This is a genomic window from Streptomyces spiramyceticus (genome assembly GCF_028807635.1).
Taxonomy (GTDB): Bacteria; Actinomycetota; Actinomycetes; order Streptomycetales; family Streptomycetaceae; genus Streptomyces; species Streptomyces spiramyceticus.
Map to the genome: position 1 here is coordinate 3106361 of NZ_JARBAX010000001.1, position 57671 is coordinate 3164031.

At 69.6% G+C, this 57671-nt stretch carries 51 protein-coding genes and 1 tRNA gene (2 of these 52 running past the window's edge); 25 read left to right on the plus strand and 27 right to left on the minus strand.

The window, feature by feature from the left end:
- Positions 1–22 carry the 3' portion of a PAS domain-containing protein gene (locus PXH83_RS13965; RefSeq protein WP_274560399.1) on the plus strand. Its footprint begins 4097 nt before the window's first position, so 22 of the gene's 4119 nt are visible here — the last part of the coding sequence; the start codon falls outside the window, past its left edge; it ends in the stop codon at positions 20–22.
- A gap of 102 nt (positions 23–124) precedes the next feature.
- Here PXH83_RS13965 and PXH83_RS13970 read toward each other — a convergent pair whose 3' ends face one another.
- The 9 genes from PXH83_RS13970 to PXH83_RS14010 all read right to left on the minus strand — a co-directional run bounded on the left by PXH83_RS13970 (position 125) and on the right by PXH83_RS14010 (position 9096).
- On the minus strand, positions 125–1771 hold the full coding sequence (locus tag PXH83_RS13970; protein ID WP_274560401.1) for a long-chain fatty acid--CoA ligase: 1647 nt from the start codon (positions 1769–1771) through the stop codon (positions 125–127).
- 225 nt (positions 1772–1996) lie between these two features.
- A complete protein-coding gene (locus PXH83_RS13975; protein ID WP_274560403.1) occupies positions 1997–2545 on the minus strand; it encodes a SigE family RNA polymerase sigma factor in 549 nt (182 codons plus the stop codon).
- Between the two features lie 175 nt (positions 2546–2720).
- A complete protein-coding gene (locus PXH83_RS13980; protein ID WP_274560405.1) occupies positions 2721–3635 on the minus strand; it encodes a DUF1906 domain-containing protein in 915 nt (304 codons plus the stop codon).
- A gap of 52 nt (positions 3636–3687) precedes the next feature.
- Positions 3688–4854, minus strand: a complete 1167-nt coding sequence (locus PXH83_RS13985) for a lipid-transfer protein (RefSeq protein WP_274560407.1) — start codon at positions 4852–4854, stop codon at positions 3688–3690.
- On the minus strand, positions 4851–5264 hold the full coding sequence (locus PXH83_RS13990; protein ID WP_274560409.1) for a MaoC family dehydratase: 414 nt from the start codon (positions 5262–5264) through the stop codon (positions 4851–4853). Before PXH83_RS13990 ends, PXH83_RS13985 begins: the two co-directional genes overlap by 4 nt.
- Entirely contained in the window at positions 5261–6388 is a 1128-nt protein-coding gene (locus PXH83_RS13995) for an acyl-CoA dehydrogenase family protein (protein ID WP_274560411.1), read from the minus strand. The genes PXH83_RS13990 and PXH83_RS13995 overlap by 4 nt, the downstream gene beginning before the upstream one ends.
- On the minus strand, positions 6388–7389 hold the full coding sequence (locus tag PXH83_RS14000; protein ID WP_274560413.1) for a bifunctional MaoC family dehydratase N-terminal/OB-fold nucleic acid binding domain-containing protein: 1002 nt from the start codon (positions 7387–7389) through the stop codon (positions 6388–6390). Before PXH83_RS14000 ends, PXH83_RS13995 begins: the two co-directional genes overlap by 1 nt.
- On the minus strand, positions 7386–8564 hold the full coding sequence (locus tag PXH83_RS14005) for an acyl-CoA dehydrogenase family protein (RefSeq protein WP_274562823.1): 1179 nt from the start codon (positions 8562–8564) through the stop codon (positions 7386–7388). Before PXH83_RS14005 ends, PXH83_RS14000 begins: the two co-directional genes overlap by 4 nt.
- Before the next feature lie 220 nt (positions 8565–8784).
- On the minus strand, positions 8785–9096 hold the full coding sequence (locus tag PXH83_RS14010; protein WP_274560415.1) for a hypothetical protein: 312 nt from the start codon (positions 9094–9096) through the stop codon (positions 8785–8787).
- Positions 9097–9421: 325 nt separating this feature from the next.
- On the opposite strand from PXH83_RS14010, the gene PXH83_RS14015 reads away from it, so the two are divergent.
- Positions 9422–10291 (plus strand): bifunctional DNA primase/polymerase, encoded by an 870-nt coding sequence (locus PXH83_RS14015; RefSeq protein ID WP_274560417.1) that lies wholly within the window; start codon positions 9422–9424, stop codon positions 10289–10291.
- A gap of 61 nt (positions 10292–10352) precedes the next feature.
- On the opposite strand, the gene PXH83_RS14020 is transcribed toward PXH83_RS14015, so the two are convergent.
- Together PXH83_RS14020 and PXH83_RS14025 are read right to left on the minus strand one after the other, a co-directional pair.
- Positions 10353–10439 (minus strand) — tRNA-Ser (locus PXH83_RS14020).
- A 42-nt stretch (positions 10440–10481) separates the two neighbouring features.
- Positions 10482–11975, minus strand: coding sequence for a S1C family serine protease (locus tag PXH83_RS14025; RefSeq protein ID WP_274560419.1), 1494 nt, complete (start codon positions 11973–11975; stop codon positions 10482–10484).
- Positions 11976–12231: 256 nt separating this feature from the next.
- On the opposite strand from PXH83_RS14025, the gene PXH83_RS14030 reads away from it, so the two are divergent.
- From PXH83_RS14030 to PXH83_RS14040, 3 genes are all read left to right on the plus strand, one after another.
- Positions 12232–13047, plus strand: coding sequence for a glycerophosphodiester phosphodiesterase (locus PXH83_RS14030; protein WP_274560421.1), 816 nt, complete (start codon positions 12232–12234; stop codon positions 13045–13047).
- 53 nt (positions 13048–13100) lie between these two features.
- The gene (locus PXH83_RS14035) at positions 13101–13700 is read left to right on the plus strand and encodes an ATP-binding protein (protein ID WP_274560423.1); all 600 of its coding nucleotides are present in this window, start codon (positions 13101–13103) and stop codon (positions 13698–13700) included.
- Positions 13701–13931: 231 nt separating this feature from the next.
- On the plus strand, positions 13932–14906 hold the full coding sequence (locus PXH83_RS14040; RefSeq protein ID WP_274560425.1) for a DUF5926 family protein: 975 nt from the start codon (positions 13932–13934) through the stop codon (positions 14904–14906).
- Positions 14907–15134: 228 nt separating this feature from the next.
- Here PXH83_RS14040 and PXH83_RS14045 read toward each other — a convergent pair whose 3' ends face one another.
- Entirely contained in the window at positions 15135–15656 is a 522-nt protein-coding gene (locus tag PXH83_RS14045) for a hypothetical protein (RefSeq protein ID WP_338054925.1), read from the minus strand.
- A gap of 302 nt (positions 15657–15958) precedes the next feature.
- Positions 15959–16699 carry a bifunctional DNA primase/polymerase gene (locus tag PXH83_RS14050; protein ID WP_274560429.1) on the minus strand — a complete coding sequence of 247 codons (741 nt, stop codon included), beginning with the start codon at positions 16697–16699 and terminating at the stop codon, positions 15959–15961.
- Positions 16700–17162: 463 nt separating this feature from the next.
- On the opposite strand from PXH83_RS14050, the gene PXH83_RS14055 reads away from it, so the two are divergent.
- A complete protein-coding gene (locus PXH83_RS14055; RefSeq protein ID WP_274560431.1) occupies positions 17163–18662 on the plus strand; it encodes a PP2C family protein-serine/threonine phosphatase in 1500 nt (499 codons plus the stop codon).
- Positions 18663–18750: 88 nt separating this feature from the next.
- Positions 18751–20211, plus strand: coding sequence for an aminopeptidase P family protein (locus PXH83_RS14060; protein ID WP_274560433.1), 1461 nt, complete (start codon positions 18751–18753; stop codon positions 20209–20211).
- 70 nt (positions 20212–20281) lie between these two features.
- On the opposite strand, the gene PXH83_RS14065 is transcribed toward PXH83_RS14060, so the two are convergent.
- Complete coding sequence (locus PXH83_RS14065) at positions 20282–20740, minus strand: ATP-binding protein (RefSeq protein WP_274560435.1); 459 nt, start codon at positions 20738–20740, stop codon at positions 20282–20284.
- 180 nt (positions 20741–20920) lie between these two features.
- Between PXH83_RS14065 and PXH83_RS14070 the strand changes: the two genes are divergently transcribed.
- The 10 genes from PXH83_RS14070 (at position 20921) to PXH83_RS14115 (ending at position 31083) form a co-directional block, all read left to right on the plus strand.
- The gene (locus PXH83_RS14070; RefSeq protein ID WP_274560437.1) at positions 20921–21745 is read left to right on the plus strand and encodes a hypothetical protein; all 825 of its coding nucleotides are present in this window, start codon (positions 20921–20923) and stop codon (positions 21743–21745) included.
- A gap of 106 nt (positions 21746–21851) precedes the next feature.
- Entirely contained in the window at positions 21852–22595 is a 744-nt protein-coding gene (locus PXH83_RS14075; RefSeq protein ID WP_274560439.1) for a YcnI family copper-binding membrane protein, read from the plus strand.
- A 29-nt stretch (positions 22596–22624) separates the two neighbouring features.
- Positions 22625–23281 carry an SCO family protein gene (locus tag PXH83_RS14080; protein ID WP_274560441.1) on the plus strand — a complete coding sequence of 219 codons (657 nt, stop codon included), beginning with the start codon at positions 22625–22627 and terminating at the stop codon, positions 23279–23281.
- Complete coding sequence (locus PXH83_RS14085) at positions 23278–23754, plus strand: copper chaperone PCu(A)C (RefSeq protein ID WP_274560443.1); 477 nt, start codon at positions 23278–23280, stop codon at positions 23752–23754. Before PXH83_RS14080 ends, PXH83_RS14085 begins: the two co-directional genes overlap by 4 nt.
- 14 nt (positions 23755–23768) lie before the next feature.
- A complete protein-coding gene (locus PXH83_RS14090; RefSeq protein WP_274560445.1) occupies positions 23769–25745 on the plus strand; it encodes a copper resistance CopC/CopD family protein in 1977 nt (658 codons plus the stop codon).
- A gap of 5 nt (positions 25746–25750) precedes the next feature.
- The gene (gene efeB / locus PXH83_RS14095) at positions 25751–26995 is read left to right on the plus strand and encodes an iron uptake transporter deferrochelatase/peroxidase subunit (protein WP_420803166.1); all 1245 of its coding nucleotides are present in this window, start codon (positions 25751–25753) and stop codon (positions 26993–26995) included.
- Between the two features lie 56 nt (positions 26996–27051).
- Positions 27052–27987, plus strand: a complete 936-nt coding sequence (pheA, locus tag PXH83_RS14100; RefSeq protein ID WP_274560447.1) for a prephenate dehydratase — start codon at positions 27052–27054, stop codon at positions 27985–27987.
- A 598-nt stretch (positions 27988–28585) separates the two neighbouring features.
- A complete protein-coding gene (gene serS / locus PXH83_RS14105) occupies positions 28586–29863 on the plus strand; it encodes a serine--tRNA ligase (protein ID WP_274560449.1) in 1278 nt (425 codons plus the stop codon).
- Complete coding sequence (locus PXH83_RS14110; RefSeq protein ID WP_274560451.1) at positions 29860–30681, plus strand: HAD family hydrolase; 822 nt, start codon at positions 29860–29862, stop codon at positions 30679–30681. The genes serS and PXH83_RS14110 overlap by 4 nt, the downstream gene beginning before the upstream one ends.
- 42 nt (positions 30682–30723) lie before the next feature.
- Positions 30724–31083: a DUF488 domain-containing protein gene (locus tag PXH83_RS14115; protein ID WP_274560454.1), complete on the plus strand. Its 360-nt coding sequence runs from the start codon at positions 30724–30726 to the stop codon at positions 31081–31083.
- Positions 31084–31131: 48 nt separating this feature from the next.
- Here PXH83_RS14115 and PXH83_RS14120 read toward each other — a convergent pair whose 3' ends face one another.
- The 5 genes from PXH83_RS14120 to PXH83_RS14140 form a co-directional block, all read right to left on the minus strand.
- Positions 31132–31848 carry a hypothetical protein gene (locus PXH83_RS14120; RefSeq protein WP_274560456.1) on the minus strand — a complete coding sequence of 239 codons (717 nt, stop codon included), beginning with the start codon at positions 31846–31848 and terminating at the stop codon, positions 31132–31134.
- 273 nt (positions 31849–32121) lie between these two features.
- Positions 32122–32841, minus strand: a complete 720-nt coding sequence (locus PXH83_RS14125; RefSeq protein ID WP_274560458.1) for an ABC transporter permease — start codon at positions 32839–32841, stop codon at positions 32122–32124.
- A gap of 18 nt (positions 32842–32859) precedes the next feature.
- Positions 32860–33771 carry an ABC transporter ATP-binding protein gene (locus PXH83_RS14130; RefSeq protein WP_274560460.1) on the minus strand — a complete coding sequence of 304 codons (912 nt, stop codon included), beginning with the start codon at positions 33769–33771 and terminating at the stop codon, positions 32860–32862.
- Entirely contained in the window at positions 33768–34676 is a 909-nt protein-coding gene (locus PXH83_RS14135) for an ABC transporter permease (RefSeq protein WP_214927923.1), read from the minus strand. The genes PXH83_RS14130 and PXH83_RS14135 overlap by 4 nt, the downstream gene beginning before the upstream one ends.
- On the minus strand, positions 34666–35709 hold the full coding sequence (locus tag PXH83_RS14140) for an ABC transporter ATP-binding protein (protein ID WP_274562827.1): 1044 nt from the start codon (positions 35707–35709) through the stop codon (positions 34666–34668). The genes PXH83_RS14135 and PXH83_RS14140 overlap by 11 nt, the downstream gene beginning before the upstream one ends.
- Before the next feature lie 303 nt (positions 35710–36012).
- Here PXH83_RS14140 and PXH83_RS14145 point away from each other — a divergent pair, with 303 nt between their 5' ends.
- The 5 genes from PXH83_RS14145 (at position 36013) to PXH83_RS14165 (ending at position 41237) form a co-directional block, all read left to right on the plus strand.
- Positions 36013–36879: a M24 family metallopeptidase gene (locus PXH83_RS14145; protein WP_274560466.1), complete on the plus strand. Its 867-nt coding sequence runs from the start codon at positions 36013–36015 to the stop codon at positions 36877–36879.
- Positions 36876–38645, plus strand: a complete 1770-nt coding sequence (locus PXH83_RS14150) for an SDR family oxidoreductase (protein WP_274560468.1) — start codon at positions 36876–36878, stop codon at positions 38643–38645. The genes PXH83_RS14145 and PXH83_RS14150 overlap by 4 nt, the downstream gene beginning before the upstream one ends.
- 74 nt (positions 38646–38719) lie before the next feature.
- Positions 38720–39604 (plus strand): metal-dependent hydrolase, encoded by an 885-nt coding sequence (locus PXH83_RS14155; RefSeq protein WP_274562828.1) that lies wholly within the window; start codon positions 38720–38722, stop codon positions 39602–39604.
- A gap of 25 nt (positions 39605–39629) precedes the next feature.
- The gene (locus PXH83_RS14160; RefSeq protein WP_274560471.1) at positions 39630–40571 is read left to right on the plus strand and encodes a MerR family transcriptional regulator; all 942 of its coding nucleotides are present in this window, start codon (positions 39630–39632) and stop codon (positions 40569–40571) included.
- A gap of 123 nt (positions 40572–40694) precedes the next feature.
- Complete coding sequence (locus PXH83_RS14165) at positions 40695–41237, plus strand: RNA 2'-phosphotransferase (RefSeq protein WP_274560473.1); 543 nt, start codon at positions 40695–40697, stop codon at positions 41235–41237.
- 97 nt (positions 41238–41334) lie between these two features.
- On the opposite strand, the gene PXH83_RS14170 is transcribed toward PXH83_RS14165, so the two are convergent.
- Both PXH83_RS14170 and PXH83_RS14175 read right to left on the minus strand, forming a co-directional pair.
- Entirely contained in the window at positions 41335–42033 is a 699-nt protein-coding gene (locus PXH83_RS14170; protein WP_274560476.1) for a maleylpyruvate isomerase N-terminal domain-containing protein, read from the minus strand.
- A 127-nt stretch (positions 42034–42160) separates the two neighbouring features.
- Positions 42161–43060, minus strand: coding sequence for an LLM class flavin-dependent oxidoreductase (locus PXH83_RS14175; RefSeq protein ID WP_274560478.1), 900 nt, complete (start codon positions 43058–43060; stop codon positions 42161–42163).
- A gap of 380 nt (positions 43061–43440) precedes the next feature.
- Between PXH83_RS14175 and PXH83_RS14180 the strand changes: the two genes are divergently transcribed.
- On the plus strand, positions 43441–44310 hold the full coding sequence (locus tag PXH83_RS14180; RefSeq protein WP_274560481.1) for a Cof-type HAD-IIB family hydrolase: 870 nt from the start codon (positions 43441–43443) through the stop codon (positions 44308–44310).
- Between the two features lie 57 nt (positions 44311–44367).
- On the opposite strand, the gene PXH83_RS14185 is transcribed toward PXH83_RS14180, so the two are convergent.
- The 6 genes from PXH83_RS14185 to hisC form a co-directional block, all read right to left on the minus strand.
- Positions 44368–45462: a M23 family metallopeptidase gene (locus PXH83_RS14185; protein WP_274560482.1), complete on the minus strand. Its 1095-nt coding sequence runs from the start codon at positions 45460–45462 to the stop codon at positions 44368–44370.
- Positions 45463–45563: 101 nt separating this feature from the next.
- Complete coding sequence (locus PXH83_RS14190; protein ID WP_274560483.1) at positions 45564–47297, minus strand: sensor histidine kinase; 1734 nt, start codon at positions 47295–47297, stop codon at positions 45564–45566.
- Between the two features lie 25 nt (positions 47298–47322).
- Complete coding sequence (cydD, locus tag PXH83_RS14195; RefSeq protein ID WP_420803167.1) at positions 47323–51168, minus strand: thiol reductant ABC exporter subunit CydD; 3846 nt, start codon at positions 51166–51168, stop codon at positions 47323–47325.
- 15 nt (positions 51169–51183) lie between these two features.
- Positions 51184–52185, minus strand: a complete 1002-nt coding sequence (cydB, locus tag PXH83_RS14200) for a cytochrome d ubiquinol oxidase subunit II (RefSeq protein ID WP_274560488.1) — start codon at positions 52183–52185, stop codon at positions 51184–51186.
- A gap of 18 nt (positions 52186–52203) precedes the next feature.
- Positions 52204–53709 carry a cytochrome ubiquinol oxidase subunit I gene (locus PXH83_RS14205; protein WP_274560490.1) on the minus strand — a complete coding sequence of 502 codons (1506 nt, stop codon included), beginning with the start codon at positions 53707–53709 and terminating at the stop codon, positions 52204–52206.
- A 226-nt stretch (positions 53710–53935) separates the two neighbouring features.
- Positions 53936–55015, minus strand: coding sequence for a histidinol-phosphate transaminase (gene hisC, locus PXH83_RS14210; RefSeq protein ID WP_274560492.1), 1080 nt, complete (start codon positions 55013–55015; stop codon positions 53936–53938).
- Positions 55016–55364: 349 nt separating this feature from the next.
- Between hisC and PXH83_RS14215 the strand changes: the two genes are divergently transcribed.
- Positions 55365–56477, plus strand: a complete 1113-nt coding sequence (locus PXH83_RS14215; RefSeq protein WP_214927907.1) for a LacI family DNA-binding transcriptional regulator — start codon at positions 55365–55367, stop codon at positions 56475–56477.
- Positions 56478–56670: 193 nt separating this feature from the next.
- On the plus strand, positions 56671–57671 hold the 5' portion of the coding sequence (locus tag PXH83_RS14220) for a metallophosphoesterase (RefSeq protein ID WP_420803222.1). Its footprint extends 100 nt past the window's final position; only the first 1001 of its 1101 coding nucleotides appear in the window; the start codon lies at positions 56671–56673; its stop codon lies off the right edge, out of view.

The following is a 57671-nucleotide window of genomic DNA, read 5'->3' on the forward strand; positions in this document are numbered from 1 at the left end:
CGCGAAGATCGGCACCAACTGAGCAGTCGTTATTGCATGCTTGAAGGGTTGCATTCTTGAAGGCTGAAGGGGCCCCGCGCCGTTGCGGGGCCCCTTCAGCGGTTCAGTCGCCGCGAGTCCGGGCTCAGAGCTCCGTTACGGCCAGCTCGCCGTCCGCGTACTGCTTGCGGAGGACCTTCTTGTCGAACTTGCCGACGCTCGTCTTCGGCACCGCCGGGATCGCCGCCCACCGCTCCGGGAGCTGCCACTTCGCGATCTTGGTGGCCAGGAACGCCTTCAGCTCGTCGTAGTCCGCCGTCGCACCTTCCTTCATCACCACTGTGGCCAGCGGCCGTTCGCTCCATTTCGCGTCCGGTACGGCGATGACCGCCGCCTCCGCGACGTCCGGGTGAGCCATCAGCGCGTTCTCCAGCTCAACGCTCGAAATCCACTCTCCGCCGGACTTGATGACGTCCTTCGCACGGTCGGTGAGGGTGAGGAAGCCGTCGGCACTGATGACACCGATGTCGCCGGTCTTGAGCCAGCCGTCCTCGCTGAACTTGTCGGCGGGCTTGAAGTCCTCGCCGCCCGCGCCGCCGTAGTACGCCCCCGCGATCCAGGCGCCGCGTACCTCCAGCTCTCCGGCCGACTCTCCGTCCCAGGCCAGCAGCTCGCCGCCGGGCCCGACCAGGCGTGCCTCGACGCCCGCGGGGAAGCGGCCCTGGGTGATGCGGTACGGCCATTCCTCCTCGGGGGTGAGTCCCGCGGGCGGGTGGGCCATGGTGCCGAGCGGGGAGGTCTCCGTCATGCCCCAGGCGTGGCACACCCGTACACCGAGCTTGTCGTACGCCTCCATGAGGGCGGGCGGGCAGGCCGCGCCGCCGATGGTGACGGTCGCCATGGAGGACAGATCGCGCGGGTTGGCGGTGACCTCGGCGAGCAGGCCCTGCCAGATGGTGGGGACGGCGGCGGCGTGCGTCGGCTTCTCGCGCTCGATCATCTCGGCGAGCGGGGCAGGCTGGAGGAAGCGGTCCGGCATGAGCATGTTAATGCCGGTCATGAAGGTGGCGTGCGGCAGGCCCCAGGCCATGACATGAAACTGGGGGACGACCACGAGGGTGGTGTCCTTGTCGTTCAGACCCATCGACTCGGCCATGTTGACCTGCATGGAGTGCAGGTAGATCGAGCGGTGGGAGTAGACGACGCCCTTGGGGTCGCCGGTGGTGCCGGAGGTGTAACACATGGCCGCGGCGGAGCGTTCGTCCAGCTCCGGCCAGTCGTACGTGGTGGGGCGGCCCGCGATCAGGTCCTCGTACTCGTGCACGTGCGGCGCACAGCCGTCGAGGAGGGAGCGGTCGCCGGGGCCCGACACGATCACGTGCTCGACGGTCTTCAGGTGCGGAAGGAGCGGCGCGAGCAGCGGCAGCAGGGAGCCGTTGGCGATGACGACGCGGTCGGCGGCGTGGTTGACGATCCAGACCAGCTGCTCGGGCGGCAGGCGCAGGTTGAGGGGGTGCAGCACGGCGCCCATGGAGGGGATCGCGAGATACGCCTCCACGTGCTCGGCGTTGTTCCACATCAGCGTCGCGACGCGCTGGTCGCCGTCGACGCCGAGTTCGTCGCGCAGAGCGTTCGCGAGGCGGGTCGCGCGCTCGCCGACTTCGGCGAAGGTGCGGCGCTGCGGCTCGCTCTCACCTGTCCAGGTAGTGACCTGCGACCGACCGTGAATCGTCATCCCATGGTTCAGGATGCGGGTCACTGTCAGCGGTACGTCCTGCATGGTGCTCAGCACGGCGTCCTCCCGGTGGGCGCTACGTGGCAGTAATAAGGGTGGGCTGATTCTGCGCACGTACCACGCGGTATGTCACTAGTTCAGGGAGTACGAAATCGCTGAGGGGGTCGGCGGAGGGCAGCCGGCGAGCAGCGCCAGGGCGGGTGGAGCGTCAGAGGTGAGGCGGGGCAAGGCGGGGGGAGGCGGGGAGGCGGGCGCGGCGTCAGCCGCGAGGCGGGCGCGGCGTCAGCGGACCGGCGCCAGTTCCGGGTCCTCGCGGAGCTTGCCGAGGGCGCGCGAGACGGCGCTCTTGACCGTGCCCACCGATACGCCCAGCACCTCGGCGGTCTGGGCCTCGCTGAGGTCCTCGTAGTAGCGCAGGACGACCATCGCGCGCTGGCGGTCCGGCAGTTTCATGATCGCGCGCCACATCGCGTCGCGCAGTACCTGCTGCTCGGCGGGGTCGGTGGCGGGTGCGGCTGCGGTGTTGGGCTCCGGCAGCTCGTCGGTGGCGAACTCGTCGACCTTGCGCTTGCGCCACTGCGAGGTTCGGGTGTTGAGGAGGGCGCGGCGCACGTAGCCGTCGAGGGCGCGGTGGTCCTCGATGCGGTCCCAGGCGACGTACGTCTTGGTGAGCGCCGTCTGCAACAGGTCCTCCGCGTCGCACGGGTTCGCGGTGAGCGAGCGCGCGGTGCGCAGCAGTACGGGCCCCCGGGCACGTACGTATGTGGAGAACGACGGATAGGGCGTCGGCGTCGCTGCCTTGGAAGCGCTGGTGCAGACGGGCGTGGTCATAGGTCCACGCTAGGTTCGGGTACTACCGCTGCGGATCGGCCCCAGGTCCCGAAGCGGGGTCCGCCTCAGGTTGTAGGGGTGGTGCCACCCCCACCTCCTGAGGGTGGAGACCGTCAGGTCTTCCGTAGGGGTCGGGTCTCGGGGACCGACCGGTGTCCGCGGCTCTTGTGGCAGGTCAGGGGGCGATTCGGGCGGCGGGGGCGTCGGCCTTGTTGCGGTCGATCTTCAGGAGGCGGCCTCCGTGCTTCTCCCTCACATTGCCCGCGTACTGATGGATGCGGCGGTGGGGGGCCCATGCGTGCCTGGAGAGGGTGGGCTCGCCGTACAGGGAGGGCTTCGCCTGCCAGCGGGCGAACCACATGACCGACGGCAGGTCCCCGGCCCCCGCCTTGCGGGCGCGCTCCATGTGCCGCACCCCGGACTCCGCGCTGCTGTAGAAGCCGGGGACGTAGTGGTGCCGGCGCACTTCGCGGTTCCAGCCGCGGACGAAGTCGAGCGTGGTGCGGGCGCAGCGGAGGTTCCCCGCGTTGTACGCCTCCACGTCGAGGTAGAGCGCGCTGCCGGTGTGCATGCCGAGCGCCCGCGCGCTGCGGACCGCGTCCCGTCCCTCCTTCCTGCCCTGGCGCCAGGGCGCACGGCCGATCCGTACGCGTCGCTTGTTCCTGGCCTGCACGCAGGGCGACTGCGAGCCGACGAAGATCGGCAGCACCCGCCAGCCCATCTCGTTCACGGTTTCCACCCAGCGCTTGCTGAGGTGCGGCTGTTTACGGCAGGCCCGGCCGCGTCCCGCGTAGTACACGCCGACGGCCCGGTACGGGGACTTGCGCCAGGCACGCATGGTGGCGAGGGGCGGCGCGAGGCAGGTGTCGAACATCCGGCCGCGGTAGTTCACGATGCGGCCGGCGGCCGGTCCTGCCCCCACCCCCGATGGCGCCCCCGATGCCTGTGCCGGCGACGGCGGGGACTGCACCGGTGACGCTTGCGCCCCGGCCTCTTGCGGCATGGCCAGCAGTCCGATCGCGGCGACCACGGCGAGTGCGAGTCCGAGGATTCTCTGCAGATGCTTTTGTAGGCAGATGTGTTGGTACATGAAGAAGAGTGAATGACTCCCGCACGCTCCGAACGCCTCTCACACCCCGCTCTCAGCCATCCGCGCCAAGGATCAACCCGGACGTGGGAACGCCTGTGCCTGCTGTGACCAAAGCTCGGCCCGCGCCCGGTATCTGATTCACCGACGTGCCGCGCAGCTGCCTGACCGCCTCCGCGATGCCGTTCATGCCGTGCAGGTACGCCTCGCCGAGCTGGCCGCCGTGCGTATTCAGCGGCAGAGCGTCCTCCGCCACGAAGTCGGCGGCCTCGCCCGGCCCGCAGAAACCGAACTCCTCCAGCTGCATCAGCACGAAGGGCGTGAAGTGGTCGTAGAGGATGCCCACGTCGATGTCGGCCGGGCACAGTCCCGAGGTCTGCCAGAGCTGACGGGCGACCACGTCCATCTCGGGCAGGCCGGTCAGGTCGTCGCGGTAGAAACTGGTCATCTGCTCCTGCCCACGGCCGGCCCCCTGTGCGGCGGCGACGATCACCGTCGGCGGCCGGCGCAGGTCTCTGGCCCGCTCGGCGGAGGTCACGACGATCGCCTGCCCTCCGTCGGTCTCCTGGCAGCAGTCGAGGAGCCGCAGCGGTTCGACGATCCAGCGCGAGGCGGCATGGTCGGCGAGGGTGATGGGCCTCTCGTAGAAGTACGCCGCGGGGTTACGGGCGGCATGGCGGCGGTCGGTGACGGCGACATGGCCGAAGGCGTCGGGCGTCAGGTTGTACGTATGGAGATAGCGCTGGGCGGCCATGGCGACCCAGGAGGCGGGGGTGAGCAGCCCGAACGGCAGCGCCCAGCCGAGTGCCGCGCCTTCGGCCGAGGGCTCCCGATGCTGCACTCCCGAGCCAAAGCGGCGGCCGGATCGTTCGTTGAACGCCCGGTAGCAGACGACGACCTCGGCCACCCCGCTCGCCACGGCGAGGGCGGCCTGCTGAACGGTGGCGCAGGCCGCCCCGCCGCCGTAGTGGATGCGGGAGAAGAACGACAGCTCGCCGATGCCTGCCGCCTGGGCCACGGTGATCTCGGGACTGGTGTCCATGGTGAAAGTGACCATGCCGTCGACATCGGCGGGGGTGAGCCCGGCGTCGTCGATGGCCGCCTGCACGGCTTCGACAGCCAGCTTCAGCTCGCTGCGCCCGGAGTCCTTCGAGAACTCGGTCGCCCCGATGCCTGCGATCGCCGCCTTCCCACCGAGCGTGTCGGCTCTGCGTACGCTCACGAGGCCCCCTCCCGGACAGCGGCATTGACGTCGACCTTGACGGTCACCTTGCCGGTGACGTGATGCCCAAGACCGTTGGCTCCGACGACCCGCACCTCGGCCGTGCCGTCGTCGTCGAGGGCAGTCACCGTGCCGCTCAACACCATGGTGTCCCCCGGGTAGTTGGGTGCCCCGAGGCGGATCTTCACCGCGCGCAATCGGGACTCGGGTCCGAAATGGTCGGTGATGTAGCGGCCGACCAGGCCATTGGTGGTCAGGATGTTCATGAAGATGTCGGGGGAGCCCTTCTCCCGGGCGGCTTCGGCGTCGTGGTGGACGTCCTGGTAGTCGCGGGAGGCGACGGCGCCCGCGACGATCAGCGTGCGGGTGATCGGAATCTCCAGCGGCGGCAGCTCGTGACCGACCTTCATACCGGCCCCTCCTCCTGTCCGACTCGCTCTACGCGATCTTCCTGATCAGCCCGATCTGCGCCGACGATCAACTCCCCCAACTCGGCCAGCACTTCACTCCCACTCCCCAGATACGCGTCGAGCTGCCGCCCCCACAGAAAGTGCCGATGGACGGGGTGATCCAGATCCGCTCCCGTCCCGCCGTGCAGATGCTGCCCGGTATGCACCACGCGCTGCCCCGCCTCCGACGCCCACCACGCCGCGGTGAGTGCGTGCGTTGCGAAGGGCAGGCCCTCGTCGCGGCGCCAGGCCGCCTCGTACGCCGTGACGCGTATCGCCTCCGTGTCCATGTACGCGTCGGCCGCCCGCAGCAGCACGCCCTGGTTGGTGGAGAGCGGACGCCCGAACTGCTCGCGCGTCGAGGTATGTTCCACGGCCAGCGCGAGGGACCCGGCGCACACCCCCGCCTGCAGCCCGGCAAAGGCGGTACGGCTCGTGGCCAGCACGTGCTCGTACGCTCCACCGGCCGCGTCGCCCCCGATGCACTCACCGGGAGCGCCGTTCAGCGTGAGCCGGCCGGCCGACCAGGGCGCGGTGGTCTCCACCGGCTCGACCGTCACCGCCGGATCCGCCGTCGGTACGAGCCACAGCGCCCGGTCTGCGTCCGCAACCAGCACATGGGTGGCGTCGCGCAGCCACGGCACGAGCGGCGCCGTGCCGCTCACCGCCCCGGACGCGTCGGACCGTATCGAGCCGGTGGCCGGGAAGGCTCCGGTCACGACCGTCGTACCGTCGCCGATCGCAGGCAGCAGCCGCGCCCGCTGCTCCCCGTTGCCGTGCGCCGCGATCGCCAGCAGCCCGTACACGCACGTCGCCGCGAACGGCACCTGCGCCGTCGTCCGCCCCTGCTCCTCCAGCAGCAGCACCAGCCCGAGCAGGCCGATCTCCTCGACCGCCGCGATCAGCCCGGCCGCGCAGATCGCCTTCCACAGCTCGCCGTCCGTGCCCATGAGTGATGGGCGTCCCCCCTGCTCGAGCGGAGCCGAGAGCTTGGGGGACAGCCGCTCGTGCGTCGACAGGTCCCCGAAGATCTGTGCGGCCAGCTCCTGCGCCGCTCTCTGCTCCTCCGTCGGCGTGAAATCCATCAGCCCTCACCCCCTCCGCCATGCTCGTCCGGGCGAAAGACCGGCAGCTCCAACTCCTTGTCCACGCGCAGGAATTCCAGCTGTACGGGCATACCGATCCGCACCTTGTCGTACGGCACCCCGACCACATTGCTGATGATCCGCACGCCCTCCGCCAGCTCGATCAGCCCGACCGCGTAGGGACCCGCCGCGTCAGCGGCGTGATCGGACGCAGCGAAGGCCGGGAAGGCGGGGTGGTGCATGACGACGTACGAGAAGACCGTCCCCGCGCCGCTCGCCTCGACCGTGTCCCACTCCGGTGACCCGCACGCCCCGCACCCCGGCAGCCAGGGAAACCGCAGCGTCCCGCAGCCGCCGCACCGCTGTATCAGCAGCCTGTGCCCGGCCACCCCGTCCCAGAACCCGGCGTTGTCCCGGTTGATCACGGGCCTCGGCCGCTCGCCCTTGGGCCTCTTCCCCGCCGGCGCGTACTTGAGGATGCGGAAGCGGTGCGTCCCCGCCGGCTCCCCGTCCGCGCGGACATCCATCCGCGTCGTGACGAAGTGCCCCGTCCCCAGCTTGGTTGTCTTGCGCTCCGACACCGACTCGATCACCGCGTCGAAGGTGATCCGGTCACCCGGCCGCAGATCCCGTACGTACTCCTGCTCGCAGTCGGTCGCGACCACCGAGGTGTACCCCGCTCCGTCCAGCAGCGCGAACAGTTCGTCGTACGCCGACGACCTGCCCGTATGCCCGGAAAGGCCGCCCATCGTCCAGGCCTGGAGCATCGTCGGAGGAGCGATCGCGTCCGGGCCCGAATACGCCGGGCTGTTGTCCCCCATCGCCTCGCACCAGTGTCTGATCATCGGCTCGTTGACGGGGTCCTTGCCGACGCCCGAGGTCGCGGCCGGCCGGCCCTCGAACCCCTTGAGCAGCCCAAACAGATCCCCTCCCGAGCTCGCTCCTGCGCCCCCGGCCGCGCCCACGTCGGCGCTCACCTTTGCATGCACATCCGCACTCATCGACGCCCCCTCCGCATCCCGAGCCGCATCGTCGCCACGATCTCCCGCTGCACCTCGCTCACCCCGCCCCCGAAGGTGTTGATCTGCGCGGCCCTGTTCATCCGCTCCAACTCCCCGTCCCCGAACGCCCCCACGGAGCCGGAGCGGACCAGTCCGGCCTCGCCCGCAACTTCCTGACATATTCGATACACCGCGACGGCCGATTCGGTTCCCATAAATTTCACGCCACTTGCATCACCCGGCGCGAGCGTCCCCGCCCCCACGTCGCCGACCAGCCGCCAGTTCAGGAGCCGCACCGCCGCCAGCCGGGCGTGCGCCTCGGCCAGCCGCGCGCGCACCCACGGCCGGTCCGCCGGCCGTTCTCCCGTCGCCGGGTCGGGAGTCGCGGCGTACGCCCGCGCCTGGTCGTAGCAGTCCTCGGCCTGCATGCCGATCGCAGCGAGCGCCACCCGCTCGTGGTTGAGCTGGTTGGTGATCAGCCCCCAGCCGCCGTTCTCCTCACCGACCAGGTTCGTGACGGGCACCCGGATGCCGTCGTAGTACGTGGCGGTCGTCGTCAGCCCGCCCACCGTGTAGATCGGCGTCCACGAGAAGCCCGGCGCGTCCGTCGGCACCAGCACGATCGAGATGCCCTTGTGTTTCGGGGCGTCCGGGTCCGTACGGCAGGCGAGCCAGATCCAGTCCGCGTTCTGGGCGTTACTGGTGAAGATCTTCTGCCCGTCGATCAGCCACTGGTCGCCCTCGCCGCCCTCGCCGCCGCTCACGCGCACAGCGCGCGTACGGAGCGAGGCGAGGTCGGTACCGGCCGACGGCTCCGTGTAGCCGATCGCGAACACGAGCTCGCCGCACAGGATGCGCGGCAGGAAGAAGTCCTTCTGCTCGGGCGTCCCGTACTTCATGAGGGTCGGCCCGACCGTGTTGAGTGTGACCATCGAGACGGGCGCACCCGCCCGGTACGCCTCGTCGAAGAAGACGAACTGCTCGTCGGCGCCGCGCCCCTGACCGCCGTACGCGACGGGCCAGCCGAGGCCGAGCATTCCGTCGCCGCCGATCCGCCGCAGCAGCGCTCGCTGCCCGACCGGATCCGCCGCCTCCTCGCCCTTCATCACCTCGCGGAAGTACGAGCGGAGTTCGGCACGCAGCTGCCGCTGGCGCGCGGTGGGGGCGAGATGCACGGTGGCGGCCTCCGGCAACGTACGAATGAATGTTTCTGACTGTCCGTCAGATTCGTTGCCACTGTCAAGACCGAAGACGACGCTCGCCTGAACGCCGGACACCGGACACCGGACACCGGACACCAGGCGCCGAAACGCGAACGGCCTGCGCAACGGCGCCGTAGCACCGTCGCGCAGGCAGTCGCTCACCCCACGCCACAGACCCCGTCCGGGCCGCGTCTCACCAGAGGTTGGTGAAGTTGACGGCGATGTTCTCGTTCGACTGGTCGACCGCCGTGAAGCCAGAGCCGTTCACGTTCGCGGTGTTGTTCTGGTTGGACGCGCCGGAACCGGTCGCCACCTGCTGTGTTGTGGTCGAGTTGCCGTTGTTGTCGCCACCGACACCACTGCCGTTGATCGTGGCCACAGACGCGTTCGATCCGAGGTTCGCGAAGGCACCGTTGTCAGCAACGGCAACACCCGAGAAGAGAGCCGCCGCAAGGGGCAGGGCTGCAAAGGCGGCGATGACGCGGGCGGTGCGGATGCTTGCCATGTCAATTCCTCCAGGAACTGTAAGTACGGCTGATTCCGGAGCAGTTGGCCGACCGCTTCGGTGGTGGTCACGACGTCGCGAGATCAGAGTTGCCCATCGAATCCCCGGCGAACCAGCCCGGAGGCCCTATTTCCCCCTCAAGCGTGAGGACAAGTCGATAAACCCCCTTCACGTCCCCAAAACCGCAGCTCAACCCATCCCGCACCACGGAAACCGCCCACGACAAGGGAAAGAGCGTTCCGCAGCACTTTCAGCCAGCGCCTCCCCCGACCTCCTCGCACCCTCCCCCCTTCCTTTCTTCGAACACTCGTACGAAAATAGATCCATGGCCACCTCCGACCGGCGCACAGCCACCCTGGCCCTCGCCCACGCTCTCTCCGCCGCCGAACGCGGGCTCCCCGTCATCCCCCTGTCCCGCACCAAGCTCCCCGCCCTGCGTTCACCGCACAGGGGGTCCTCCGAGCCGGTCCTGTGCCGAGGCGAGTGCGGGATGCCAGGCCACGGCGTCCACGACGCCACGACCGACCCCGCCGCTGTCCGTGCTCTTTTCGGCGCCGCCCCCTGGGCCACCGGCTACGGCATCGCCTGCGGCCGCCCGCCGCACCACCTCATCGGCATCGACCTCGATACGAAATGGGACACCGACGCCACGACGGCCCTCAGGCACCTGGCCCTTCAGCACCTCTTCACGATCCCGGACACCGTGGTCGTCCTCACGCCCAGCGGCGGCCGCCACATCTGGCTCACAGGGCCGCCCGAAACCGTCGTCCCCAACTCAGTGAGCCGCCTCGCCCCCGGCATCGACATCCGCGGCACCGGCGGCTATCTGGTGGGCCCCGGCTCCCTCACCACCCACGGCATCTACCGCACGGCCCCCGGCACCGGCCACCTGGCCCCCGCCCCCTGTCCCAGCGCACTCCTGCGCCTCCTCGCGCCCCCCGCACGCCCCCACACCCCCACGACCCGCCCCACCGACCATCCCGGCCGAGGCCACGGCCTGGTCCAGTTCGTACTCACGGCCCAAGAAGGCCAGCGCAACACCCGCCTCTTCTGGGCCGCATGCCGTGCGTACGGGAACGGCATGGGCGCCTCCCTCGCGGACGCCCTGACAGAAGCCGCAGTCCAAGCAGGCCTCACCGAACGCGAAGCCCGCGCCACAATCGCCTCCGCAGCCCGCCTCTGCACGGCCTCCTGACCCCACACCGGACACGCCGAAGGGACGCCCGGAAACTCCGGACGCCCCTTCGGACGTACTGCGGTGGGTGTGGGATTTGAACCCACGGTGACATCGCTGCCACGACGGTTTTCAAGACCGTTCCCTTAGGCCGCTCGGGCAACCCACCCCGCGCCACCGGCCTGCGGTGACGCGAGGACAGCCTAGCCGGTCAGCCGTCGCCCTTGCGCTGGCCCAGGGTTACTTCGACCATGGACGTCTTGCCGTCGCGTTCGTACGTCAGCATGACCTTGTCGCCCGGCTTGTGCGTCCAGATCTCGCTGATCAGGGTCGGGCCGCTGTCGATCGCCCGGTCGCCGAGCTTCGTGATGACATCGCCCGGCTTGAGGCCGGCCTTGGCGGCCGGGCCGTCGGGCTGGATCGCCGCTGAGCCGTCGGCGCCGGTGTCCGCGATCGTGGCGCCGCCCTCGCTCTTCTCGTCCATGGAGACCGTCGCGCCGATCACCGGGTAGACCGGCTGACGCGTCTTGATCAGCTGCTGGGCGACCGTATCCGCCTGGTTGACCGGGATCGCGAAGCCGAGGCCGATCGAGCCCGCCTGTGACTGGCCGAAGCCGCCGCCTGTACCGGCGGACTGGATGGCCGAGTTGATGCCGATGACAGCGCCGCGCGAATCGAGCAGCGGGCCGCCGGAGTTACCCGGGTTGATCGAGGCGTCGGTCTGCAGTGCGCTCATGTACGAGGCCTTGCTGCCCTGGCCGTCGCCCGAGGCCACCGGGCGGTTCTTGGCGCTGATGATGCCGGTCGTGACCGTGTTCGACAGGCCGAAGGGCGCTCCGATGGCGATCGTCGAGTCCCCGACGGCGACCTGGTCCGAGTTGCCCAACGGCAGCGGGGCCAGGCTCGAAGGGGCGTTCTTCAGCTTCAGCACAGCTATGTCGTAACCCTGCGCACGGCCGACCACCCCGGCGTTGTACTTCTTGCCGTTGGAGAACGTGACGGACAGTTCACCGCTGTCGGCCGCGGACGCCACCACGTGGTCGTTGGTGACGATGTGGCCCTGCTTGTCGTAGACGAAACCGGTGCCCGTACCGGCCTCGCCGTCCCCTCCCTGTGCCTGGATCGTCACGACACTCGGGAGTGCCTTTGCCGCGACCGCCGCGACGGTGCCCGCGTCGCGCTTGAAGTCCTTCGGGTTGCCTGCGGCCGAGAGGGTGGTCGAGTCGGTGGAGTCGTCGTTGCGGTCCGCGGCCCAGTACCCGATGCCCCCGCCGACACCGCCTGCGACCAGCGCCGCGACCAGCACCGCGGCGACCAGGCCGCCGGTACGCCGCTTCTTCTGCGCGGGCGGTACGGGCGCCATGGGCGACCCCCATGCTGCGCCTCCCCCGGCTTCGCCGCCGTACGAGGGCATCGCCGGCGGAGGCGGCGGCCATCCGGGACCGGCGCCCTGGGTCTGCGCGGTCCCGGCCTGGGCGCCGGCATGCGCGTGCTGAGGGGGAGAGGGAGGGGCAGGGGTGTGGCCGTGCTGGGAGGTGGGGGTGTGCGCCGGCGGTTCCGGCGCAGGTGCCGACTGGTCGTAAGCGCTGCCGCCGCCCGGTTCCGGGGTGCTCTCCGGCGCGGCAGCGGTCCCGGGAGCGGCCGCCGGCACGGGAGGTTCAGACGGGGCGGCCGGAACCGCAGTGCCCTCGTTCTCTGTGCTCACAGCTTCTTCTCCTCGGTCCCAGGGTCGGTCTCAGGTCGGTCTCGGGTCGGTCTTCGGTCAACCTTCGGTCAACGTCCCACTGTGCAAGTGTCCGCTGTTAGCTTTTCCCACCACACGTCAGAGGACCGTAAGCGGGAGCTGTGCATCCACCGGCCATCCTTTACTTCGGACAAAGCGGGCGCACCTCCAGGAGTTCGCCTGTGCCCGCTTCCCCCCGCCTTCCCCGTCTTCCCCGTCTCGGTGGCACCATGACGCGGTGACCCACGCACGGCAGCACACCATCCAAGTCGTCGCTCATCGCGGGGCCTCCGAGGACGCCCCCGAGCACACCCTGGCCGCGTACACGAAGGCCATCGAGGACGGCGCGGACGCCCTCGAATGCGATGTACGGCTCACCGCGGACGGGCACCTCGTCTGCGTGCACGACCGCCGGGTGAACCGTACGTCCAACGGCCGCGGCGCCGTATCGGCCCTCGAACTGGCCGACCTCGCCGCCCTGGACTTCGGCTCGTGGAAGGACCGCGACGAGTCCCCGGACTGGGATCCCGACCGGGATCCGGATCACGGCCTCACCTCCGTGCTCACCCTTGAGCGGCTCTTGGAACTGGTCACGGACTCCGGCCGCCACATCGAGCTCGCCATTGAGACGAAGCACCCCACCCGCTGGGCCGGCCAGGTCGAGGAGCGGCTCCTCCACCTGCTGAAGCGCTTCGGCCTGGACGTCCCCGAAGCCGCCGGACCCTCGCCCGTACGCATCATGAGTTTCTCGGCGCGCTCGCTGCACCGCGTCGCCGCCGCCGCACCGACGATCCCGACCGTCTATCTGATGCAGTTCGTGTCGCCGCGACTGCGCGACGGACGACTTCCGGCCGGCGCGCGGATCGCCGGGCCCGGGATGCGGATCGTCCGGAACCACCCCGGCTACATCGCGCGGCTGCACCGCGCGGGGCACCGGGTGCACGTATGGACGGTGAACGAGCCCGAAGACGTCGATCTCTGTGTACGTCTCGGTGTGGACGCAATTATTACGAATCGCCCGAAACAGGTGCTGTCTCAATTGGGCCGCCTCTGACGGTCGTTACAGGGAGTGCACCGGCGCGTTCGGTCCGTGTTCGATCGTTGCGAGTGCGTCACTGCCCGACGCCTGGCCGGTTTCCGGTCCAGGCCATTGGGGCATTCACTTCGTGGCGTGGGGCGAAGGAGGTCTCGGGGGTGGCGTTTGTGGTGGCACGGGAAGTGCCCACGTCGTCGAGCATGGCCGTACCCCATGGCCCTGCGGGCGTGGGTGAGGCGAGACATCGCATGCGCGATGAGCTGCGCGTGAACGGGGTGTCCGAATCGGTCATTGACGATGCCGTACTGATCCTTTCCGAACTGCTCAGCAATGCCTGCCGCCATGGCAGACCGCTGGGGCAGGCGGAGGTCGGTGACGGTGACATCCGCGCCGCATGGCGCGTCGACAGAGCAGGCAGGCTGACCGTCGAAGTGACGGACGGAGGCGGTCCGACCCGACCGGTTCCGGCCACACCTTCGGTCACCGCGCGCGGCGGCCGCGGGCTCAACATCATCAGTGCGCTGGCACAGGACTGGGGTGTACGGGACAGCGCGTCCGGCGAAGTCACGGTGTGGGTAAAAGTGACGGAGGGGCATCGTCACGACGACTTCGCTACGCGCGTCACAAGCCCCGGGATGGACTTCGCGGCCACGTTCGAAGACCTGGACTGACCCGGAGGGCTGGACCAAGCCGGGTCCGATGCCGGGCGGGGGCCGGGGGCCCAGCGGACCGGGCCCGGCGCAGCACCCAGACCGCCCCCAGGCCGCCGCCCAAGGCCATCCGCCTGGGCCGCCTCCCTGGGCCCGTTCCCGGATGTCCCGGGATGGCCCGTCAGGTCCGGGCGGCACAGCGGCTAGGCTCGCGCCCGACACAGCACTGCCGTGAACGGGAGAAGCCAAGCCATGGCCAAGAAGCGCCCCCAGCCCGCAAGGGGAACCAAGCCGCAGGCTCAGGTATCCAGCGGGGAGGTGCCGGTAGTCGGGGCCCGCGAGCCCTGCCCGTGCGGTTCCGGCCGTCGCTACAAGGCCTGCCACGGCCGCGCCGCCTCGCACGCCGTGACCGAGCTGGTCCAGCGCCCCTTCGAGGGCCTGGCCGGCGAGAGCGACTGGGTCGCCCTGCGCGAGCTGGTGCCCGCGGCGACCGCCCCGCTGACGCTGAAGGACGGGCTGCCCGAAGGGGTCCCCTCCGTCACGCTGGCGACCGTACTGCCGATGGCCTGGCCCGCCCTGCGCCGCGACGACGGCTCCGTCCTGCTCGGCCTGCAGAACGACACGCCGTCCGGCGACCTCAGCCGCGATCTCGCCGACACCCTCCGGCGCGCACTGACCGCCAAGCCCGGCACCCCGGTCGCCGCCGAGCGCGCGCCGGCCGACGGGCCCCGCCTCCAGGACCTGCTCGACCCCGATGCGGCCTTCGAGCCCACCGTGCACTCGGGCTTCGAATTCTGGGTTCCGGACGCGGAGAACGCGACGCCCGACGTGAGCGCGTCGCTGGAGCGCGCCAACGCGGCCGCGATCCCGACGGTCAGGCTGACCGGCGTCGACGCCGCGTACTGGTGCGAGACCCCCGAGAAGAACCACCTGCGCTGGGTCATGCCCTACGCCGAGGAGCAGCTGCTCGACGCCCTCGCCCGGCTGCACGCCGCCGGTACGTCGTCGCTCGGCGAAGGCACCCGACTGGTCGGCTCCTTCCGGGCGCACGGGCTGATGGTTCCGGTCTGGGACCTGCCGAGCGAGGTCACGGCACAGGACATCGAGAAGCCCGCCGCAGAGCTCGCGGAGCGGCTCGCAGCGGCGCTCACGTCGGACGCCCCGCTGACTCCGGAGGAGCGCCGGGCGCGGGGCGGGCTCACCAACCGCCAGGTGACGCTCAGCTGACAGTGACGATTTCTGTCGGGCGATCGGTGACTCCGGTCACAACTCCCTGTACTGGCAGGTAAATACCTGTCTGAATAGCCGAGATCGAGTTTGCCAACCGCAGATCTCTTGTTACCGTTCTCGGAGCCCGGTCGCTGGTGCATCCCCCGTCGCCAGCGACCGGGCGTCTGACGTTTCGGAGTCAATGCCACGGCATTTCCCGGACAGGTCGCGCGTCATATTCCCCGGTCAACGAGCCGCAGGCGCAGCGGAGTTACTCCCCGACCTCAGCAGCAACGGTCCGTTTCCGGCCGCAGCGAACTCAGCCACCGCCGTGTAAAGCGCGGCTTTTCCGCGAGTCGGCTCTCGCGGTGTTTCGCACACTCCCGGTTCGTCGTCCGCACGCACCTTGCAATGCATCTGCAGGGCACGCCCACCGGGTCCCATCAGCGAGAGTACGGACCGCAGTTCCTCGCCCGAGGCATTGCGGTAGTACGCCCGCGCCCACGTACTGACCCCCTCGGTCAGCACGCAGGTCTGGACCTCGATCCCCTCGGGGGAGGTGAGCTCGGGACCGCACTGCACGGGCGACGGCTGCAACGGCTGCGATGAATGCGACGGCTGTGCCGACTCGGGCCGGGGGCCGGCAGCCGGAGAGGCCTTCGCGTCGTCGATCAGTGGTGCGAGTAGGGGTACGGGATCGGGTTCCGCGGCTGCGCCGGCCAGCGGCAGCAGGACGGTGAACACTACGACGGCTGCGAGCCCGATCATGCGGAGGTTCAAGGCGGGTCCCACCTGTCAGCCGCCCGGGAATTCCTGACGGTGGGCCGAAGATATCGACGGATGGGGAACGCCCGCGTCAGCCGCGCGCCTGTTACCCCAGAACTCGGGCCCGCTCACACCCAAACGAGTGAGCCGGCGGCGCGTCGTGCATAAATTCGCGCCGCCGGGACACGAGCAAGCCGGGACACGAGCATGCTGCCCGCCGCTCCGTACACGCGTCAGGGTCCATCGGTACAGGCCGTCGGTACACGCATCAGTACGCGCGTCAGCGCGCCCCTGGCCGCACGCCCTCAGTAAGCGAGGCGGCTGCCGCCGTCCGGTGCGCCATTGCTCGCCGCGACGAGCGCGTCCAGGACCGCCTCGACGTCCGGCAGCCAGGGCGCGGCGGAACCAGCGATGGGGTCTCCCCTGCTCGAGCGAAGCCGAGAGCTTGGGGACGGTGCCCGTTCCCAGCGGACGTGCCCCGTCCCGGTCTCGGAGGGCGGCAGCACCAGATAGCCGCCCTCGCCGTGGAACCGCAGCGAACTGGGCACCCAGTCCTTGGCGTACAGCAGCTCGCCGAGCCGCTCCAGGGAGTACGGGGCGACCAGCAGCGACCACCGTGTCGGGGTCGCGACGACCGGGCCGAGGCGCATGCCCATCCCGTCGAGCGCCGTCAGCGCGACGGCGCCGGCCACTGCGGGGAGGCTGAGTGCGCAGGGCGCGCGGCCGCCGGTGGCCAGCATGATCGGGGCCGTCGGCCGGTTCGTCCACCACCAGCGGATGAGGCGTTCGTCCGTGGTGGCGGCCAGGATGCCCGGGTCGAAGGGGTGCGCGCCGGGAACCACGCACTCGGGGTCGGGGCAGGCACAGCCCTGTGTGCGGTCACCGCGGTCGCCGCGGCTGCCGCGACCGCCCGACGTCTTCAGGCCGACGCCGGGAAGAACGGGCCACTGCCACGCGGTGGCGCAGGTCAGCGCCGCGCCGAGTTGGGCAGGCTCCTCACTTCGCCGGAACCGGAGCCTGCGTCGCCTTCCGAGGATCTCGCGCATGAGCGCTCGTTCCTTTCCGTTGAACGCCGAGGTCCACATTGCACTTCGTGTGCGTCACTTCACTGCGCGTACTCGTCGCGTACTGGCTGCGTACTGGTTGGCGTATCGCCGAACTTTCAGCCTGAGGCACGGTTAACCCCTCGTGGCCGAGCGTGAAACGTAGCGGAGGGTGGCGCACGCATGGCGCTTGCTGATCCGTAGTGCAGTCCCGCTGCTCGGGGATGGGGCGCGGCCTACGGCGGTTAAGACGCCACGGCCCGCCGCCAGGTTCCGGGGCGGTCGCAACTGCCCCTGGCCATCACCGATTAGGTACCCATCACGGTTGAGATGACGCTCCCCCCAGGACTCCGTCCCGGGAGGTACCCCCTGTCGAACACTCTCAGTCGACCGCAAATTATTGCCGTAGGTGCCATTTTTAGGCCAAGTTGGCCATCCCATAGACACCACGAGTCCCACGATCCCAATGCTGGACATCCCCTTACTTGTGCGTGTACATGTGGATGCATTGATAGCGGCGCAGAATGACATGGGGGTTTGCGATGCTATTGAGCAAAACGCACCAGCAGGAAAGCCTGCGATCATGAGCGCCCCACACGTTCCGAAAGTGGCTGGAATCGATCCCAAGGTTCCTGGTCCCACGCACACTGTCGCGCCTCTTCCGCCCGCCCCCACCCCTCCCGCCCCTGCCAGTGCAGTCCTTCAGGACCGGCTCGCGGGCTGGGTTTCCGATCTCACCACCCTCCACGAACTCACGGAACGCCTGGTCCGTACAGGTGCGCTCGACGACGCTCTGCACGAACTGCTCCGTGCGGGCGCAGCCCTCGTCGGCGCCCGCCGCGGTCTTCTTGTGCTCGAACCCGCCGACGGCCACGGCCCCTCCACCACCATCGGTCTCGGCCTCGCCCATGCCGACCTCGGCCACATCGAGACAGTGCCGCGCAGTTCCACGCCGTACGGCCGCCTCCTCGACGGCCTCCCCGGAAGCCCCGGCCCCAGCGAGATCGCCCACCCCGACCTCCTCGGCGAGGAGGAACTCGACCCGCGCCACCGTGAGGTCGCCGCACGGCTCGGCTATGCCGCCAGTTACGCCCTGCCCCTGTCCACCGAAGCGGGCCGCCTTGGCGCGGCCGTCTGGCTGTACGACGAGCCGACCGAGCCCGTGGAGCGTCAGCGCCATCTCGCCGGCCTCTATGCGCGGTACGCCTCCGAGCACCTGGCCCGGCTCCTGGAGCTGGAGCGCGCCCGTGCGCGCGTGGCGACCGTAACCGAGGAACTGCTGCCCACCAGGCTGCCCCGGGTCGCCGGGGTGCAGCTCGCCGCCCGCCACCGCACCGGAGCGCTCGGCGGCGGCGACTGGTACGACGCGCTGCCGCTGCCGGAGGGCGCCCTCGGGCTCGCCGTCGGGTCGGTGTCCGGATCGGGGCCGAGCGCACTGGCCGCGATGGGACGGCTGCGGGCGAGCCTTCGGGCGTACGCCGTGATGGAGGGCGAGGACCCCGTCGCCGTACTGTCCGATCTGGAGCTCCTGCTGCGGCTCACCGAGCCCGCCAGGTCGGCCACCGCGCTCTTCGCCTACTGCGAACCGGCGGAACGCAGGATCGTGCTCGCCGGGGCCGGGCACAGCCCGCCGCTGCTCATCGGTGAACGGCGTACCGAGTTCGTGGAGACGTCGCTGTCCGCGCCGCTGGGGATGCTGGCCTGCTGGGAGGCGCCGAGCGTGGACCTCGCGCCGGAGCCCGGAGAAACGGTGCTTCTCTACACGGACGGGCTGCTGCAGCGCACCGGCGACCCGATGGACCGGGCCTTCGCGCGGCTGCACGCGGCCGCTGCGAGCGTGCCGAAGTCGGTCAGGGCGGACCCGGGTGCCGTGGCCGACCATGTGCTGCGTGCGATGCTGCCGGACGGGCTCGGCGCAACGGATTCGATGGAGGACGTCGTGCTGCTCGCGGCACGCTTCGACTGATACCTCACAGTTGTCCACAGGGCCCTGGGCCGTCTTCTCCTCGCACATACGATGGAGGACGGTCCAGTGTCGTATCAAGGAGACAGTCGTGTCCGATGAGCTCATTCCGGAGACCCCGGGCGAAGCGCAAGAGCCGATCAAGCAGCGGAAGAACGGCCTGTACCCGGGCGTATCCGACGAGCTCGCCGAGAACATGAAGTCCGGCTGGGCCGACACCGAGCTGCACGGTCTGGAGCCCATCGCCCAGGCCGCGCACACCGCCGCCCGCCGCGCCGCGCTCTCCGCGCGCTTCCCCGGCGAGCGCCTGGTCATCCCCGCGGGGAACCTCAAGACCCGCTCCAACGACACCGAGTACGCCTTCCGCGCCTCCACCGAGTACGCGTACCTGACCGGCGACCAGACGCAGGACGGCGTCCTCGTCCTGGAGCCGAAGGACGGGGGCCACGTCGCGACGATCTACCTGCTGCCGCGCTCGAACCGGGAGAACGGCGAGTTCTGGCTGGACGGGCAGGGCGAGCTGTGGGTCGGCCGCCGCCACTCCCTCGCCGAGGCCGAGCAGCTGCTGGGCATCCCGGCCAAGGACGTCCGCGAACTGCGCGCCGCCCTGACGGAGGCCACAGGTCCGGTCCGTAACGTCCGCGGGCACGACGCGGGCGTCGAGGCCGCGCTGACCGACAAGGTCACCGCCGAGCGCGACGAGGAGCTGCGCGTCTACCTCTCCGAGGCCCGCGCCGTGAAGGACGACTTCGAGATCGGCGAGCTCCAGAAGGCCGTCGACTCGACCGTCCGCGGCTTCGAGGACGTCGTGAAGGTCCTCGACAAGGCCGAGGCGACGAGCGAGCGCTACATCGAGGGCACGTTCTTCCTGCGCGCCCGCGTCGAGGGCAACGACATCGGCTACGGCTCGATCTGCGCCGCCGGCCCGCACGCCACCACCCTGCACTGGGTGCGCAACGACGGCGACGTACGCTCCGGCGACCTGCTGCTGCTCGACGCCGGCGTGGAGACCCACACCCTCTACACCGCCGACGTCACGCGCACGCTGCCGATCAACGGCACCTTCACCGATCTGCAGCGCAAGATCTACGACGCGGTGTACGAGTCCCAGGAGGCCGGCATCGCGGCCGTGAAGCCCGGCGCCAAGTACCACGACTTCCACGACGCGTCGCAGCGCGTCCTCGCCGAGAAGCTCGTCGAATGGGGTCTGCTCGAAGGCCCGGTCGAGAAGGTCCTGGAGCTCGGTCTCCAGCGCCGCTGGACCCTGCACGGCACCGGCCACATGCTCGGCATGGACGTCCACGACTGCGCCGCCGCGCGCCGTGAGGCGTACGTCGACGGGACGCTGGAGCCGGGCATGTGCCTGACGGTGGAGCCCGGGCTTTACTTCCAGGCCGACGACCTGACCGTGCCCGAGGAGTACCGCGGCATCGGCGTCCGTATCGAGGACGACATCGTCGTGACCGAGGACGGCAACCGGAATCTGTCGGCAGGGCTGCCGCGCCGCTCCGACGAGGTCGAGGCGTGGATGGCCCGGGTCAAGCAGGCCTGACGAGAAGCAGGGCCGGCGAGAAACAGGGCCGGCGAGACCGAAGTCTCCGGCCGCCACGAGGGCGTGCTGCTCAGGACACCTTGAGCAGTGCGTCCTCGCGCCATTTCAGGACCTTGTCGAAGCTGACCACCGCGCCGCGCCCCGGCCGGTTCCTGAAGTGGACATGGTCCGCGAGCTGCTCGATCAGGCAGAGGCCTCTGCCGTCTTCCGCCGTGCTGGGTGCGGGGCGCAGTGCGGCACAGTTCCCTCGCCGTGAGGGGGGAAAGCCCGGCCCGGAGTCGGTGACCTCGATACGGCATTTCTCGCCGTCCAGATAAGCGGTCACGCGGTATTCCGCAGAGGGTGTTCCGGACCGTTCGTCCCCGCCGTGCTCGACCGCATTCGCACAGGCTTCGCTGAGCGCGACCGAGAGATCGTAGGAAATGTCCGGATCGACCCCTGCTGTCTCCATGGTGCCGAGCAGAAGGCGGCGGGCGAGCGGAACGCTCGCGGCTTCGCGCCGCAAGTGGAGTGACCACCAGATGCTCATGCTCCAGCCTCCTGGCTGCGGCTCGACATAGGGTTACGTATTGCCACAAGCAGTCGGTCATAAGCGTGTGATGGATGTGATTGCGCTCATTCGGCCGATGCGCGCACCACGGCCGGCGGTGTATGTGCGCGCGGACCTGCCGTATGAGGCAGGTGGACGTAATGCGATGATGTCGGCGCCATGTCTACATCGGTCGTACGCGCCGGAGCCGGTCCGCGGCTGCTGAGGACCGCGGTGTTCACCGCGGTCTGCGTCGCGCTGTCCGCGACAGGACACGTCATGGCATCCTGCGCCACCGTCCCGTGGTGGACGATCGCGCTGGGCTGCGCCGCCGTCTTCGCCGTGGTAGCACCGCTGGCCGGGCGCGCGCGCTCGCTGCCCGCCATCGCCACCGCGCTGGCCTGCGGACAACTCGCTCTGCACGTCCTCTTCGGGCTCGGCCAGCACAACCCTGCCCTGCAGTCGGCCGCCACCGACACCTCGCTGCGCACGTTGGCGGCGAAGCTGCTGTGCGGCACCGGGGCCATTCCGCTCAGCACCGCCGAGGCCCGGCGGATCGTCACCGAAGCGGGCATCGACCCGGCGTCCGCGCACGCGGCGCAGCAGCACCTCACGCATGCGGCTCACGCATCCCACACGGCCAATGCGGCGCAGCAGTCCGAGACCGTGGCGAATGCCGGGCTGTTCCCCACCCTCCCCATGCTGCTCGGGCACATGCTGGCCGCCGTCGCGGCCGGCTGGCTGCTGCGGCGCGGGGAGACGGCGCTGACCCGGCTGGTTCTGCTGTCGGCGCATGGAGTCGCGGAGGGCGCACTCGTACGGTCGTTGCGCGCCGCGCTCGCTCTTGTACGCTCGCTGCGCGCCGGGCTGCCCGGTGCGCCCGCGCAGCGCCGGCGTGCCCTGCGCACCCCGTTCCTCGCGCCGCTGCGGCCGCCAGGGGAAGCCCTCCAGCACACGGTGATCAGGCGCGGTCCGCCCTCGGCGGCGCTCGTTCTCGCAGCCTGACGCGGCGCACTCCTCGACGTAACACCACGGGAGCGGCGTCGCGATGCCGGTGCGTACCCGCGCTCCGGAACATCATTCACCTCTGCTCCGTGGAGTGTTTCCAGCCATGAATGTCACGCGTATCTCCGCCGCCGTCGTCGGCGCCGCCGCCGCTTCCACCGTCCTGCTGATCGCGGGCCCGGCCCTCGCGCACGTCGGCGTGCAGCCCGTCGGACCCGCCGAGAAGGGCGGCTACGCCACCGTCAACGTCAAGGTGCCCAACGAGCGGGACAACGCCTCGACCACCAAGCTCGAAGTCTCCTTCCCCACCGACCACCCGCTGTCGTCCGTGATGCCGCAGCCCGTGCCCGGGTGGACCGTCAAGGTCACCAAGACCGAGCTCGACAAGCCGCTCAAGGTGCACGGCAAGGAGATCACCGAGGCCGTCTCCAAGGTCACCTGGACCGGCGGCAAGATCGGGCCCGGCGAGTTCCAGCAGTTCCCGCTCTCGCTCGGGCAGTTGCCGGAAGACGCCGACCAGTTGGTCTTCAAGGCCGTCCAGACGTACGACAACAAGGAAGTTGTCCGCTGGATCGAGGAGCCCAAGGAGGGCCAGGAGGAGCCGCAGTCCCCGGCCCCCGTCCTCAAGCTGACCGAGCCCACCGGTGACGACCACCACGGCTCCGGCAGCGCCAAGAACGACGAGGCGTCCGCCCAGGACACCAAGGCCCACGACGACGGCAAGAAGAGCGAAACAGCCGACGGCAGCACCAGCGACTCGACCGCCCGCGTCCTCGCCGTCGTCGGCATCGCCGTCGGTGTCGCGGGCGTGGCCTTCGGCGTTCTCGCCGGCCGCCGCCGCACCTCCTGACCCTCACCGAAACACCGGGACCTATCTCTATGCGCAAGAAGAACGCGCTGGCCGTGGCGCTCGTAGCGACGGCCGCGCTCACCCTGTCCGCGTGCGGCGGCGACAAGGCCGACAGCTCCAAGCCGCTCAGCGGCGTCTCCGCCGATACGGCGACGAAGGCCGCGACCGTACTGGACCGGCCTTTCAAGAAGCCGAATCTCGTCCTCACGGACACGCACGGCAAGAAGTACGACCTGCGTGAGCAGACAGAGGGCAAGGCGACGCTCGTCTACTACGGCTACACCAACTGCCCCGACGTATGCCCGCTGACGATGAGCAACATCGCCATCGCGTACAAGAAGCTCTCCCCTGCGGACCGGGAGAAGCTCCAGGTCGTCTTCATCACGACGGACCCCGAACGGGACACCCCGAAGGCACTCGGCAAGTGGCTCAAGGGCGCGGGCGACCCCGCGTTCACCGGGCTCTCCGGCGACTTCCCGACCATTCAGGCCGGGGCCCGCCAGATGGGTATCGGCATCGACCCGCCCAAGAAGGAGAAGGACGGCTCGGTCGTCTCCATGCACGGTGCACAGGTCATCGCGTTCTCGCCGAAGACCGATGCCGGATACGTGCTGTACGGCGAGGACACCACCGCCGACGACTACGCCAAGGACCTTCCGAAGCTCCTCAAGGGGGAGAACCCGTGAACCGCCGCACCACCCTCGTCACCGCCATTGCCCTGACCACGGGCCTTGTTCTGGCGGGCTGTTCCACCGACGGCTCGGCCGACGCCGACGTCAAGAACGCCAAGCCAGAGCTCAAGGTCAGCGGGGCCTTCATGCCCGAGCCCGTCATGGACGACATGGCCGCCGGCTTCCTGACCGTCAAGAACGACAGCGATGTCGCGGACAAGCTGACCTCCGTCACCAGTGACATCTCGGGCGAGGTCCAGATCCACGAGACCAAGAACCAGAAGATGCGGGAGGTGAAGTCCTTCGACATCCCCGCGGAAGGTCGGCTGAACCTTGAGCGCGGCGGGAGCCACATCATGTTCCTGAAGTTGAAGAAGAAGCCCCAGGTGGGCGAGAAGGTGGCCGTGGAGCTGCACTTCGAGAAGGCCGGCGTGATCAAGACCGAACTTCCGGTCGAGAAGACCACCCACAACCCGAAGAAGCACTGAGGGACTGACACACCATGCCGGCAACCGCCCCGCGCTTCGGAGCCGCAGTGATCCGGCTGCTGCTCATCACCACGGCACTCCTCGGCACCCTGCTCGCAGGAGCCGCCCCCGCATCCGCGCACGCCGCGCTGACCGGGAGCAACCCGAAGGACGGGGCGGTCGTCGCCACGGCGCCCAAGCACGTCACCCTCACCTTCTCGGAGCAGATCGCCCTGGGCGACGACTCGATCCGCGTCCTCGAACCCAGCGGCAAGCGCGCCGACACCGGTGAGCTGCGCAACATGTGCAGCGGAAACGTCGTCAAGTACGGCGTCCCACTGCACTCCGGGCTGCCCGACGGCACGTACACCGTGGCCTGGCAGGCCGTCTCCGCCGACAGCCACCCCATCTCCGGCGCGTTCACCTTCTCCATCGGCGCCCCCTCCAAGACCACCGTCGAGGTACCCGAACAGGCCGCGGGCGGCGGCCTCGTCGGCGCGCTCTACGGCATCGCGCGCTACACGTCGTACGCCGGCTTCATCCTGCTCGTCGGCGGCGCCGCCTTCGTGCTGGCCTGCTGGCAGCGCGGCGCGGGCGAGCGGCCGCTGCAACGCCTCGTCGTCCAGGGGTGGATCACGCTGACCGCGTCGACCCTGGTGATGCTGCTGCTGCGCGCCCCCTACACGGGCTCGGGCAAGCTCGCCGACGCCTTCGACCTGAGTGGGCTCAAGGCCGTACTGGACACCAAGACCGGGGCTTCGCTCGTATCCCGGCTGCTGCTGCTCGGCGCGGGCGCGCTGTTCGTCGCCGTGCTGTTCGGGGCGTACGCCCGCCCGTCTCCCACCACCACCTTGCCTGACGGCGCTTCGCGCCGACTGCCTGATTCAAGCGAGGACCCCAAGGAGAAGAAGGACCTCACCTTCGGACTCGCCCTGGGCGGCGGGGTCCTGGCAGCCGGCGTCGCGGCGACCTGGGCGCTCTCCGAGCACGCGTCGACGGGACTCCAGCCCGGCATCGCGATGCCCGTGGACGTGCTGCATCTGCTGGCGGTCGCGGCCTGGCTGGGCGGGCTCGCGGCGCTGCTGGTCGCGCTCTACCGGACGCCGGGCATCGAAAGTACGGCTGTACGGCGCTTCTCCCGCGTCGCCTTCGCGAGCGTCGTCGTGCTGGCCGCGACCGGGGTCTACCAGTCGTGGCGGCAGGTCGGTTCCTGGTCGGCGCTGACCGGGACGGCGTACGGGCAGCTGCTGCTCGTCAAGGTCGGGCTGGTCGCCGTTCTCGTCGGCATCGCCTGGCTGTCGCGGCGCTGGACGGGGCGGCTGGCCGAGACCGTGGCGCCGGAGGCGGAGGCGGCCGCCCTCATCGAGCAGCGGGCGGGGGCTGAGGATGAGAGTGAGGGTGAGGGTGAGGCGGCTGAGGCCGTTACCGTCCCCGCGGACCCCGCCCGGGCCGCTCAACTCGCCCGGCAGAAGGCCGCCGTGGCCACCGCGCGCGTGAAGCGCGTACGGGACGCGGATCCCGAGCGGCTCGGGCTGCGGCGTTCCGTACTGGCGGAGGCCGGGGTCGCGGTGGTGCTGCTGGCCGTGACGACCGTACTGACCAGCACCGAGCCGGGGCGTACCGAGGAGAAGGAAGTGGCGAGGGCGGAGACTTCCACCGCCGTACCCGACCGCCCGATCGACATCCGTATCCCCTTCGATACGGGCGGCGAGGACGGCAAGGGCACAGCCAGGGTCGAGCTCGACCCGGCGCGCTCCGGCAGCAACGGCCTGCACGTGTGGCTGGAGCGGCCCAACGGGCGGGTGATGGACGCCCCCGAGGTGAAGGTCGCGTTCACCCACAACGAGAAGGAGATCGGGCCGCTGCCCGCCATCCCGGACCGCGTCGCGAGCGGACACTGGAGCGCGAACGGTGTGCAGATCCCGATGCCCGGTACGTGGGAGCTCGAACTGACCGTCCGTACCTCCGACATCGACCAAGTGACCGTCAAGAAGAACGTGAAGATCGGCTGACCGGCGTGAGCGACATCGACATTTCCAGGCGGCGGCTGCTCGGCACCGCGGGCGCGGCCGGCGCCGCGGGGCTCGGGCTGGGCGCGACGGGCGGGGCCGCTGTGTACGCGGCGACCTCGGACTCCGGCGGCCGTGCGGACGCGAAGGCGCTGACGTCTGTCGGCTCGACGTCCGCCCCCTTCCACGGCGAGCACCAGGCCGGTATCACCACACCCCTCCAGTCCCGGGGGCATCTCGTCGCGTTCGACCTGGCGGCGGGCGCGGGGCGCAAGGAGGCCGCGGCGCTGCTGCGGCGCTGGTCGGAGGCGGCGCGCACGCTGATGGCGGGCGAGCCGTTCGGGGACGGCGACACCGGGGTGGCGCTGGATGCGGGGCCGTCCTCGCTGACCGTCACCTTCGGCTTCGGCAGGACCTTCTTCGACCGTACGGGCCTGGCCGCCCGGCGGCCCTCGGCCCTCGACCCGTTGCCCGACTTCTCCTCCGACCACCTGGACCCGCGGCGGAGCAACGGCGACCTCTGGGTACAGATCGGCGCCGACGACTCGCTGGTCGCCTTTCACGCGCTGCGCGCCATCCAGAAGGAGGCGGGCGACGCGGCCAAGGTGCGCTGGCAGATGAACGGCTTCAACCGTTCGCCGGGCGCGACCGCGCAGCCGATGACCGCCCGCAATCTGATGGGGCAGATCGACGGCACGGGCAATCCGAAGCCGTCCGATGACGACTTCGACCGGCGGATCTTCGTGCCCGCGAGCGGCGATCCCGAGTGGATGGCGGGCGGCTCGTACGCCGTCGTACGCCGGATCCGGATGCTCCTCGACGACTGGGAGAAGCTGGCGCGCGGCGAGCAGGAGAAGGTCATCGGGCGGAAGAAGTCCGACGGCGCTCCGCTTACGGGCGGCAGCGAGACGACCGAACTGGATCTGGACAAGACCGGCCCGGACGGCAAGCTGGTCGTCCCTTCCAACGCCCACGCCCGTATCTCCGCGCCCGAGCAGAACGGCGGCGCGGCGATGCTGCGGCGGCCGTTCTCGTACCACGACGGGATCTCCGCCGACGGGACGCCGGACGCCGGGCTTCTCTTCATCTGCTGGCAGGCGGACCCGCTGCGCGGCTTCGTACCGGTGCAGCGCAAGCTCGACAGGGGGGACGCATTGTCGCCCTTTGTCCGGCACGAGGCGAGCGGGCTTTTCGCGGTGCCGGGCGGGGCGCGGGACGGGGAGTACGTGGGGCAGCGGCTGCTGGAATCCTGAGAGAGCGGTGCTGCTGTCCGTACGGGCTGTTTCGCAGCGCGCATTAAGGTGACCGTATGTCGGCAACGCGCTATGCCTATCTCGGCCCCGAGGGCACCTTCACCGAGGTCGCCCTCCGTACGCTTCCGGAAGCCGCCACCCGGGAGCTCGTCCCGATGGTGTCCGTGCCGGCCGCGCTCGACGCGGTGCGCAGCGGGGAAGCGGCGGCGGCGCTCGTACCGATCGAGAACTCCGTCGAGGGCGGGATCACCGCGACCCTCGACGAGCTGACGTCCGGCGAACCGCTGATGATCTACCGCGAGGTGCTGCTCTCCATCAGCTTCGCGCTGCTCGTGCGCCCCGGCACGAAGCTCAGCGACATCAAGACGGTCACCGCGCACCCGGCCGCTCAGCCGCAGGTGCGCAACTGGATCGCGGCGAATCTGCCGGACGTGCTGTGGGAGTCGGCGGCGTCGAACGCGGACGGCGCGCGGCTGGTCCAGGAGGGCCGGTACGACGCGGCCTTCGCCGGTGAGTTCGCGGCGGCGAAGTACGGCCTCGAACCGCTCGTCACCGAGATCCACGACGCCGTGAACGCACAGACGCGCTTCGTGCTGGTGGGCCGCCCCGGCCGGCCGGCCGCGCCGACCGGTGCGGACAAGACGTCGGTGGTCATCTGGCTGGGCGACGACCACCCGGGTGCGCTGCTCGAACTGCTCCAGGAGTTCGCGGTGCGCGGGGTCAACCTGATGCTGATCCAGTCCCGGCCGACGGGAGCGGGGATCGGCAACTACTGCTTCGCCGTGGACGCCGAGGGCCACATCTCGGACCGGCGGGTGGGCGAGGCGCTGATGGGGCTCAAGCGGATCTGCCCGAACGTGCGGTTCCTCGGGTCGTACCCGAGGGCCGGGGTGTCGGTCGAGGACGTGCGGGCGCTGCGGGCGGGGACGTCGGACGCGGAATTCGTGGCGGCGTCGGAGTGGCTGGCGCGCAGTCAGGACGGCCGGGCCTGATCGGCCCGTACTAACTGCGGGGCGTGGCCGCACGAGCCCTGCTCGCGCTAGTCCTACCTGCAGATTTGCGTTACCCACAGAAGTTATCCACAGGACTGCTTCTCGACCTGGGGACAAGTCGACAACGTATCCCGACATGGTCGACAAATCTCCTCAGAGAGCGCCCTTCCGTCCACAGGTCGTCAGGTCGGGCGACGTCACCTCAATTCCATTGATCAACTCTTTAGAGCGAGTAATTCCCACCCGAATGAGCGTGTGAACTGGGTTTGACCGGGGAATCTTCCGCCCCGCATGCACCATTCGGAACGATCTCTTCCGGCATCCACAGATCTTTCGCACAGCCTGTGGATAACCTTCCGAGGTAGTGCATTCCTGTGGACAACCGGTCCGCCAACTCCCGTTCGCCGCAAGGAAGAAGCGTCAACGCGACCGACTGAAAGTGCCCTGTTTCGGGGAATAGTGCCTGTTTTATTGACGTGCACCGGCGGGCGCGTGCGGCGATACCCGTGAGCATTCCCAATATGGGCAATTCGGGCAAATTGCCACGCAATGCAATATCAAGTCGATCGCCGCAAGCGGTCGCGGGTAGCCTGGTGGGGTGATTGACCTTCGCCTGCTCCGTGAGGACCCCGACCGTGTTCGCGCCTCCCAGCGCGCCCGTGGAGAGGACGTCGCGCTCGTCGACGCCCTCCTCTCCGCCGACGAGCGGCGCAGGTCGTCCAGCGTCCGCTTCGACGAACTCCGCTCCGAGCAGAAGTCGCTCGGCAAACTCATCCCCAAGGCCACCGGCGACGAGAAGGCCGAGCTGCTGAAGAAGGCCGCCGAGCTCTCCGCCGCCGTCAAGGCGGCCGACGCCGAGCAGGACGAGGCGGCCGAGGAGTCCAAGCGGCTGCTGCTCCAGCTCGGCAACATCGTGCACGCCGACGTACCGGTCGGCGGCGAAGAAGACTTCGTCGTCCTGGAGACGCACGGCACGATCCGCGACTTCGGCGCCGAGGGCTTCGAGCCCAAGGACCACCTGGAGCTCGGCGAGGCGCTCGGCGCCATCGACGTCGAGCGCGGCGCCAAGGTGTCCGGCTCGCGCTTCTACTACCTGACGGGTGTCGGCGCGCTGCTCGAACTGGCGCTGGTGAACGCGGCGATCGCACAGGCGACCGAGGCCGGCTTCATCCCGATGCTCACGCCCGCGCTGGTCCGCCCGCGCGCCATGGAGGGCACGGGCTTCCTCGGCCAGGCCGCCGAGAACGTGTACCACCTGGAGAAGGACGACTACTACCTGGTCGGCACCTCCGAGGTCCCCCTCGCGGCGTACCACATGGACGAGATCATCGACGCGGACAAGCTGCCGCTGCGCTACGCCGGCTTCTCGCCCTGCTTCCGGCGCGAGGCCGGTACGTACGGCAAGGACACCCGGGGCATCTTCCGGGTGCACCAGTTCGACAAGGTCGAGATGTTCTCGTACGTCAACCCCGAGGACGCGGAGGCCGAGCACCAGCGGCTCCTGGAGTGGGAGAAGCAGTGGCTGACCGGCCTGGGACTGCCCTTCCAGGTGATCGACGTGGCCACAGGTGACCTGGGCTCCTCCGCCTCGCGCAAGTTCGACTGCGAGGCGTGGATCCCGACGCAGGGCAAGTACCGCGAGCTGACGTCCGCGTCGAACTGCGACGGCTTCCAGGCCCGGAGGCTGTCGGTCCGTATGCGCGACGGCAAGAAGGTCCAGCCGCTGGCGACGCTGAACGGCACGCTGTGCGCCGTACCGCGCACGATTGTGGCGATCCTGGAGAACCACCAGTTGGCGGACGGTTCGGTGCGGGTGCCCGAGGTGCTCCGTCCGTACCTGGGCGGCCGTGAAGTGCTGGAGCCGATCACCAAGTGAGCCTTCGCTCCGCCGCCCCTTTCCCGTACAAGCTTGTCGCGACCGACCTCGACGGGACGCTGCTGCGCTCCGACGAGACGGTCTCGGCCCGTACGCGCGACGCGCTCGCCGCCGCCACGGCGGCGGGCGCGGCCCACATCGTCGTCACCGGACGTGCTGTCCCGTGGACCCGGCACATCCTGGACGACCTGGGCTACGAAGGCCTCGCGGTCTGCGGCCAGGGCGCGCAGGTCTACCACGCCGGTGAGCACCGGCTGCTGACCTCGGTGACGCTGGACCGGCAGCTGGCCGGGCTCGCGCTCTCCAAGATCGAGGCGGAGGTGGGCCCGCTGGCGCTCGCCGCCAGCCGCGACGGCCTGGAGGGGGCGGTACTGGTCGGCCCCGGCTACCGGGTGCAGGAAGGCCCGCTTCCTTACGTACCGTTCAAGGACCCCGCCGATCTGTGGTCGGCGCCGCTGAACAAGGTCTACATCCAGCACCCCGAGCTGAGCGACGACGCGCTCGCGCAGGTCGCGCGTCAGACGGTCGGCAGCCTGGTCGACGTGGTCATGGCGGGCCCGGGTGTGGTGGAGATGCTTCCGCTTGGCCTGAGCAAGGCGACGGGCCTGTCGCTGGCGGCGCGGCGGCTGGGGCTCAAGGCCTCGGACACGATCGCCTTCGGTGACATGCCGAACGACATCCCGATGTTCGGCTGGGCGGCGCACGGTGTGGCGATGGCCAACGCGCACGACGAGCTGAAGGCCGTGGCCCACGAGATCACGGCGTCGAACGAGAACGACGGCATCGCGGTGGTGCTGGAGCAGCTGCTCCAGGGCTGAGGGCGCGCGCGACGGACCGGAACGTGTAGCAGGCTGGTCCTTGTGACCAAACCTGATGTCCGAGTGCGCAGGGTGTACGAGCAGCCGTCGGCCGAGGACGGCACCCGGGTGCTGGTCGACCGGCTCTGGCCGCGCGGTCTCAGCAAGGACGCGGCCCACGTCGACGAATGGCCGAAGGCCCTGACGCCGTCCGACGAGCTGCGCCGCTGGTATCACGGCGCTTCCGGCGAGTTCGAGGAGTTCGGCCGCCGTTACGAGGCCGAGCTCGCCGCCCCGGATGCGGCAGAGGCCCTGGACGGTCTGCGTACGCTCGCCAAGGCGGGCCGGGTCACCCTGCTGACCGCCGCCAAGGACCCGGACCGCAGCCATACCGCAGTACTGCTGCGGTTGCTGCTGACCTGAGTGCGGCCCGAGGTCCTCAACGGCGGCCGGAATCAGCGGATCAGCGGATCAGCGGCGCTTACGCCGCTGGCTGCGCTCCAGAGCGCTCAGCCGATGGGAGACGGCGTCCAGCTTTTGGTCCATGCGGTGCTCCATCCGCCGCATGTCGTCGGAGAGGTCGCAGAGGCGGTTGCTGATGGCGCCGACGACCTGGTTGGTGGTTTCGAGCCGCCGGTCGAGCCGGTCCAGCCGTACCGAGATCCCGTTGATGACGGGCCCCAGCTCCTGGAGCGCGTGCCCGACCGAGTCCAGGTGGGACTCGACCTTGGTGACGCGCCGGTCGAGCGAGGCGTAGCCCTCGCGCCAGCCGCTCTCCTCGGCATCGAGGAGGTACGTACGGACGCAGCGGGCGATGTCGCTGTCGCGAAGAAGCATCGCGATGTTCAGGACGGTCCGGCGGGTGTAGAGCGTGAGGTTCGTGGCCGCCTGTGGATAACTTGTCCCCAGGTTGTCGCTCCAGAGGGACAAGATGTCCCTCTGGAAGATGCGCAGGTCATCGCCTCGCAGTACTTGCAACCCGTTCTCGTTGAGTTCCTCCCGATGGCGCTGTACGACCTTCTTCAGGACCTCTGTGGATACTTCGAAATACCGAGCCACGTCTTCTGTGCGGACGTAAATTCCGTCCGGGAGCATGACAAGCGCCTTGACCTTGTCGAGGACGTCGATACGGCCCAGGTGCTCGTCGCGCATCGTGCGCGATTCGAGCAGGGTGACTTCCGATGGCATGAGGATGCCTTCCGTTCGTGAAAGCCGACGATGGACAGCCCTGTCCCCGGGCTTTCAGGGGCGGAGGACGCTCAAGGTGGCTACTCACTCTTGTGACCGGCCCGGATTCGTTCCGGCACCGGCAATCCCCAAATTCACGAACGCTCGACGTCACAGATCCCAGTTGCCTCCACGCAGGGTGAACAACGAGCCGATAAACGTACAGTTACGCGGAAATGCGTCAACCCCCGCCCACAGGGCAGGGGTTGACGGACGGACGAAGACGTTCCGCTTTTACTCCTCGCCCGCGAGCGTCAGCGTCCGCAGCTTCTGGCCCGCGTACCAAGTCGCCGCCGCCGTGACCGCCGCCAGCAGGACCGCCGCCGTAGGCAGTGCGACGTCCGAGGTGATCGTGCCGTTCGCGCCGATCCGTTCCGCCAGGGACAGCGCCCACTGCTGGACGCTGAGCGTGCGCGCGCCGGGCACGAGGCTGCCGAACAGGGTCTCCCACACCAGCGCGTAGACCAGCCCGAAGACCACCGCGTGCCGGGTGACCGTACCGAGCAGCAGGAAGATCGCGCTGTACGCGATCGAGGCGACCAGCGCCGCGACCGTGTAGGCGATCGCGATCTGTCCGCCGTTGCCGTTGAGGATCATGCCGGTGATGAAGGTGGGGATCGCGGAGAAGGCCATCGTCACGGCGATCGCGACGATGAGCTTGGTGAAGATGATCGTGGACCGCTTCACCGGCTTGGAGAGCAGATAGACGATCGAGCCGTCGTCGATCTCCGGGCCGATCGCCCCCGTGCCCGCGATCACACCGATCAGCGGGATCATCGTGGCGAGCGCGAAGCCGCCGAGCACATCGGCGGCCACTTGGTCGTCCGCGCCCGTGAGGACCCGTACCGCTACCGCGATGACCAGCAGCAGGGCCGGCAGGATGAAGAGGACGGCTGCCCGGCGGCGGCCGAGGAGGGCCCGGTAGGTGAGCCGGGCGACTGTGGGTTCGTACATGATCGCTGCAAGCTCCTTTCAGGCCGCTACGAGGTAGGAGAAGACCGACTCGAGGGACTCGTCGGACGGCGAGACCGTGAGGAGCCGGATGCCGTGCGCACGCGCGACCTGCGGGAGCAGCTCGGTGAAGCGGCCGAAGTCGACGGCCTGGATGCGCAGTGCCCCTTCCTTGAGGTCCACTTCGATGCCCGCCGTCGACGGGTCCGCGATCAGCGCGGCGGCGAGCGCACGGTCGTCGCTGGACCGTACGAGATAGCGGTGCGGGCGGTCCGTCATCAGGCGGCGGATCTTGCGGAAGTCGCCGGAGGCCGCATGACGTCCGGCCACAATCACCTCGATGTGCGAGGCGAGCTGTTCGACCTCCTCCAGGATGTGGGAGGAGAACAGGACCGTGCGGCCCTCCGCACCCATCCGTCGCAGCAGGTCCATGAGCTGCATGCGCTGGCGCGGGTCCATGCCGTTGAAGGGCTCGTCGAGGAGCAGCACGGACGGGTCGTGGACCAGGGCGGACGCCATCTTCACGCGCTGGCGCATGCCCTTGCTGTACGTCGCGATCTTGCGGTCCTGTGCGTACTCCATCTCGACGGTGGAGAGCGCCTTGTCCGCCGCGCCGGTGTCCAGTCCGTGCAATTCGGCGTTGGCGACGACGAATTCGCGGCCGGTGAGGAAGTCGTACATCGCTTCCCGCTCGGGCACGATCCCGATGTGCTTGTACACGGCTTCGTTGCGCCAGATCGGCTTCCCGTCGAGGGTGACGGTGCCGGTGGAGGGGGCGAGGAAGCCGCCCATCATGTTGATCAGGGTGGACTTGCCGGCGCCGTTGGGGCCGAGCAGTCCGGTCACGCCGGGGCCGACCCGCATCGTGATGTCGTTGACCGCCACCACATTGCCGAACCAGCGCGAGGTGTGGTCGATGTCGATGGTCGTCACAGCCCGACCTTTCGGTAACGGCGCATCAGCACGGCGTACGAGCCGAAGCTGAGCGCGAGGAGGACGAGCAGGTAGACCATGCCGCTGCCGGCCGAGGGGCCTTCCCCTCCGGGGAAGGCAGAGGTGGCGCCGAGGAAGGCCGTCTGTACGCCGTCGATGAGGGTGACGGGCGAGAAGAGGCCGAGCCATTCCACCGCGCTGTTCGCGCCCTGCTCCCAGGCGATGGCCTGGACGGTGGACACGGCTCCGTACGAGATGGTCAGTACGGCGATGACGGCGGCGACGCCGAAGCCGCGGCGCGGGGTCAGTGCGGCCATCACGAGGCCGAGACCGGCGAAGAGGACGGAGAGCAGTGCCACGGAGACCAGTCCCTGTGCGAACCCCTTCGTCTGGTCCGCGAAGTCGAATTCGGCGAGCAGGGCGCCTGCGTACAGGATCACCAGGGGGGTCGCCGTGAGGACGAAGAGGGCCGAGGCCATCGCCGCGTATTTGGCGAGGACGTAGTCGCTGCGCTCGATGGGGCGTGAGAAATACAGTGGGACGGTTTTGAAGCGCAGGTCGCGCGAGACGGACTGCGGGGCCTGGGAGGCGAGGTAGAGGGCGATGACGGCCTGCAGGTAGATCGCGTACCGCGTGTACGTGACCGGCAGGTCCTTCATTTCCACGGGGGCGGCGACCGCCACCGCGACAATGATCGCCGCGACCAGGCACATCACCGCGAAGAGAATCATCGGCAGCACCTTGGACTTGGCGCTGCGGCCCAGTCCGTACGCCCCGCGCAGTGACTGCGAGAAGAGCGAGCGGCGGGCGTACGCACGGCCGAGGCGGGGGCCGTCGTACGACCGGTAGCCGATGTTGTGGATACGGGTCGGGTCGGTGCCCGGTGTGGTGATTTCAGATGCCATCGCGGCCGGCTCCCTTCTGGTCTGCGGCGACCTGGTGCTGTGCGGCGCCGGCTACGGCGGCGACGGGCTGTTGTTTCCCGCTTTCCGCCGACCGGCCGTGCTCGTCCGTGCGGAACACCTCGGCGATGTGGTGGCGGCGCTGTTCCATCCGTACAAGACCGATTCCGAGGTCCGCCACGGTGTCCCGCACCAGGTCGTACGTCTCCTCGCCGGTCGCTTCGACGAGCAGGATGTGGCCCGCGCCCGGCAGACCGTCCTCCAGCGCCGCGTGGAGGGTGGTTCCGGCGGCGGTGAGCGCCTCGCGCAGCGCGCGGGTGCCGTCCGGGTGGATGTCGGTGTCCGTGACTTCGACGGCGATGGTGGTCGTCGTCTGGGTGAAGTCGCTGGTGGAACTGGAGCGGAGCAGCTTGCCGCCGTCGACGACAACGACGTGGTCGCAGGTGCGCTCCAGCTCGCCGAGCAGGTGCGAGGTGACCAGGACCGAGATGCCGAAGTCGGTGTAGATGCGGCGGATGAGGCCGAGCATCTCGTCGCGGCCCACCGGGTCGAGGCCGTTGGTCGGCTCGTCGAGGAGCACCAGCTTCGGGTCGTGGACCAGTGCCTGGGCCAGCTTCACCCGCTGCTTCATACCGGTCGAGTAGCCGCCGATGGGGCGGTAGCGCTCCTCGTACAGACCGACATGGCGCAGAGTGTCGGCGGTGCGCTCGCGGGCGGCGGTGGGCGGCAGGCCGGACATGCGCGCCATGTGGACGACGAACTCGGTGGCCGAGACGTCGGGTGGCAGCGCGTCGTGCTCGGGCATGTAGCCGACCTGCTCGCGGATGGCGCCGCCGCTGGTGGCGACGTCGAGGCCGAGCACTGCGGCCCGGCCCTCCGTGGCGGGGGACAGACCCAGCAGGATCTTGATCAAGGTGGACTTGCCGGCTCCGTTGGCGCCCACCAGGCCGGTCACGCCGGGTCCGATGTCCAAGGAGAGCCGGTCAAGCGCGGTCACCCTCGGGAACCGCTTGCTCAGGCTTTCGGTCGCGATCACAGTCACATTTCGAAGGTAGTGGCGCAGACCACACCTCGCGTCAGACCAGGCGGCTGGATCCGTGTCCGACTCCAGGCGTACGGACCCGTAGGGGAAACGCCCGAAGTAGGACCCCGGGGGGAGGGCCGGGGCAGGTGCGGGGGCGGTTCCGGGGTGGCCCGGGGCAGATGCGGGGGCGGGTCCGGCGGGCCGCCGGTTATCCACAGGTCGCGCACACCCCTTGACGTCGCCGCCGGGCATTGTCACATTCATCAGTGTCAAGTTACGAGCGCGTACCTACCGCATACGGGACGGACAGGTGGCATGGCTTCAGCAGTCTCAGCAACCTCTGCAGCACAGAGCGAACTGACCGCGGACCTGCGGGGATTCAGGGAGGTGCAGCGCCTCGCCTACGCATGCGCCGAAGCCGTCGCCGCCCAGCTCAAGCCGGGGGTGACGGAGCGCGAGGCGGCGCGCATGCAGCGCGACTGGCTGCGCGAGCGGGGCGTACGGGACTGGTTCCATCTGCCCTTCGCCTGGTTCGGGGACCGGACGGCCTTCGTCAACTTCCGGGTGCCGTTGCAGTTCTTCCCGACGAACCGGCGGCTGGAGCCGGGAATGCCGTTCATCCTCGACATGGCCCCGGTCTACAACGGCTATACGTCGGACATCGGGTACTCGGGGTGCCTGGGCCTCAATCCCGTGCACGACAAGCTGCTCGCCGATCTCGAACCGCACCGTGAGCTGATCCTGCGCGAGGTGCGCGAACGTCGGTCGCTGCGGGAGATATACGAGAACGTCGAACGGCTCATGATCCGCCAGGGATACGCCAACCGGCACCGCGCGTACCCCTTCGGCGTCATCGCCCACAAGGTCGACCGGGTCAAGGAGCGCCGCTGGTCGCCGCATCTCTTCGGGTTCGGTACGCAATCGCTGAAGGGTCTGGCGAGCGATGCCCTGCACGGTCACCGCGACGGCTGGTCGCCGCTGTGGAGCCCGTACAAATTCTCCGACCACCCGCCGCAGCCGGGGCTGTGGGCGGTCGAGCCGCATCTCGGATTCCGGGGTACGGGCGCGAAGTTCGAGGAAATCCTGGTGGTCACCGACTCCCGGGACCCCGAGCAGAGCGCGTTCTGGCTGGACGACGATCTGCCGCATGTGCGGCGCTGGGCAGAGGAGAAGTCGGCGTGAGTCTTCAGGGGGCGCGCGAGCGCTGGGTGCGTACGGGAGGGGTCGAGCTCTGCGTCGCCGAGCTGGGCGATGCCGCGCAGCCGACCGTACTGCTGGTGCACGGCTATCCGGACAGCAAGGAAGTGTGGTCGGAGGTCGCCTCGCGGCTGGCCGAGCACTTTCATGTGGTGCTCTACGACGTACGCGGGCACGGCAGGTCGACGGCGCCCACGCCGCTGCGCGGCGGCTTCACGCTGGAGAAGCTGACGGACGACTTCCTGGCGGTCGCGGACGCGGTGAGCCCGGACAAGCCGGTGCACCTGGTCGGGCACGACTGGGGGTCCGTGCAGGCCTGGGAGTTCGTGACGGTCAAGCGCACCGAGGGCAGGATCGCGTCCTTCACCTCGATGTCCGGCCCTTCCCTGGACCACTTCGGGCACTGGATCAAGAAGCGGATGTCGCGGCCGACGCCGCGCAGGGCAGCCCAACTGCTCGGCCAGGGCGCCAAGTCCTGGTACGTGTACATGCTGCACACGCCCGTACTGCCCGAGCTTGCGTGGCGCGGCCCGCTCGGCAAGCAGTGGCCGAAGATCCTCCAGCGGGTGGAGAAGGTGGCGGCCGGCGACTATCCGACGGCGTCGCTGCCGCAGGACGCGGCGCACGGCGCCTGGCTGTACCGGGACAACGTCCGCGCCCGGCTGCGCAGGCCGCGCGCCGATGCGTACGCCCATGCGCCGGTCCAGCTGATCACGCCGACCGGCGACATCTTCCTCTCGGAGCGGCTCTACGACGACCTGGAGCTGTGGGCTCCGCAGCTGGTGCGGCGCACGCTGACCGCCAAGCACTGGGTGCCGCGCACCCGGCCCGATCAACTGGCCGCCTGGATCAACGAGTTCGTCGCAGGGAACGAGGACAGCGCGGCCGGGGTGGCGCCCAGGGAGACGGCGGCCAAGGGCCCGTACGCCGACAGGTTCGGCGGGCAGCTCGTGCTGGTGACGGGTGCGGCCAGCGGCATAGGGCGAGCCACCGCCTTCGCGTTCGCCGAGGCGGGAGCGCGGATCGTGGCCGTCGACCGGGATGCGGAGGGGGCGGCCAGGACGGCCGAGATGGCCCGGCTGATCGGGGCGCCGCAGGCCTGGGGTGAGACGGTGGACGTCAGTGACGAGCAGGCGATGGAGAAGCTCGCCGAGAAGGTCGCCACCGAGTACGGCGTCGTCGACGTCCTGGTGAACAACGCCGGCATCGGCCTTTCGGGCTCCTTCCTGGACACCACCGCCGAGGACTGGAAGAAGGTCCTCGACGTGAACCTGTGGGGCGTCATCCACGGCTGCAGGCTCTTCGGCAAGCAGATGGCCGAGCGCGGGCAGGGCGGCCACATCGTCAACACAGCGTCCGCGGCGGCGTACCAGCCGTCGAAGATGCTGCCCGCGTACAGCACGTCGAAGGCGGCGGTGCTGATGCTGAGCGAGTGCCTGCGGGCGGAGTTCGCGGGACATGGAATCGGTGTCACGGCGATATGCCCTGGGTTCGTGAACACCAACATCACCGCGACGGCGCGGTTCGCCGGGGTCTCGGCGGACGAGGAGAAGCGCCGGCAGAAGCGGTCGACCCGGCTGTACGGGCTGCGCAACTATCCGCCGGAGAAGGTAGCCGAGGCGGTGCTCAAGGCCGTCGTACGCAACCAGGCGGTTGTGCCGGTGACCCCCGAGGCGCGCGGTGCCCACTTCATGTCCCGCTTCGCCCCGAGGACGCTGCGCGCCATTGCCCGAATGGAGCCGCCGCTGTGAGCACGGAGGAGCGAACCGGGAGCGCCGAGAACGCCGAGAATGCTGAGCACGCCGAGAACACAGAGCACTACGCCATAACGCCCCGCCGGGTCTCGTTCGACTGGCGCGATACGCCGCTGCACTGGATACCGGACGAGCCCACTGCCACACATGTGATCAATGTGCTGCACCTGCTGCTGCCGGCGGGGGAGCGGTGGTTCGTCAAGGTCTTCAAGGAGGCCCTGCCGCTGGTCCGCGATCCCGAACTCCTGAAGGACGTCAAGGGGTTCATGGGACAGGAGGCAACACACAGCGTGCAGCACGCGTATGTGCTGAACCATCTGGCCGAGCAGCAGCTGGACACCCGGCCTTACACCAAGCATGTGGATTTCCTGTTCGAGAAACTCCTGGGCGAGGCACCGCCGTTCGGCGTGCCGATACCGGCGCAGGAGTGGCTGCGCTTCCGGCTTTCCCTGATCGCGGCGATCGAGCAGTTCACCGCGGTCCTGGGGAACTGGGTGCTGCACGCCGAGGGCCTCGACCACGCCGATCCGGACGCGGTGATGCTCGACCTGCTGCGCTGGCACGGCGCCGAGGAGGTCGAACACCGGGCGGTGGCCTTCGACATGTACCAGCACTGCGGCGGGTCGGGGCTGCCCCGGTACGCCCGCCGCATCGAGGGCATGGTGGTGGTCGCCCCCACGCTGCTGTGGCTGTGGGCGTGGGGCGCGGCGTACCTGATCCGGCACGACCCCGAGCTCGCCGGCCGGCTGCGGTACTCGCTGCGCGAGCACAACAGGGCCGTCGCCAAGGGCTTGCTGCCCACCTGGCGCGAGCTCGGCTCCGCGATACCGCGCTACTTCCGGCGGTCGTACCATCCCTCGCAGGAGGGCTCACTGCGCAAGGCCGTCGAGTACCTCGCGACGTCGCCCGCGGCTCGCGCCGCCGCGGGTGCGGTGGGCCGGGCAGCCCTGTCGTAGGCGTGTGGGGACCGAGGGAGTGAGCGTGTCAGGTCAGCCGACAGCCGAGTACCGGATCGAGGACTTGGCGCACCAGAGCGGTGCCACGGTGCGTACGATCCGCGCCTACCAGGACCGCGGGCTGCTCCCCAAGCCGGAGCGTCGCGGCCGGTCCAATGTGTACGGGGACACGCATCTGGCCCGGCTCCACCAGATCGCGGCGCTGCTCGACCGCGGCTACACCCTGGCCAGCATCAAAGAACTGCTGGAGGCCTGGGACGCGGGGAAGGGGCTCGGCGGGGTGCTCGGTCTCGTCGCCGAGGTCAACGGGCCGTGGACGGACGAGAAGGCGGACCGGATCTCGCGGGCGGAACTGGACGAGCGATTCGGCGGGAAGCCCGACGACGAGGCGGTCGAGGACGCGGTGGAACTCGGGGTGCTTGAACGTATCCCGGGACGGGACGACGAGTTCCTGGTGCCGTCACCGCAAGAGCTGGCTGTGGCAGCCGAGTTGCATGCGGCCGGTGTGCCGCTGCTGGCAATCTCCGGCCACCTGAGGGAACTTCGAGGCCAGGTGGAGCACATCGCCACACGCTTCCTGGAGTTCACCACGGAGCACGTGTTCGCGCGCTACCTCGGTCACCGTCCGCCCACGGACGCAGAGGCGGCCGAGGCGGCGGAAATGGTGCGGCGGTTGCGGCCGCTCGCGCAGCAGACCGTGGACGCCGAACTGGCCCGTGCCATGCAGACGTTCGCCACCCGTCACCTCCAGCAGCACCTCGGCGCGGCAGCTCCGCCGATGCCGGGGCCCGAGTCGGAGATTGTCAGCCTTCCCGAAGAGACAATGCGGGCGGTGCGCGGGCTGGTTGGGTCCGCCAACGCAGCTGCGTTCATCGCGGCTGCCGCTGAACGTGAGGTGCAGTCCAGGACGTTGGACTCGCTGGCCTCAAATGGCCTGATATCCGGCGAACTTGATCAAATGCCTTGAAAAGACATGGCCGTTGTCCACAGAAGTGTGAAATCCCTTGTGGATAACCCGACTTGGTTGTGGATCAAACCTGTCGTTCGAATCTGAGTAGCGTGACGCTCGCCTCGCGGGCACTCTGGCCTGATGGATGAAAGACGCACCACAAAGGTGTCGAAATACCTCTCGAAGCATCTGCGGCACCAGCCGGAGCGGATCGGGATCACGCTCGACGAGAACGGCTGGGTCGAGATCGACACTCTGATCAAGGCCGCTGCAGAGCACGGCTTCCGGTTCACCCGCGCCGAGCTCGACCACGTCGTCGCCGCAAACGACAAGCAGAGGTTCGCTGTCGACGGCTCCCGGATCCGTGCCAATCAGGGCCACACGGTCGAGGTCGACCTCGATCTCCCGGAGGCCGAGCCGCCGGCGTACCTCTACCACGGCACCGTCGCCCGGAGCCTGGACGCGATCCGCACCGAAGGCCTGCGCCCCATGGCCAGGCACGACGTCCACCTCTCGCCCGACCGCGAGACTGCCACCTGCGTCGGCGCCCGGCGCGGCCGCCCCGTCGTCATCAACGTAGACGCCGGGGCGATGCACCGCGCCGGTCACATCTTCCGCGTCAGCGCCAACGGCGTGTGGCTCACCGCTTCAGTACCGCCCGAGTACCTGCGCTTCCCCGACTGACCGGCTGACCGACTGACCGGCAGGGCTGAGGGCTCCGGCACGGCTGAGGGCTCGGGGCTGGGGGCTGGGACGGTCCGCTGTTTCACGTGAAACAGGCTCAACCCAGCGTCAGCCAGCGCATTCCCAGGCGTTCAGCCGCCGCGCGCTCCGCCTCGGTCATCGGAAGCCGCCCGGTCGCCTTGCGCAGAAACGTCGTACGGTCCCAGCCGCCTCCTGACACGGGCACGGATTCGTCGTACGGGTGGCCGCCCAGCAACAGCCGCGCCACCACGTCCGCCGCCTCGTCGGTAGGCCACGGCTCGTGGCCCAGCCCCGCGGCGACGTCGAAGCCGTGCACGCACACTTCGACGACCCGGGTAACGAGGAAGTCCGACAGCAGCATGGAGTCTCCGTGCCGCGTACGGACCCGGCGCTCCGGAGGCTCCTTGGCGCAGGCCGCGGTTACAGCGCGCCAGACGGAGTCGAAGTGCTCGGCGAGCGCGCGCCCGTCGGCGTACCAGCCGGCGGAATCCTGGGCCGTCTCGATGCGGACCTCATTGGCGTCAGGCGAGAAGCGCTCGTCGGGCGCGTAATACCCGGCGGCCGTCACCAGCGCCCCCGACGGCTCCGGCTCAGGCTCGGCCAGCATGCTCCCGACCCGGTCAACCGCGTTCGTCAGGTGGGCGAACACCTCGCGCACCGTCCAGGGGTCGCACGGGCTCGGCCGGTCCCACTCACCCTCCGGGATCGTGCATACCTTCTCGTACAGACGCTGCGATTCGGCCCTGAGGGCCGCCAACACCGTTTCCCCGTCCATACCGACCAGCCTAGGCAACGGGCGTGACCACCGGCATAGAACAACCGCACTTTCCCGCGACCGAGTTCGTCGTCACCGCGATCCGCCTCTGACCCGAATCAAGCCCTGATTCGAATCGACCGGACGGTCACGGGCGGAGCTGGGCCAGCCCCTCCGTCGCGATCTGCTCGAAGACCTTCTCATCGGCCGCGAAGTCCGAGTCGGCGATCGGGGCGTGGAGCACGATCTCGGTGAAGCCGAGCGCGAAGTGCCGGCCCGCGAAGTCGACGAAGGCGTCAAGGGACTCCAGTGGGCCACTCCGCTCGGGGGTGAAGCCGGTCAGCAGGATCTTGTCGAGCTCGTTCACATCCCGGCCGATCTCGGCGCAGGCGGCGCCGAGCTTGGCGGCCTGGCCGCGGATGGCCTCCAGCGACTGGGCGGGCGTGCCGGACTCGAAGAGCTTCGGGTCGCCGGTGGTCACCCAGGCCTGGCCGTGCCGGGCGGCGAGCTTCAGCCCGCGCGGGCCGGTCGCGGCGATCGCGAGGGGCAGGCGGGGCCGCTGCACGCAGCCGGGGATGTTGCGCGCCTCGACGGCGGAGTAGTACGTGCCCTCGTGGGTGACGGCGGGCTCGGTGAGCAGCCGGTCGAGCAGCGGCACGAACTCCCCGAAGCGGTCGGCGCGCTCACGCGGCGTCCAGGGCTCCTGGCCGAGTGCCGTGGCGTCGAACCCATTGCTACCGGCGCCGATGCCGAGCGTGATGCGCCCGTTGGACACGTCGTCCAGCGTGATCAGGTCCTTGGCGAGGGTCACGGGGTGACGGAAGTTCGGGGACGTGACCAGGGTGCCGAGGCGCATTCGCGAGGTCTCGCCGGCCGCGGCGGTAAGAGTCGGCACGGCGCCGAACCACGGACCGTCGCGGAAGGTCCGCCAGGACAGGTGGTCGTAGGTGTACGCGGCGTGGAAACCGAGCTGCTCGGCTCGCTGCCACGCATCGCGGCCACCCTGCGACCAGCGGCGGACGGGAAGGATCACGGTGCTCAAACGCATGCCCTCGACCATACGTGGCGAACGCGCGGCCCGGGCCAACGTTCCCCGCCGTTGTCCGGGGGCAGGATCGCCCACGGACAGGACAGATCGCTGAGCCGGATGCGGCCAGGATGCCCCATCCCTCTGGCCGCCCCCCTGCGAATGCAGGCCCCGAACCGATCAGCCGGCCGGTCCGTGACGGATCGTGGACGCGATCCAGGCCCGTACCCCGGCCGAACCTTGACGCTTTCCCGTCCGTACGCCGGACGTACCCCGCCGATCACGGGCGCGTGCCTGGCCGAGCCCGGACGCGCTCCCCCACCAGCGCACAGGCGATCCCGCGCGCTCTCAGATGTGCGCCCCTTCGCACGCACGTGTGCTCCATACGGGAAGATGGATCTGTGACCTCAGCTACGGACGCTACCGACCCCCAGCACACCCGCCCGGTCCCGGCCGCCACCACGCGGCTCATCGCGACCGACCTCGACGGCACCCTGTTGCGCGACGACAAGTCCATGTCGGACCGTACGATCGCAGCGCTCGCCGCCGCCGAGGAGGCCGGTATCGAGGTCTTCTTCGTCACCGGACGCCCGGCCCGCTGGATGGACGTCGTCAGCGACCATGTCCACGGCCACGGCATGGCGATCTGCGCCAACGGCGCCGCCGTCGTCGACCTGCACGCGGGTGGAAACCTGCTGAAGGTACGCCCCCTGCCCCGCGAGAACGCCCTCGCTGTCGCCCTCACGCTGCGCGCCGCAGCCCCCGGCACCTCTTTCGCGGTCGAGCTCACCAACGGCATCCACTACGAGCCCGGCTACCCGCCCTTCTACCTCGACCCGGGTGCCACCGTCGCCGCCGTCGAGAAGCTGCTCCACGAGGCGGCCCCCGGCTCCGGGACCCCGGTCATCAAGCTGCTGGCCCACCACGCCGAGCTGTCCCCCGACGACTTCCTCACCCTGGCCCGGGCCACCGCCGGCGACCACGTGTCCATCACCCGGTCCAGCCCGACCGCCCTGCTGGAGATCAGCGGTTTCGGCGTCTCCAAGGCGAGCACCCTCGCGCAGTGCTGTGCGGAGCGCGGCATCTCGCCCGCCGAGGTCGTGGCCTTCGGGGACATGCCCAACGACGTGGAGATGCTGACCTGGGCGGGCACGTCGTACGCCATGGGCAACGCGCACCCGGACGTGGTGGCCGCGGCATCCGGCCGTACGGTCGCGAACAACGACGACGGTGTAGCGGTCGTCATCGAACGAATCCTCGCCAGCCTCTAGCCACGCCAGGGGCTCCCGCCCCAAAGTCCGAAGCCCAAGCCCTCAAGACCCGCCCGTTCAAAACCCCGCCCCGTGCTCGCGCATCCAGCGCGCCGGATCGACGGCCGACCCCATGTGGCGAGTGAGCCGCACCTCGAAGTGGAGGTGCGGCCCCGACGAGTTGCCGGTGGTACCGGCCTGCCCGACCCACTGTCCGGTACGCACCAGCTGCCCCTGGTCGACGGTGACGCCGGCCAGGTGTGCGTACTGCGAGTAGTAGCCGCCCGGGTGCCCGACCACCACCTCGATTCCGAAGGCGCCGCCGCAGGAGACCGAGACGACCCGGCCCGCGCCGATGGCCCGTACCGGTGTGCCGATGTCCACGGCGAAGTCCTGCCCGGTGTGCCGGCTCTTCCAGCGCGCGCCCTCGCCGCCGAAGCCTGCCGAAAGCTCGTACTCCTCGACGGGCGTCACCCACGCTCGCGTGGTCGGCTCCTCCCGCTGCTCCAGCCGCACGGCGCCCGCGCAGCGCCCCGCAGCGACACTGCGGTCCGCCGCACCCTGGAGCTTCCACCGCGCCTCTTCGAGTTTCACAGCGATACCGCGCTTGATCGCCGCCAGCTGGAGAGAACGGGCGTCGAAGTCGCGCCAGGCGGCAGTCGCCCGCTTCTCGTCCCTGACGAGCCTGCGTTCGGCCCTCTCGGCCCTCTCCAGCAGCCGGGATACGGCCAGATCGGCCTGCCAAGCGAGCTGTTGACCATTCATCAGGTCCTCCAGATCGTCGGCCAGCAGCAGTTGCGTGGTGTACGTGATGCCTCCGCTTCCGGTGCGGTACTGGGCCCGGGCGACTTGCCCCACGTCCGCGTGCAGCGCCTCGACCTCGCGCCGTTCCGCCTCCAGCAGCCGTTCCAGCCGGCGGGCCTTCATCCGCTGGGTCTTCGCTGCGAGCCTGCCCAGCTCGTACGTCTGCGAGGCCTGCGCCGCTTCCTCGTACAGCCGGGCGACCTCGGCGCTGATGGCGGGGCCGTCGGAGGAACTGTCACGCACGGCGACAGCGGCGGCGGGAGCGGGGAGGCAGAAGAGCACGCACAGGAGGGCGCACAGCACCGGCACGGGGGGCCATAGGCAGGGTCCGCGGCGCATTGGTCCGAAGTGCAGTGGTCCGAGGCGCATTGACGGATCGTGGCCCGGCCGCACCACGATTCCCCGTACCGAGGTGGCGCCACCGGGGTGTCGTCCCGCCATCCGGCGTACCGGCACACCCTGCGCCGGGCCTAGAGCGGCGCCTCCCACACGACCGTCGTGCCGCCGCCGTCCGGTCCGATCCCAGGCCCGCACTCGCTGGTCCCGCCCAGCGACTCGGCCCGCCGCTTGAGGTTGCGCAGACCGCTGCGCCGACCGCCCTCCGGAATGCCCACCCCGTCGTCGGCGACCGACAGCCGCACCCCGTGTCTGCCGTCAGCGAGTTCGGCGGTGGCGTCGACGACGACTTCGATGCGGGACGCCTGTGCGTGCCGGAAGGCGTTGGACAGCGTCTCGCGCAGCGCCGCGATGAGGTTCTTGCCGGTGAGCTCGCCGACCAGCGCGTCGACCGGGCCGACGAAGCGGTGCGCGGGCTTGAAGCCCAGCGGCACGGCAGCCATGTTGATCTCCCGCAGTACGCGCGTACGCAGTCCCGAAGGCGCCTCGGCCGGACCCTGCTGGAGCGCGAAGATGGCCGTACGGATCTCCTGGATCGTCACGTCCAGTTCGTCGACCGCCTTGCCCACACCCGACCGCACCTCGGGCACGACCGACCTGCGCTGCGCGCTCTCCAGCATCATCCCCGTGGCGAACAGCCGCTGGATCACGAGATCGTGCAGATCGCGGGCGATCCGGTCGCGGTCCTCGTACACGGCGAGCCGCTCCCGGTCCCGCTGCGCCTCCGCCATCATCAGTGCGAGCGCCGCCTGGGACGCGAACTGGGTGGCCAGCGTCCTCTCCGCCTCTGTGAAGAGCTTCGCGCCACGCGCGCGCGGCGTGGCGAGTGCGCCGAGCACCCGGCCGCCACTGTGCAGTGGCAGCAGCATGCTCGGCCCGTACTGCTTCGCGAGCCTGGTGCTCATGCGCTGGTCGCTCGCCGAGTCGGCGACGAAGACCGCCTCGCCGTCGAGGAGCCGCCCCACGACCGGACTCTCCGGCGGGATGACCACACCCAGCGACTCGGCCGGATCGTCGGCCGAGACGGCGACGATCTCCAGGCCGCCCTCTTCGGCGGGCAGCAGCACCATCCCGGCGGCCGAATCGGCAAGCCGACGTGCCTGTTCCGCTACGACCGTGAGGGCTTTGTCAGCGTCGCCGCCCGCCAGCAGCGCGGTCGTGACGGCGACGGACCCGTCGATCCAGCGCTCACGCTGCCGCGCCGCCTCGTACAGCCGGGCATTGCCGATGGCAATCCCGGCCTCCGTGGCAAGTACCCGGACCATGTGCAGGTCGTAGTCGTTGAACTCTGCCCCGCCACTCTTCTCCGCCAGATAGAGATTGCCGAAGATCTCTCCCTGTACGCGGACAGGGACCCCCAAAAAGGACCGCATGGGGGGATGGTGCGCGGGAAATCCGGCAAAGCGCGGGTCGGTCGTCAGGTCGTCGAGGAGCACGGATTCAGGGTGCTGGATCAGCGCGCCGAGCAGCCCCTTGCGGCCGTCGGGCAGCCGCCCGATCAGTGCCGCCTGGTCCTCGGTGACTCCGTACGTCACGAAGTCGGAGAGGCCGTCGCCCTCCTCGTCGATGACGCCGATCGCCGCGTACCGAGCGTCTGCGAGCTCTGCCGCGGTCTCGCAAATCCGGTCGAGGGTGGAGTGCAGCTCCAGGCCGGTGCCGACGGAACGCATGGCCTCGAGCAGCTGGGGCACGCGGGCGGTGAGTTCGGTGGAGAGCCCCTGCAGGCTGCGGGTCGCCTGCGTCGCGGCTTCGAGAAGGCCCCTCGGATCATCTCGATCGCCCGGTTCCCGCGCGTCCTCCACTGACATGCCCCTGAGCCTAGTTAGTCCTATTTCAGGTGGAAAGTCGGGCGTCGAGCGGCTCCGCCTCCCGCTCGCGCGCCAGCATCCGCCGCAGCGGCCCCTCCTCCGCCACGAGTTCCGCGTATGCGCCCCGCTGTACGGCGTGACCGTCGTCCAGCACGATCACCTCGTCCACGGCCTCCAGGCCCTGGAGCCGGTGCGTGATGATCAGCGTCGTACGCCCCTCGGTCGCCCTCAGCAGGTCGGCCGTCAGCGCGTCCGCCGTCGCCAGGTCCAAGTGCTCGGCGGGCTCGTCGAGTACGAGCACCGGGAAGTCGGCCAGCAGAGCGCGCGCCAGCGCGAGCCGCTGGCGCTGGCCGCCCGACAGCCGGGCGCCGTGTTCGCCGACGAGCGTGTCGAGGCCGTCGGGCAGCGCGTCGACCCAGGTCAGCAAGCGGGCGGCGGCGAGTGCGTCCCTCAGCTGCTCCTCAGTGGCATCGGTCCGGGCCAGCCGGAGATTCTCGCGCACGGAGCTGTCGAAGATGTGCGCGTCCTGCGCGCACAGGCCGACGAGCCGCCGCACGTCGTCCCCGTCGAGCTCGGTCACGTCCGTACCGCCGAGCGTGTACGTCCCGACCCGCGCATCCAGGAAGCGCAGCAGCACCTGCGCGAGCGTCGTCTTCCCGGCCCCGGAGGCCCCGACCACAGCGATGCGCCGACCCGCCTCCAGCGTCAGATCGAAGCCCGCCAGCGCGTCGCGCTCCTGCCCGGCGTATCGGGCGGCCAGCCCCCGTACCTCCAACGGGAACGGCGACGCGGGCCCCGCGGCGGGCGTCTCGGGCTCGTGCACCGGCACCGGCGCATCCAGCACCTCGTACACCCGCTCCGCGCTCCGCTTGACCCGCTGCCGGTACTGCACCGCGAGCGGAAGCCCGATGACGGCTTCGAAGGCGGCGAGCGGGGTCAGTACGACCACTGCCAGCGTCACGCCCGAGAGCCGCCCGTCCTGCACCGCCTGCACCCCGGCCAGGGCGGCGAACACGACGGTCAGCCCGCAGGCCAGCGCGGAGAGGCCGCCGCCGAGCGCGGTGGCGGTGGCGGCCCGCGAGGCGATCCGCGTCAGCACGCCGTCCGCCTCCCGTACGTCCTGTGTACGTCGCTTCAGCGCGCCCGCGACGGTCAACTCGGCCGTACCGCCCAGCAGATCGGCGACCCGCGTCGCCAGCACCCCACGGGCGGGCGCCAACTGCCGCTCGGCCCGCCGGGCACAGGCGCCGCTCACCCACGGCACGCCCACCCCGGCGACGACCAGCCCGACGGCGAGAACGGCACCGGCCTCGGGCAGCAGCCAAGCGGTGAACCCGACGGCCCCTGCACCGACGACCACCGCTGTCCCGGCCGGCAGCAACCAGCGCAGCCAGTAGTCCTGAAGGGCGTCCACATCCGCGACGAGCCGGGACAACAGGTCCCCGCGCCGGGTCTCACGCAGCCCGGCGGGCGCGATCCGCTCCAGCCTGCGGTACACCGCGACCCGCAGTTCCGCGAGCATCCGCAGCACCGCATCGTGCGACACGAGCCGCTCGGCGTACCTGAAGACGGCCCGCCCGATTCCGAAGGCCCGGGTCGCGGTGACGGCGACCATCAGATAGAGCACGGGCGGCTGTTCGGACGCCCGCGAGATCAACCACCCGGACACGGCCATGAGCCCCACGGCCGACCCAAGCGCCAGGCTCCCCAGCAGAAGCGCGAGCCCGATCCGCCCCCGCAGCTCCCCGGCAGCCATCCGTACACGCCGAAGAACGCCCGTGCGGTCCCGCGGAGTTGACGACGCCCGCGCCGCAACGGGCACAGCGGCGCCCTCCTGTTCTACGTCGGGGGACGTCCCGACGGGAGGGCCACTCGCCATGGCCGGGGAGAGACCCGCCCCGTCCGCCGCCGAAGGCGACGGCCGCGACGGCCGCCCAGCAAGGGGCACACCAACCAGGCCCCCGACCGGCGGGCGGCTGGGGAGCTCCCCGGCCACACCCACCGCAGACGAACCCTGCCCCACCACGGACAGAGGGTCAGCCAAGACTTCTTCAGCAGCCAGGCCGGTGGGAAGTGCCCCCGCCCGGGAGGGACGCAAATCCCCCGCCTTACCCGCCGTGGACGACGCCTGCCGCGCCACGGGCACAGAGTCGCCAACCAGGCCCCCTTCAGCAGCCGCACCGGTGGGAACCCCTCCCGCCCCAGAGGCACGCTCATCCCCCGCCTCACAGTGGCGGGAAAGCTCCACCACCCGGTCCGCGACGGCCAGCAGCGCCGGCCGGTGCACAACCAGCACCACCGTGCGCCCCGCCGCCAGCCTCCGTACCGCATCGACGATGCCCGCTTCGGTCTCGCCGTCGAGGTTCGCCGTCGGCTCGTCGAGGAACAGCAGGGGTCGGTCGGCGAGGAACGCCCTTGCCAGAGCGAGCCGTTGGCGCTGCCCCGCCGAAATTCCCGCGCCGTCCTCCCCGAGCCTCGTCTCGACACCCTGGGGCAGAGCGGCCACGAAGTCGTACGCCCCCGCGTCCCGCAAAGCCGCGGCCACCGCAGCGTCGTCGGCGTCCGGCCGCGCCAGCCGTACGTTCTCGGCGATCGTCCCCGCGAAGAGGTGCGGCCGCTGTGGCACCCACGCGATCCGCTCCCGCCACCGCTCCTTGGAGACAGTCGCCAGATCCACCGCTCCAAGGCCGTCCCCGACCAGTACCCGGCCCTCGTCCACCGGCGCGAAGCCCAGCAGCACGTTCAGCAGCGTGGTCTTGCCGACCCCGCTCGGCCCGACGGCGGCGACCGTCTCACCTTCCCCGACGACCAGCGAGGCCGAGTCGAGCGAAGGCTCGGTCCGCCCCGCATGCCGGACTGTCACGCCCTCGACCCGCAGTGAACCGGTGGGAGCGTCCCCCGTGCCGTCCGCCGGGGGCTCCGTTTCCAGAACCTCGAAGATCTCCTCCGCGGCGGACAGTCCCTCCGCCGCCGCGTGGAACTGCGCCCCCACCTGCCGCAGCGGCAGATACGCCTCGGGCGCCAGCACCAGAATCACCAGACCCGTGTACAGATCCAGGTCCCCATGCACGAGCCGCATGCCGATACCGACCGCCACCAGCGCCACGGACAGCGTCGCCAGCAGCTCCAGCGCGAACGACGACAGGAACGCGATGCGCAGCGTCCGCAGGGTGGCCCGCCGGTACTCGGCCGTGATCGACCGGATCGACTCGGCCTGCGCCTTCGCCCGGCCGAAGACCTTGAGCGTGGGCAGCCCGGCGACCACGTCCAGGAAGTGGCCGGACAGCCGCGAAAGCAGCCGCCACTGGCGGTCCATCCTGGCCTGGGTCGCCCAGCCGATGAGGATCATGAAGATCGGGATGAGCGGCAGGGTCACCACGATCACCGCCGCCGAAATCCAGTCCTCGGTGACGATCCGCGCGAGCACCGCTACAGGCACGACCACCGCGAGCCCGAGCTGCGGCAAGTACCGCGAGAAGTAGTCGTCCAGCGCGTAGACGCCCCGCGTCGCCAGCGCCACCAGCGAACCGACCCTCTGTCCGCTCAGCCACCCGGGCCCCAGCTCGACGGCCCGCTCAAGCAGCCGTCCCCGCAGCTCCGACTTGACCGCCGCGCTCGCCCGGTGCGCCGCGAGTTCGGTCAGCCAGGACACCAGGCCCCGCCCCAGGGCGACACCCGCCAGCAGGAGCAGCGGCGTACGCAGCTCCGTACCGTCCATCCCCCGCTGGAACGAGCCGACCACCACCTCGGCGATAAGCATCGCCTGGGCGACGACCAGGCCCGCGCCGGCAAGCCCGAGAACCACCACCGCCCCCAGGAAGAGGCGGGTGGCGCGGGCGTACCGGAGCAGACGCGGGTCGATCGGTTTCACGTGAAACATCCCCCACTAATGCGCATCGGCGATGTGCTGCGTACCGATCCGCTTACGGAACACCCAGTACGTCCAGCCCTGGTACAGGAGCACCACCGGCGTGGCGATCCCCGCGCACCAGGTCATGATCTTCAAGGTGTACGGCGTGGAAGACGCGTTGGTGACCGTAAGGCTCCACGCGTCATTCAGCGAAGACGGCATGACGTTCGGGAAAAGGGTCAGGAAGAGCATCGCAACCGCGGCCACGATGGTCACCCCCGAGAGTGCGAAGGCCCACCCTTCGCGCCCCGCCGCCGTGAAAGCGACGGCCGCGACCAGCGCCAGCACCGCCACGGTCATCGCGACAAAGCTCTCGGCGTCGCCGTTGTCCTTCTGCGTCCACAGCAGGAAGACGAGCGCCAGCGCCGCGGTGACCGCGCCGAGCTTCAGCGCCAGGCTGCGCGCCCGCTCGCGGATGTCGCCGAGCGTCTTGAGCCCCGCGAACACCGCGCCGTGGAAGGTGAAGAGGGTCAGCGTGACAAGCCCGCCCAGGAGCGCGTACGGGTTCAGCAGGTCCCAGAGGTTGCCGACGTACTCCATCTCCGCGTCGATCTTCACGCCGCGCACGATGTTGGCGAAGGCAACGCCCCACAGGAAGGCCGGCAGCAGCGAAGTCCAGAAGATCGCGTGCTCCCAGTTGGTCTGCCAGCGCTCCTCGTTCCGCTTGGCCCGGTACTCGAACGCGACGCCGCGCACGATCAGGCACAGCAGGATGAGCAGCAGCGGCAGATAGAACCCGGAGAAAAGGGTGGCGTACCAGTCGGGGAAGGCGGCGAAGGTCGCACCGCCGGCGCTCAGCAGCCACACCTCGTTGCCGTCCCAGACGGGCCCGATGGTGTTGATGAGGACCCGCCGCTCCTTGCGGTCACGGGCGAGCAGCTTCGTCAGGACACCGATCCCGAAGTCGAAGCCTTCCAGGAAGAAGTAGCCGGTCCAGAGAACGGCGATGAGTACGAACCAGACGTCGTGGAGTTCCATACCTCAGCTCCTCAGTCCTCAGTACGAGAAGGCCATCGGCCGGTCGGCGTCTTTTTCGTCGCCGCCGATCTTGGTGGGCGGGTTGAGGTCGGACTCCGTGAGCTCGGGCGGTCCGGCCTTGACGTACTTCAGGAGCAGCCTCACCTCGATCACGGCGAGGATCGCGTAAAGGAGGGTGAAGACGGTCATGGAGGCGATGACCTCGCCCTGCGAGACGCCGGGGGAGACCGCGTCTCGGGTGCGCAGGACGCCGTACACGACCCAGGGCTGGCGCCCCATCTCGGTGAAGATCCAGCCCCAGGAGCTGGCGATCAGCGGGAAGCCCATCGTCCACAGGGCGAGGAGCCAGTACCACCGGGCGAACTTGGCGTTGAGCGGCTTCTTGAAGAGCACCAGATTCGGTACCTCGTCCTCGCCGGTCCGCAGTCGCGGCGGCAGCATGAACTTCTTGCGGGTCAGCCACAGCCCGAGCAGCCCGAGCCCGAAGGACGCCATGCCGAAGCCGATCATCCAGCGGAAGCCCCAGTACGCGACGGGGATGTTGGGCCGGTAGTCGCCGGGCCCGAACTGCTCCTGCTCGGCCTTGTTGACGTCGTTGATGCCGGGGACGTACGAGGAGAAGTCGTCGTTGGCGAGGAAGGACAGCAGCCCGGGGATCTCGACGGCGACCGTGTTGTGGCCCTTTTCGACGTCCCCGTACGCGAATACGGAGAAGGGCGCGGGCGCCTCGCCGTCCCACAGCGCCTCGGCAGCGGCCATCTTCATCGGCTGCTGCTTGAACATGACCTTGCCGAGGAGGTCACCGCTGACAGCGGTGAGCATTCCGGCCGCCACCACGGTGACCAGGCCCAGCCGCAGCGACATCCGCATCACCGGAATGTGCTTCTTGCGCGCCAGGTGGAAGGCAGCGATGCCGACCATGAAGGCGCCGCCGACGAGGAACGCGGCCGTGATGGTGTGGAAGAACTGGGTGAGCGCGGTGTCCTGAGTGAGGACCCGCCAGAAGTCCGTGAGCTCGGCCCGGCCCCGCTCCTCGTTGAAGCGGTAGCCGACCGGGTGCTGCATCCAGGAGTTGGCCGCCAGGATGAAGTACGCGGAGAGGACCGTGCCGATCGAGACCATCCATATGCAGGCCAGGTGGATCTTCTTGGGCAGCTTGTCCCAGCCGAAGATCCACAGACCGATGAAGGTGGATTCGAAGAAGAAGGCGATCAGGGCCTCGAAGGCCAGCGGCGCACCGAAGACGTCACCCACGAAGCGCGAGTAGTCGGACCAGTTCATGCCGAACTGGAACTCCTGGACGATGCCGGTGACGACACCCATGGCGATGTTGATCAGGAAGAGCTTGCCCCAGAACTTCGTGGCCCTGAGGTACTTCTCGTTCTCGGTACGCACCCATGCCGTCTGCAGGCCCGCGGTGAGCGCGGCGAGCGAGATCGTCAGGGGGACGAAGAGGAAGTGATAGACGGTGGTGATGCCGAACTGCCATCGCGCCAGAGTCTCCGGTGCCAGTGCCAGATCCACGTCGTCTTCTCCTTTTCTCCTAGGTCGCCGTAGTCACGGAGGCAGCCTGCCCCTTCAATCCCGACCATTACGGGCCATTAGGGCACGCTTGTGAACGCGTTCACATTCACAAGCAATTATGACGCATACGTGTTCGCGACCTTGAAGGGGGGTATGCCTGTGCCCCCGAATGCCAGGATTCAGCACGCGAGGGCACAGGAAAACCAGGCGAGACGACCTTCAGGCCTTACAGGCCTTTGCGAAACGTCTCTGCGGTGCGGAGGAAGATGTCGTTGGCCTCGTCCTCGCCGATCGTGACCCGGAGCCCCTCACCCGCGAAAGGCCTGACGACGACGCCGGCCTTCTCGCAGGCCGCCGCGAAGTCGGCCGTACGCTCCCCCAGCCGCATCCAGACGAAGTTCGCCTGCGTGTCCGGCACGGTCCAGCCCTGCTTGACCAGCGCCTCGTGCACCCGCTTGCGCTCGCAGACCAGCGAACCGACCCGGCCGAGCAGCTCGTCCTCGGCCCGCAGCGACGCGACCGCCGCGTCCTGCGCCAGCTGGCTGACCCCGAAAGGCACCGCCGTCTTGCGCAGCGCGGCCGCCACCGGCTCGTGTGCCACGGCGAAGCCGACCCGCAGGCCCGCCAGGCCGTACGCCTTGGAGAAGGTACGCAGCACCGCAACATTGGGGCGGCTGCGGTAGAGCTCGATGCCGTCTGGCACGTCGGCGTCCCGGACGAACTCCCGGTAGGCCTCGTCCAGCACCACCAGCACGTCCGAGGGCACCCGGTCCAGGAAGCGCTCCAGCTCGGCCCTGCGCACCGCCGTGCCGGTCGGGTTGTTCGGGTTGCAGACAAAAATCAGCCGGGTCCGGTCGGTGATCGCATCGGCCATCGCGTCAAGGTCGTGCACATCGCCGGCCGTCAGCGGCACCTGCACAGCAGTGGCACCACTGATTTGCGTGATGATCGGGTACGCCTCGAAGGAGCGCCAGGCGTAGATCACTTCGTCGCCGGGACCCGAGGTCGCCTGAAGCAGCGACTGCGCGACGCCGACCGATCCCGTGCCGGTCGCCAGGTGCGTCACCGGGACCCCGAAGCGGTCGGCGAGCTCGTTCATGAGCCCGGTACAGGCCATGTCCGGGTAACGGTTGAAATTCCCGGCTGCGGCAATCGCGCTCTCCAGCACGCCGGGCAGCGGCGGGTACGGGTTCTCGTTGGAGGACAGCTTGTACGCCACCGGTCCCCCGGCAGCAGCAGGCTTGCCCGGCTTGTAGGTGGGGATGCCGTCCAGCACCGCGCGCAGCTTGGGGCTCGTCTCGCTCACTTCGGGTCCTCCTTGACCGTACGTACCACCAATACTGCTCACCTTATGAGGATTGGCGCCCCGTGCGAACAGCAGGCGCCCGGAAAGGGGGGAGCGCTGCCCGCCGTGGCGCGCGCCGGTGGCTCGCGCCGTGGCGCGCATCCCCCGTGAAGGTGAGTTGAGACCTCTTCGAGACCTGCGCCACTTGGCAGGACCGTGCCGCTCGACAAGCGCCACCCAATGCCCAATAACGCCAACTGCCTTGTATTGCAAGGTCATTGACGGTGCATCACCTTGCAGAAACGTGCCTGTCAACGCGTGCATATGCTTCCGCCCTAACCACCCGCCCGAGCCCTACTATCGGCTCGCCATGACAGCAGCAGGGAAGCATCAGGTGAGCCGGACGGAAACCCCCCGGCGGAGCACCCGGCCAGGGCGAGCGGGCATTCGGGACGTCGCCGCCGCAGCCGGTGTCTCCATCACGACGGTCTCCGACGCGCTCAACGGCAAGGGCCGGCTCCCGGACGCCACCCGCAGCCATGTTCGCGAGGTCGCCGAAAGACTGGGCTACCGCCCGTCCGCGGCGGCCCGGACCCTCCGTACGGGCAAGTCGGGCCTCATCGGCCTGACCGTGACCACGTACGGGGATGAACCTTTCACCTTCACGGAATTCGCGTACTTCGCGGAGATGGCGAGAGCGGCGACATCCGCCGCGCTCGCCCGCGGCTACGCCCTAGTCATCCTGCCCGCCACCTCCCGTCACGACGTCTGGTCGAACGTCGCCCTCGACGGCACCGTAGTCATCGACCCCTCCGACCAGGACGCCGTCGTCACCGAGCTCGTACGCCAGGGCCTTCCCGTCGTCTCCGACGGCCGGCCTGCCGGCACCCTGCCCGTGACCGCCTGGGTCGACAACGACCACGAAGCCGCCGTACTCGACCTGCTCGACCATCTCGCCGACGCCGGAGCCCGCCGCATCGGGCTGCTCACCGGCAACACCACCGACACCTACACCCGTCTGTCCACCACTGCATATCTGCACTGGTGCGAGCGCGTGGGCCAGGACCCCGTCTACGAGTCCTATCCCGCGCACGACCCGTGCGCGGGCGCCGTAGCTGCCGACCGGCTGCTCGCCCGCCCGGACAGGCCGGACGCCGTGTACGGACTCTTCGATCCCAACGGCACCGACCTGCTCGCTGCCGCCCGCCGCTACGGACTGCGCGTACCCGAGGACCTGCTGCTCGTCTGCTGCAGCGAGTCCACCGTGTACGCCGCCACCGATCCGCCCATCACGACGCTCTCCCTGAAGCCGCGCAGGATCGGTACCGCGGTCGTCCAGCTCCTCATCGACGCCATCGAGGGCATCAATACCGACAGTCCCGTCGAGCAGGTCATACCGACCGAACTCATCGTCCGGACGTCCTCGCAGCGCAGAACGCACCGCACCACGGTGAGCCCGCCGCGCTCACCTGCGGGGGACTGACCTCGGGGTGACCTCGGTCGACCTCGGGGACCGACCTCCCCAATTCGGACGAAACAACCGGTGAACCGCGTGCGCATCCGGATTCACCACCCCTGGTGCGTCACACAGCCCGAGGCTCATTCCTATGATGGGCGCACGACACCGCGGACCAACCAAGACCAGGTGGGACCGAGAGGTGTACGGCGGCGCGACGGTGGTGGAGGGGTCGATGACTCAGGGGGCCGGTCAGGGACCCGCAGTGCGGACGGCTACATTGCGGGACTTCCGCGTACCGCCGTACGCACAGGCCCCCATTCCCGCGGACGCGAACCCATATGGGAATGCCTACGGCGAGGGTGAAGAACCCGAGGGGTACACACCCACTCAGCGCGACCTCCCGGTGATCAGCCGCGGCGGTCCCGGCGACACGGTCCAGGTGTCGCTGCCGACCGAGCCCGAGCCGCGGCCCGAAGCGGCCGACGGCGGTCTCGGTCCGCTCTTCGTCGTCGGCGACGTCCACGGCTACCTCGACGAACTGATCGCCGCACTGGCAGAACAGAACCTCATCGACGCGGAAGGCCACTGGGCAGCGGGCAACGCCCGCCTCTGGTTCCTCGGCGACTTCACCGACCGCGGCCCGGACGGCATCGGCGTCATCGACCTGGTGATGCGGCTGTCCGCGGAGGCCGCGGCGGCGGGCGGCTACTGCAAGGCCCTCATGGGCAACCACGAGCTGCTGCTGATCGGCGCCAAGCGGTTCGGCGACACCCCCGTCAACTCCGGGGCAGGCACTGCCACCTTCCAGGCCGCCTGGCTGCTCAACGGCGGCCAGAAGGCCGACATGGACCGGCTCCAGGACGTCCACCTGCAGTGGATGTCCCGCCTCGACGCGGTCGCGCTGGAGGACGCGCATCTTCTGACGCATTCCGACACGACCGCCTACCTCGATTACGGCAGCACCATCGAGGACGTGAACGACACAGTCCACGCCATCCTCACCCGCAACGACGCCGACGAGTGCTGGGACGTCTTCCGCAAGTTCACCAAGCGCTTCGCCTTCCGTGACGAGGGCGGGGCCCACGCGGTGCGTGAACTGCTCGACGCATACGGCGGCGAGCGCATCGTCCATGGTCACAGCCCGATCCCGTATCTCCTGGGGCAGGTGGGCAATGAGAGTTCCGACGATGGCGACAACAGCTCGGGCCCGGTCGTCGA

Excerpts from the sequence above, each read along its gene's own strand:
- PXH83_RS13975 (WP_274560403.1), bottom strand. The coding sequence starts at position 2,545 with ATGACCACGCCCGTCTGCACCAGCGCTTCCAAGGCAGCGACGCCGACG.
- PXH83_RS13980 (WP_274560405.1), bottom strand. The coding sequence starts at position 3,635 with ATGTACCAACACATCTGCCTACAAAAGCATCTGCAGAGAATCCTCGGA.
- PXH83_RS13990 (WP_274560409.1), bottom strand. The coding sequence starts at position 5,264 with ATGAAGGTCGGTCACGAGCTGCCGCCGCTGGAGATTCCGATCACCCGC.
- PXH83_RS13995 (WP_274560411.1), bottom strand. The coding sequence starts at position 6,388 with ATGGATTTCACGCCGACGGAGGAGCAGAGAGCGGCGCAGGAGCTGGCC.
- PXH83_RS14000 (WP_274560413.1), bottom strand. The coding sequence starts at position 7,389 with ATGAGTGCGGATGTGCATGCAAAGGTGAGCGCCGACGTGGGCGCGGCC.
- PXH83_RS14010 (WP_274560415.1), bottom strand. The coding sequence starts at position 9,096 with ATGGCAAGCATCCGCACCGCCCGCGTCATCGCCGCCTTTGCAGCCCTG.
- PXH83_RS14015 (WP_274560417.1), top strand. The coding sequence starts at position 9,422 with ATGGCCACCTCCGACCGGCGCACAGCCACCCTGGCCCTCGCCCACGCT.
- PXH83_RS14040 (WP_274560425.1), top strand. The coding sequence starts at position 13,932 with ATGGCCAAGAAGCGCCCCCAGCCCGCAAGGGGAACCAAGCCGCAGGCT.
- PXH83_RS14045 (WP_338054925.1), bottom strand. The coding sequence starts at position 15,656 with ATGATCGGGCTCGCAGCCGTCGTAGTGTTCACCGTCCTGCTGCCGCTG.
- PXH83_RS14050 (WP_274560429.1), bottom strand. The coding sequence starts at position 16,699 with ATGCGCGAGATCCTCGGAAGGCGACGCAGGCTCCGGTTCCGGCGAAGT.
- PXH83_RS14055 (WP_274560431.1), top strand. The coding sequence starts at position 17,163 with ATGCTGGACATCCCCTTACTTGTGCGTGTACATGTGGATGCATTGATA.
- PXH83_RS14065 (WP_274560435.1), bottom strand. The coding sequence starts at position 20,740 with ATGAGCATCTGGTGGTCACTCCACTTGCGGCGCGAAGCCGCGAGCGTT.
- PXH83_RS14070 (WP_274560437.1), top strand. The coding sequence starts at position 20,921 with ATGTCTACATCGGTCGTACGCGCCGGAGCCGGTCCGCGGCTGCTGAGG.
- PXH83_RS14075 (WP_274560439.1), top strand. The coding sequence starts at position 21,852 with ATGAATGTCACGCGTATCTCCGCCGCCGTCGTCGGCGCCGCCGCCGCT.
- PXH83_RS14080 (WP_274560441.1), top strand. The coding sequence starts at position 22,625 with ATGCGCAAGAAGAACGCGCTGGCCGTGGCGCTCGTAGCGACGGCCGCG.
- PXH83_RS14090 (WP_274560445.1), top strand. The coding sequence starts at position 23,769 with ATGCCGGCAACCGCCCCGCGCTTCGGAGCCGCAGTGATCCGGCTGCTG.
- pheA (WP_274560447.1), top strand. The coding sequence starts at position 27,052 with ATGTCGGCAACGCGCTATGCCTATCTCGGCCCCGAGGGCACCTTCACC.
- PXH83_RS14120 (WP_274560456.1), bottom strand. The coding sequence starts at position 31,848 with ATGCCATCGGAAGTCACCCTGCTCGAATCGCGCACGATGCGCGACGAG.
- PXH83_RS14125 (WP_274560458.1), bottom strand. The coding sequence starts at position 32,841 with ATGTACGAACCCACAGTCGCCCGGCTCACCTACCGGGCCCTCCTCGGC.
- PXH83_RS14135 (WP_214927923.1), bottom strand. The coding sequence starts at position 34,676 with ATGGCATCTGAAATCACCACACCGGGCACCGACCCGACCCGTATCCAC.
- PXH83_RS14145 (WP_274560466.1), top strand. The coding sequence starts at position 36,013 with ATGGCTTCAGCAGTCTCAGCAACCTCTGCAGCACAGAGCGAACTGACC.
- PXH83_RS14165 (WP_274560473.1), top strand. The coding sequence starts at position 40,695 with ATGGATGAAAGACGCACCACAAAGGTGTCGAAATACCTCTCGAAGCAT.
- PXH83_RS14170 (WP_274560476.1), bottom strand. The coding sequence starts at position 42,033 with ATGGACGGGGAAACGGTGTTGGCGGCCCTCAGGGCCGAATCGCAGCGT.
- PXH83_RS14175 (WP_274560478.1), bottom strand. The coding sequence starts at position 43,060 with ATGCGTTTGAGCACCGTGATCCTTCCCGTCCGCCGCTGGTCGCAGGGT.
- PXH83_RS14185 (WP_274560482.1), bottom strand. The coding sequence starts at position 45,462 with ATGCGCCTCGGACCACTGCACTTCGGACCAATGCGCCGCGGACCCTGC.
- PXH83_RS14190 (WP_274560483.1), bottom strand. The coding sequence starts at position 47,297 with ATGTCAGTGGAGGACGCGCGGGAACCGGGCGATCGAGATGATCCGAGG.
- cydB (WP_274560488.1), bottom strand. The coding sequence starts at position 52,185 with ATGGAACTCCACGACGTCTGGTTCGTACTCATCGCCGTTCTCTGGACC.
- PXH83_RS14215 (WP_214927907.1), top strand. The coding sequence starts at position 55,365 with ATGACAGCAGCAGGGAAGCATCAGGTGAGCCGGACGGAAACCCCCCGG.